Raw genomic sequence first — 52,586 nt, forward strand, 5'->3', positions numbered from 1 at the left:
TCATATCCGTCAGCGCTCCTAAAAACCTTGTTTGTACAAGATAATAAAACTAAACGAGATAGCAAAACCAATCATGACGATATATTGCTATTTTATCGCCGATATTAGCATGTCCAAATCAATTAGCACTAGCATTATTCTACAGTTGTATCGGAAGAACAGTAACAGAATTCATTTGTAAGATTGATCAATGAATTAAAAGGTGAAATAAATCAATGTCTGAGCAAATTACCGTGAAAAATCCTATTTTTTCTTTGAAGGCATTTTTTAACAAAACTTTAATATTATCGGCTGGTATCCTGCTCGCAGCATGCCAAAGTCAACCTACGCCCCCACAAAAAAACACCTTACAGCCCAAGCGTGTAACGCAAGCGCCGGCGATGCAAGTGCGTAAAAGCACCGATGGGGTTCAGGATGTGGAATGGCAGATCACCTCGATTCAGGGCAAACGTGCATTGTTCTTTAATCAATATCCAAGTTTTTCGCTCAATTCAGTTTCAAAAATGGTGGCGGGGCACACTGGCTGTAATCAGATTTATGGTCGCTATAAGTATGATTTTGCTCAAGGCAAGCTGGATTTTGATGTAATGGCACAGCATCAAAGTTGTGATAAGGCGTTGGCGCAAGAAGCAGACTTGATGGATGCGATACAGCGTGTTGAACGTTTTCAGTTGGAGGGTACCAACTTATACCTATTGGATGCCAAAGGGCAGCGTTTGATTCAAGCACAGCGAAAAAGATAACAAAAAAGGCGGAATGAGTTCCGCCTTTTTATTATTTTAAGTGTTGCAGCATGGTACTGGGTAGATCGGTAATTAAACCTTGAATTCCAAGTTGTTGTAGGTGCTTGGCGCGTACAACATCATTCACCGTCCAGACACTGATTGCAAGATTGGCTTGTTGGGTCCGTTGAATAATCTCATCGGTTGCCAGCAAATCTCCCCAACCAATCTGACAGCATTCATATTGTTGTGCCAGTTCAATCGCATATTCACCAATCGGGATTTCTACCAACAGTCCACGTTTAAACGAACTCTGTTGTTGCTGTAATGCAGCCAAGATTTTGACATCAAAACTGGTAATGGTCGCTGTTGTTTCAAAACCTTTTAAATCTTGTTGTAACTGCAGAACCAAACGTTCAGCCGCAGCTTCATCTGCAACCGCTTTAATCTCAACTTCAATATGCTCAAAGTCAGTGAGACAGTCTAAAACATGTAGCAGGCTCGGGGTATACTCTTCAAAGGCCCATGCTTGCCATTGATGGCGATGATCGAATTGCTGGGCTTCAACTAAGCTACTGTTTTCAACTTGTTGTGAACGACCTGCGGTGCGTACAAAATCATCATCATGAATCACCACCAAGTGGTCATCTTTTAGTTGACGTACATCAAATTCAACGGCACGTACACCTAAATCATGCAGATAGCGGAATCCACCTAAAGTATTTTCAGGCGCTTCGCCACGCGCACCACGATGACCAATAATTCGCATCTTTATCTACCCAAGAAATGATTATGCTTGATCGATACTGTCATTAATATTCTTTTGCCACAACACTTCGTTACCACCTTCAGCACGTTGTAAGGCACGTGAAGCAACGAACAACCAGTCTGATAAGCGATTCAGTAATTGTAATGCGGTTGTCTGAATATTTTGGTCACGATGATGTACCGACAATAAAGCACGTTCGGCACGACGGCAGACTGCACGGGCCTGATGTGCATAACTACATGCTAAAGTACCTGATGGCAGAATGAAGTCTTTTAACATCGGTAAAGACTCGTTCATGTGATCGATTTCTTTTTCCAGAAATTCGATGCATACAGGTTGAAGCAGGTGGTAATTTGGAATACACACTTCACCCCCTAAATCGAACAACCAATGTTGAATCAGGCTTAAGCTTTTGTCCCAGTGTGCTTTATTTTCAACTGTGCTGGCACTGATTTGTGCACGGAGCACACCAATGGTTGCATTCAGTTCATCAACATCACCGAGCGCAGCAATACGTAAATCATCTTTGGCAACGCGCGAACCATCCCCTAGGCCAGTTGTACCTGAGTCGCCTGTACGGGTATAGATTTTACTTAAACGATGTCCCATAGTTCTGTTTCTCTGATCCTGAAAATAAAAAGGGGATAATGTCGGTCAGAACATTACCCCGAAACTGGAGTTAAGAAAATATTTTTTATAATTTTATCACGCGATTAATAACGGAATGTGACACCCGCAGAAGCTAGGCGACCACCGTTGATGTAGTAACTACCACTACCGTAAGCGGTACGATATTTTGAATCACCTACATTCTGGATATTTGCAAAGACATCTACATTTTTATTTACTTTGTATTGCCCATGCATATCTACACGGAAGTGCCCAGGGATTTGAACATTATCAAATGCACTGTTGTCGTAATCACCATTCGCAAGCATAGTTGTCGAGAAGGTATATTGTTCATCGGTCCAACCTGCAGTTAAAGCAATATTTTGACGAGGACGACGACTTAGATCTTCATCATTTTTCTTATTTTTTGCACGCACATAGTTGTAGCTTAAATTGGTAAACAGGTTATCACCTTGCCATTTCACATAAAGCTCACTACCTTCCATTTTCGCTTTTTCAAGATTTCTCATTTGATTGAGAACACCGTCAAAATCAATGAGGTTGTCGACTTCGGTGGTATAGAGAGATATACCTGTTGAAATATTGTAAGCTAGTTTTTGATCTAGACCGATTTCGTAAGACAAGCTTTCTTCTGGCTTTAAGTCTGGGTTACCGCCATAAGCATACATATCATTAAGTGTTGGTGCTTTAAAAGCTGAACCAATATTGGTATAAACGCTGGTTAAAGGTAGAACTTGATAGCGAACTGATCCTTGAGCAACGGTATGTGTGCCGAACTTTTCATTGTCTTCAACTCGGATACCAACTTGGGTATTTAACCCAGCTTGATCGTATTTGTGTTGGATATAATAACCAGTTGAGTCAATATCTTCTTGGTATGGTGAGCCATAAGAAAGAACATCACCGTCAATATTACGGTGGGTTACACCAACCAAAAGCTGTTGATTTGGAGTAAAGCCCCATTGACCATAGATCTCAGATTCTTGGGTTTTACTATGCACAAAATCTGTCGAATTATTTTGATCTATTTCATCTTTAAATTGAGAGAAACGGGCATGTACTGCTAAATTCTCAAGAATATTTAAACGTCCTTTCACGTTAATGATTTCATTTTTAAAATCTTGAGAAACGAGTTTGCCAAAGTTGTCGTAATCGCTAGAACCTTGATTCTCACTGTAATCAACCGAAGCTGCATATTGCGCTTTATCAACCCCAACTTTTGCGCTATAGCCCTTTTGATCAAATGAAGCATCAGCTGCATTTTTGGCGTCTTTGACAGGGGTACCATCTGTTTCTAAGCGTTGTCCACGAATTTGAGCATAGAAGCCATTTTCAGCCAGATCTGCACCGATGACAGATTTATAAGTTTTATTTTCACCAATTTCACCTGTTACAAAAGCAGAGGTTTTTTCGGGTGTTTTTGAAATCAGCTGAACGACACCTGAGATTGCATCTGTACCATATAAAACAGAAGCTGGGCCTTTTAATACTTCAATTTGCTTAATGTCAGTTGTATCAATAAAAGGTAAAGAGGCTGTGCCCGAGGTTGCTGAATTCAGGCGAACACCATCTCTTAAAACAAGTGTTTGGTTTGAATTACCACCACGCAGGAAGATAGATGCTGTTTGTCCATAGCCACCGCTTTGTACCATATTGATTGAAGCGTCGGTTTCTAATAGTTGAGGTAAAGATGCGATTGGTGATTGTTCAAGGATTTTTGGTTCAATAATATTAATACGTGCTGGCACGTTTTTAATTGATTCGGGTGTTTTTGATGCCGTCACAACAATCGTATCTAGCGTCGCAGTTTTATCGCTTGATTGATCTTGAGCAAAAACAGGTGAAGAAAACCCCATTGCAATAGCAATAGCACCAACTAAACGAGTCGGTTGAAAAACAGTAGACATGCGCGCTCCAGACATTCACCCGTCGTGAATGATAATGTGGAAATAAACAACAAGCAGGTCTCCGGACTCCACTATAATCATCAAATAAATGATGTTACTCATCATCTTCCCACATCATACCGATGCAGTGATTTGGCGTTGAGCTGAGATGAGTGATTCGGTGTTACCGTTGCGAGGGCAGTGTTGGATTTACACCAACTTCCCTATAAACAAAAGAATTTGCTTTAGACTTGTTGCAAGATTACGCAAAGTATAAAGTGTTAACGTTTTTTAAACAATTGCATTTCCGAATGAACTTTGCCCAAAGCAAGTCAAATTGCATTACAATGCCAGAGTTTCAAAAATATTCAGTTTAAATTGGACAGCTCATGCGCCAAAGCCAAATGCGAACTCGCGCCAAGATTTGTGGAATTACTCGAGCACAAGATATCCAAGCCGTTGTCCAAGCCGGGGCAGATGCGATTGGTTTTGTGTTTTTTCCACCCAGTCCACGTCATGTCAGTATCGAGCAAGCCCAAAGCTTGGCAAAGCTGGTACCACCTTATGTGCAATTGGTCGGCTTATTTGTAAATGCCAGTGCTGAAGAAATTCAAACGGTGCTTGATTCCGTTGCTTTAGATGTATTACAACTACATGGCGATGAAACACCAGAACAATGTCAATTAATTGCAGCACACTGTAAACGCCGTTGGTATAAGGCCATTCAAGTCAAACCAGATTTAGATGTTGTGGCTGAAATCCAGCGTTATCAAGCAGCGGGAGCCAGTGCAGTCTTGCTTGATGCATGGCATCCTGAACTGAAAGGCGGCACAGGGCACAGTTTTGACTGGACCCAATTCCCACAACTTGAAATTCCACTTATTTTGGCAGGTGGCTTGACCCCTGAAAATGTCAGTGAAGCTATTGATACTACAGAGGCTTTTGCTGTAGATGTCAGCGGAGGCGTCGAGTCCGCAAAAGGTATAAAAGACCAACAACTGATTGAAAAATTTATGCAAGGAGTCCAACGTGGATCAGCAAAATAACGTGATTGACTACACCCAGTTTCCAGATGCTCAAGGGCATTTCGGTATTCATGGTGGACGTTTTGTATCAGAAACGCTGATGGCTGCACTTGAAGACCTCGAGAGTCTTTATGGTCGTATGAAGAATGATGCTCAATTCTTGGCAGAGTTTGACCGTGATCTTGCCTTCTATGTTGGTCGTCCTAGTCCACTTTATTATGCTGAGCGATGGTCTCAGCACCTCGGCGGTGCGCAAATTTACCTGAAACGTGAAGACCTGAACCATACGGGTTCGCATAAGGTTAATAACACCATTGGTCAGGCTTTATTGGCAAAGCTGTCGGGTAAAAAGCGTATTATTGCGGAAACAGGTGCAGGTCAACACGGTGTGGCAACAGCAACCATTGCAGCACGCTTAGGCATGGAATGTGTGGTGTACATGGGTGCTGAAGACGTGAAACGTCAGGCCATGAATGTCTATCGTATGCGTTTGTTGGGTGCAAAGGTGGTCCCTGTGCAGAGTGGTTCAAAAACCTTGAAAGATGCCATGAACGAAGCGATGCGTGATTGGGTCACCAATGTTGATAGCACCTATTATGTGATTGGTACCGTGGCTGGTCCACATCCATATCCACAGCTTGTTCGTGATTTCCAGTCGATTATTGGTCGCGAAGCGCGCCAACAAATCCAACAACAAGCAGGGCGTTTACCTGATGCTCTTGTGGCTTGTGTGGGTGGTGGTTCAAATGCGATGGGCTTGTTTTATCCATTCTTGAATGATCAAGACGTGAAAATGTACGGTGTTGAAGCCGCAGGCTATGGCATTGAAACAGGTAAACACTCTGCGCCATTGAATGCAGGTCATGTGGGGGTGTTACATGGTAACCGTACGTATTTGATGTCGGATGAACAAGGTCAGATCATCGAAACTCACAGTATTTCTGCTGGTTTGGACTATCCGGGCGTAGGTCCAGAGCATAGTTTCTTAAAAGATATGAACCGTGTTGAATATGTGCCAATTAATGATGATGAAGCCTTACAAGGTTTCCGTGATCTCACTCAAATCGAAGGGATTATTCCTGCGCTTGAAAGCTCTCATGCGATGGCTTACGTCACGAAACTTGCGCCAACCATGTCGAAAGATCAAATCATTATTGCCACTGTTTCAGGTCGTGGAGATAAAGACTTGATGACGGTTGCGCGTATTGATGGCGTTGAAATGGTCGAGATGTAAGTTTTCACAATGCCAAGTTTGTTTATGGTGATGTTGGGTGGCCGACATGCAAAAGCTAATACTGAAGTGCATGATGTGGTGATGACAATTGGTCACAGTTTGTCTGAGCTTACACCGCAGCTTAAACAGGCTTGGTTTGGGGAATTGAAAGGTTTACATATTGATGCTTGGGCACAGATTTCAGGTGTTCAATCACAAGGCGTGAATTATCAAATTCAGTTTTCTGATGCTGCACCACCTGCTTTAGCTGAAAAATTATATTTGATTAACTTAGGTGGATATTCACTTAATACTTTTGGTGAATTGCATAACTATCATTTGGTAGTTGCATCAGATGCCGTGATTGCAAAACAGTTGGGTAAGCAGTTTATCGAACAAGATTGGCATAAACCGCATACCGATCGTGTGGTCGATGTCGATGATTGTATTCCAATTGATCATGTTGCAGGGCGTTATATCCATTTAGTTCAAGGTGAGTTTAGCCCCACAATTTGGGAAAATACTTATCTGACCTTGGATTAATCAACAGATAAAATGAAAACAGGGAAGCTATGGCTTCCCTGTTTTTTAGCGTGTATGCAGTTAAGGTAGTACTTTGATTCGATCGGTTTTCGGTGCATTTAGCGGTGAGTACTGCACCACATATTTTTCAAGGGCATCGATATCTTGCCCGCCACCGACTGGATTTTTACCTTGTTTTAATACCGTGAAGTTATCACCGCCATCAGCAAGGAAGCTGTTGACCGTCACACGGTAAACCTTGTTATCATCCAACGCTTTTCCTGCCACCAAGATATTGCTGGCGCGTGGAGAAGTCGAGTTGTCTTTCTTATAAGCATAACTGAATTCTTTGGATGGCTGTAAAATCCGAACCGTTCCAGCATTCGCACCTGACCATTGCTGTTCTAGCACGTCACGGATCTGTTTGCCTGTCAGGCTAAGGGTCACAATTGAATTACCGAAAGGCTGTACGGTAAAGACATCGCCAAAGGTGATTTGATTACTACTATTCACCAATAAGTCGGCACGAACACCCCCTGGATTCATCAGGGTAAAGTCAGAGCCTTGATTACTTGCAGTCAAGGCCATCGCTTGTTGTGCATCGGCAATTAAATTACCAAGAGGGCTTTCACCGCTTTCGGTGGCATTGCGATTAATCACCGCATTGGCTGTACCGACCACACGGGCTGAAATGGTGGTGACGGCTTGGCGATATTTATCCAAAATCGCTTCAATACTTGGGGTTTTATTGAATTTCTCATAAAGATCAGTCAGGTTCACTGTGGTTGAACCAGAGCTATAGGCTTCACTTTGAATCGGAACTTGTTTGGCATCCTTCTTAATCACATCACCTGTTTTGCCATCCAGTTCTAATTGGATGTTGGTAATCGCCGTGCCATATTGTCCCGCAGACGTCAATAAAAACGGCTTTTGTGGATTTTTGGTTGCGTAATCACAAATATAAGATTGATGGGTATGACCAGAAACCACCACATCGACTGCAGGATCTAAGCGATCAAGGATACCGAGTAACGGACCGCTGAGACCATCACAGGTTTTTTTATTAAATTTGGTACTTGGTGCGACACCTTCATGCACCACCACCACAATCGCTTCAATACCTTGTTTCTTTAACTCAGGAATCAAGGCATTGACCGTATCTGCTTCATCATGGAAGTTGACATCTTTAATACCCGCAGCCGACACAATGCTCGGCGTCGCTTTCAAGGTCATGCCAATAAAGGCAACAGGAATGCCGCCATAAGTTTTGACTTTATAGGCTGGGAATAGCGTTTTCTTAGGATCAGCCTTCATCGAGACATTGGCAGCCAAGAAATTGAATTTGGCACCCTCAAATTTTGGATTGATCTGGCAGGGTTTAGCACTGGTATATTGCTGACAACCACCATTTTGCAAACGACGTAATTCATCTGTACCGCGGTCAAATTCGTGATTACCGACTGCATTGAAATCAATCTGAATGTCATTCATGGTCTCAATGGTGGGCTCGTCCAAGAACAACGATGATGTGAGCGGTGAAGCACTAATCAAGTCACCTGCTGACACGACGGCATTGTTTGGATATTGCGCACGTAGCTTTTTAATTGCATCCGCAAAATAACTCACCCCACCGACAGGAATACGTACGGTTTTACTATTATCGTTTGGATCATCGGCTTCAATAAAACGTTTTGGCGGTTCTAAATTGCCATGAAAATCATTAAACGCAAGGATATTGATATTTTGATTTTTGCGTTCAACGGTCGGTGTTTGGTTATTATCATTGTCGTCATTACATGCTGTTAAAGCCAGCATCATGAGACAGAGCATATTTGCTTTTAAGAATCGTTGAGTCGTCATGTTTTTTGATCGAGTGGTATAAGATTGTTTTTTAAAATAAAACTTATGTATGAATCTTTGATGAAATTATAAGCTAAAAAGTCCATTAAGCGCTTGGGTTTATCGGGTAAAATGCGAATTAAGTAGCACTTCTTTATATAGAAATAGTAGTAAATTTGATCACTTACAGTCTATTATGGACATAGATGCGATCTCGCAATCATGGAATATAAAATGGATTTGATACAAGCCAATGGCCAACCGCGTTATGGACGTTTTGAACAAGTCCCTTCGCGGATTAATCTGGACGACTATATTTATAAAACGCCTTATGGGCAGATACTGAAAGGTTGGCGCAAACAGCTTAAATATAAGAAATTTAAATTCTGTGGTTTGCAACATGCGCATTACAGCATTGGCGTGGCGATTGTTGATTTATCTTGGGCAGGACATGGTTTCTTTTATGTTTATGATCATCAAACCCAAAAAGTGATTGAGTGGAATGCGATTCAGCCCTTGGCATTCAAAACACAGCTTGATGAGCAACCCTTATTTAGTCAAAGCCATTTTAAGAAATCAGCCTATCAATTCGATATGCAACATGCCAATGGGGTGCGCTACATTCAAGTGACCAAACATGGTGAAGTACAACTGAAAGCCCGAATTTTTTGTGCGGGCACGGATGCTTTAAGTTTGTGTAGCCCGACGGGGATCAATGGCTGGACCTATACCCAGAAGCAAACCACACTGGCAGTTGAAGGATTCTTTATGAGTCCTGATCGACAACAGATTGAATTCAATGCACATAGCCTTGCTGCTTTGGATGATACCTGTGGTTTCCTACGTCCTGAAACAGCTTGGTTCTGGCTATCTTGCCAGTTTCGTGATGCACAGGATCGGCGAATTGGTCTTAACCTTGCTTCAGGAGTCAATGAAAGTTTTGGTAATGAAAATGCCTTGTGGGTCAACGGGCGTTTGTACCCTTTAACTGATGTATTATTCGAACAGCAAAATGAAAACACATGGTCGATTCGTTCTTTGGGTGGATGTTTAAACTTGATGGTGGAAACAGGTTGGTGTCGTTTTGAAAATATTAACCTGCGTTTGATTGGCAGCCAGTTCAATCAATGGCAGGCCAAAGTCAGCGGGACCATTGCACATGAGCAGGTTGAAGTGGTGTCATTAGATAATCAATATGGTTTGTTAGAACAGCACTATGCGAAGTGGTAGGCATACCGAATTGAGCGGTTTGAGTCATAATAATGGTTTAAGTTGGCTGTTTTTATCATCAGCTGACTTTGTCTCTAGTTCCTTGTAGTCCATATAAAATATTCATTTAATCGAGGGTGGTTAAATATAAAAATATGATTTTTAAGAAAAATTATTTTTTGAAGAAGCGTGAATCAAGCGTACAACAACATACATGTCATGTTCAATTTTTAAATTCAGTGTCAGCCAATCAGTTTTTCTTGCGACCTAAGCTTGCCGTACTTACATTTTTATTTCTATTGGGATGTTCTCATGAGAATAGTGATGTCTTTTTGACAAAAGAAATTCCAATGGCAAAAGTTGGAAGTCCTTATTATGCAGAAATACAGATGAAAGAATATGGTGTAATTGAAGATACTTTTGTTGTGGCATCAAATATTGATCAAAACAGTGGTTTGATTGTTTCATCAGATCAAGGGGAAAAACAATTTGCTCGGCATGCTTTGACGAAGATTGAGGGCACACCCACGAAGTCTGGTATTTATAAGATAAATATTTCTGGTACGGTCAGGGATGGATTAAAAGATTTTGATCAGGATTTTGTTTTAAAAGTTGAGGAAGAATAATTTTTCCTCGTCCCTGAATATATTCTCGCTGTTGTATTTAATGTTGCTGGTAAGTTTTTCATTAAATATTGCTTAAAAAATCATGTGTACTTTCTTGCAGATCATGTGAAGAAAGTACACCGTAATTGAAGACTTACTGATGAGGAGTGCAAGGCATTCTGCTTGTAGGCAATCCTTATTCAAACATTGAAATAAGAGCAATACCGAAATAAGATGATCTCATTGCAATATTGCCTTCGGTCATAGCCCTGCTTGCCAAAAAGCTTCACCCGCAGCAATCGGATCATTGGTTTTGGCTAAAGTATCAATCCAAACATCATACTGGCGAATAACTGGATGTTGATTTGGATGAAAATCTTTTTTAAACCAGTCGCTATATTGTGCTCTTTTTGCCGTTAAAATACCGTTGCGACCAAAGAACCATGGCAAGCCTTTACGTGCCATATCAAAACGTTGTCTCAAGTTGAAACCATCAGTTTTAAGCATTACATCGGTACGATACAGGGTAAAGCCAAACATCATCACTGTGGTGAACACTAGGGCAAAGCGACGGGTGGCTTCAGGCACTTCACCAACTTCACGCATCACATCAAAAGCCACATCACGATGTTCCATTTCTTCAATCGCATGCCAAGCAAAAAGTGCACGTACAAAAGGATCAGCCTCTGCTAGGGTTTCTTTTTTACTATAAAAGGTATCGGCCATTAGCGCCGTTAAATGCTCGGCAGCTGCGGTCATGGCAATGTTGTATTGTGGTGAGCGATTCTTGAGCTCAAAACGAAAAATTTTCTTTAAACGCGTCGTGAACTGGTCTACAGGCATGCCTTGATCTTTCATGACTTGGTTCATTTTGTCATGCGCAATACCATGCTGTGCTTCCTGACGAATAAAATCAGCCACACGTTCCTGTAAGTCTGGATCATCAATTTTGTCACGGAATAAACGGACACATTCAATAAAATAACGCTCACCATCAGGGAAGGTGAGGCTTAAAGCATCAAACATACGGGTACGGAACGGATCCCCCCCAAACCAGAAGCGTGGCGCTTGGTCGAGGTGGAAGTCCAGTTTGGTTCTGACAACAGGATCAACTTGATAGGAAACATGTGCATTCATCTTGACTATTCCTTGTTTTTCTTCATGTACTCAGTATGAAAAAAGTCCGATGAAATGTTTTGACAGTTACAGCCAAGTTTTATACAAATAACGACAGCTCAGGATGAGATTGACCCATGTCAGTTAAAATAATTATTGGCTATTTGCGTTTGTTTAATCGTGTTTTACAACAGGAACAAATTGATTTGTCTAAAGTTGTTGCACCTGAACTTTGGCAAGCCTTTCAAGCCTGTTTGGAAAACCCCGATGAGCGTGACTTTGATGTCGAACGTTACGCCTTATTGTTACAGGCTGCTCAAGCACACTTTACTCGTCCGATTACTTTGGTATTGGCAGAGCATGCCAATTTACAAGATTTAGGTTTGATGGGCTATTTGGCATCGACCAGTATTGATCTACAGCAAGCCCTGCAATTATTACAACGTTACTATTCGCTGGTGTTTAAACAAACCAATTTAGAGCAGCTCGATGTACAGCAATTCTCTGAATATATCCAAATTGTTTGGAGTGCATCCTATAGTGATTATCGGGAAATGTATGAACTCAATCTGGCCTTGATCTTTAAAATTTCGCAGTCGATTGTGCAAGATGCTTTAGTGCCACCGCAAATGATCCAATTTGGCTATGCGCCGCATACTGCACTTTATCATTTTGAAAAATTCTATGGTTGCCCGATTCAAATTCAGCAGGGGCAGTACGCCATCCGCTTTTCCAATCAAATTTTAAAGGCAAAAAGTATTGCCGCAGACCAGCAACTGAATCAAGTGTTATCCACTCAAGCGCAGCATTCATTGAATAGCGTGAGTTCTTTTGAAGTCCAACAGCAGCAATTTCGCCAAAAGATACATGCCTTTATCGAGCAAGGTTTATTGCAGCAGGAAGAGGTGCTGCAAAGTTATGTGGCGAAGCGTCTGCATTGTTCGGAACGAACGCTACAACGTCAGCTCAAAGCCCATGAGCTGAATTTTCAGGATGTGCTAGATCAGTATCGTTTGGAGCAGAGTAAGTTGTATTTGCAGCAAGGGAAGTCTTTTTCTGAAATTGCGGAGCGGTTGAATTATGCGGATCAGAGTGCGTTTGGACGGGCGTTTAAGCGTTGGACAGGCGTTACGCCCAAGCAGTTTTTGAAATCACTTTAGATTTTAGATCAGACTGCTAATCAAACTTTTAATTAATAAGTGAGTTTAGCTAAGGTTGTTTAATTGATGAATAATCAGATAGGTTTGATATTTCCCTTACTTTTCAGGGATGAAAAGTAACAAAAATCCTCTGTTGGACTGACGGTACGTCCTGAGCAAATTTTCAAGCACTGCTTTGAAATGCAGCGCAAGGCCAGTCCAACGGGCGACATCCATGTCGCCTGTCACGATAGTAGATTCTTGTCTAAATTAAAGCGTTATTGAGAGTGGGATTTGATCAGTAACCCAAACTTTCTATTGGTTTTTTAAACGTGGATAATTAAAGACAATGGCGAGTACTGCACAAACCGCAAGAATCCAGCAATAGTAGATATTGCCAATCAACTCAATTGGAGAGAGTTTGGCAATCGAACAGGCCAACAGTAGTTGCGCACCGTAGGGGATAATCCCTTGAACCACACACGAGAAAATATCCAGTAAAGCCGCGCTACGTTTTGGATCAACCCCGTATTCTCTGGCCACTTCACGTGCCATATCGCCAGATAAAATAATCGCGACGGTATTGTTGGCCACAAATAAATTAGAGAAGACCACCAGAAAGCTAATCCCGAATTCACCAGCACGTTGTTTACCGAATTTGAATAGACGTGTAATGGCATAGATCCGTTGGATCAACCACTGCAAACCACCTTCTTTTTGCATCAAGGTAGATAGTCCACCCAACAACATGGAAAGTAATGCCACTTCAAACATGCCAACAAAGCCATCATAAATCGCACTATTCAGTTTGAGAAGGTCAAAATCTGGTTTCTCAATCAGCCCCATCAACCCAGATAGAATTACTCCAATCATCAGCACTGCCAAGACATGCAGACGGGTAAAGGCGAGGAAAAACACAGCCAGATAAGGCAGAATCAGCCAGAGATCATAGGGCTGTGATTGAATCGCTTCCGCTTCGTGGCTCATTGAAATATAAACCAATAAGGTAATAATGGCCGCAGGGAGGGCAATCCAGACATTGACCCTGAATTTATCTCGAAGTTCAACATTCTGGCTACGGGTTGCAGCAATGGTGGTATCTGAAATCATCGATAAGTTATCGCCAAACATGGCACCACCGACTACAGCACCAATGGCATAGATGGGTGCAATATCAGTGGCTTGGGCGAAACCAAAGGCAATCGGGGCACAGGCTGCAATGGTGCCCATTGAAGTTCCCATCGCGGTTGCAATAAACGCGGCAATGATAAACAGCATCGGTAACACAAATTCTGGCGAAATCAGTGAAAGCCCCAACTGTACCGTTGCATCGACGCTGCCTATGGCACTGGAGACACTGGCAAAAGCACCTGCCAGCATAAATACCATAAACATCAGAATCAGATTGGGATGACTGGCACCTTGCAAAAATTCTTCAATTGCCGCATTGAGCTTTTGCTTATACAGCAGTAAAGCCAGAATTACAGCGGGAATCGCAGCAACAGGCGCTTTGACCTGATAGAAGGCAAATTCTGCCCCGATCATTGAATGATAGAGACCACTCCCGAGAAAGATGATCAAAAATACCAATAGCGGTAGCAAAGCAAGGGCATTGCTTTGTACTTTTTCCTGAGAGTGGGCAGACATAAAAATAAAAAGAAAACTTAAAAATTGCGGCTAGTATAAAGGAGCTTGGCTGATTTCTAAAATGCGATGAGATAAGCCCAAAATTAGGAAGCTTTGATCATTGAGAAAAAACTCAAAATATAGATAAATGTACACGAGGCGTTGTAAGTCGCAAGATTCACGGTCGCAATCACGTCAAACTCTGTTCAATGAACAAAAAATAGCGTTACAATGCAGTGTTTTTGTATGACTACAAACAACTCCTCAATTTATATAAATCAAGGAAAGCATAATCCTATGTCACGTCTTGCCACTCGTTTTGAACAGCTTAAATCTCAGCAACGTAAAGCGCTTGTTTCTTATGTGATGGCAGGTGACCCGCATCCACAAGTCACTGTTCCTTTACTTCATCAAATGGTTGAAGCAGGGGTCGATGTCATTGAACTGGGTCTACCATTCTCTGACCCAATGGCGGATGGTCCTGTGATTGCCTTAGCCGCTGAGCGTGCTTTGGCCGGTGGAACCAATACTTTAGATGCATTGGATATGGTGAAAGCCTTTCGTGAAAAAGATCAAACCACACCAGTCGTTTTGATGGGATATTTAAATCCAGTTGAAGTGATTGGTTATGAAAAGTTTGTTGCTTATGCGAAAGACTGTGGTGTTGATGGAATACTTTTGGTGGACTTACCGCCAGAAGAATCAAAGCAATTAGGTGAAGTTCTTAAACAAAATGGAATGGATCAGATCTTCTTGCTTGCACCAACCTCAACCGATCAACGTATCCAACATGTGGTCAATCAAGCCAGCGGCTTTGTTTACTATGTATCACTGAAAGGTGTGACCGGTGCAGCGACATTAGATACCTCTGAAGCGGCGGCGCGTATTGCAAAAATTAAGTCGAAGACCAATGTCCCTGTGGGTGTCGGTTTTGGAATTAGTGATGCAGCGTCTGCAAAAGCGATGGGTCAAGTTGCTGATGCCGTGATTGTAGGAAGTGCTTTCGTTAAATCTTTTGCGACATTGCCAGCGGATCAAGCTGCGCAACAGACGGTGAATAAAGTGAAGGAGCTTCGAGCTGCGCTCGATGAGTTAGTATGAGTCAAGAGTTAACATCAGGGAAGGTTCTTAGCCCTTCAACACCTTGGACAGAGCGTCATGTTCCTGGTATTCAGGTTGTAGATCAACAGCAAACATTCAAAGCAACGTTTACTGAGCCGACCATTGAATGTCCTGAGTGCCATGCACTGGTAACACGTACCGCAATGTCATTTAATGCCTATGTATGTCCTCAGTGTGATGAACACTTACGTATGCGCGCACGTGATCGTTTGAACTGGTTCTTTGATCAGGTGAATGGAGAGCTGGGCCAAGAATTTAGTGCCAAAGATCCATTAAAATTTGTGGATAGCAAAGCTTATCCAGATCGTATGCGTGAAGCGCAAGACAAAACGGGTGAGACTGAAGCACTGGTGGTCATGCAGGGTTCGTTGAAAGGCCTAGACCTGATTGCATGTGCTTTTGACTTTGACTTTATGGGCGGTTCGATGGGAACTGTGGTCGGAGACCGTTTTGTACAAGCGGCTGAACGTGCGATTGCCTTACATCAACCGATGATCTGTTTTGCTGCTTCGGGTGGTGCACGTATGCAAGAAGGCATGTTGTCTTTGATGCAGATGGCGCGTACAGCAGCTGCGATTCAAAAAATGAAAGAAGCACGTGTTCCATACTTAGTGGTACTCACTCATCCTGTTTATGGTGGTGTGACTGCTTCATTGGCAATGCTCGGTGATGTACATATTGCTGAACCAAAAGCGATGATTGGCTTTGCGGGTAAACGTGTGATTGAACAAACTGTGCGTGAAAAACTGGAAGAACCGTTCCAACGCGCAGAATATTTGCTTGATCATGGTGTGGTCGATCAAATTGTTCATCGTCATGCATTACGTGATACTGTATACAGACTTGTCGCTAAGCTGATGAATTTACCTTGAAACCACTCGCTCCACATGCAACAGATACATTAACAACATGGCTCGATTATTGGGGCCATGTTCACGTTACAGGCATTGATTTAGGCTTAGAGCGCGTTATTCCCGTCGCTGAAAAGTTGGGGGTAATGCAACCACAAGCGAAGGTGTTTACCGTCGCAGGAACCAATGGTAAAGGCTCGACCACGACGACTTTGGCTGCAATTTTAAATGCACAAGGGTATAAGGTTGGGCTGTATCAGTCACCGCATATTTATCGTTTTAATGAACGAGTTAAATTGGCAGGTACAGAGGTAGATGATCAAAGTCTGGTCGATGCGTTTGTTTTAGTGGATCAAGCCCGCCGTGAGTGTGGTTTAAGTTTATCTTTTTTTGAAGCAACCACTTTGGCTGCTTTTGTTATTTTTAAGCAGCAACAATGTGATGTTTGGGTACTCGAAGTTGGCTTAGGTGGTCGTCTTGATGTGGTCAATGTGATTGACCCCGATATTGCCGTCATTACCAATATTGGTTTAGACCATGTCGATTGGTTGGGTGATACCGTCGAAAAAATTGCATTTGAAAAAGCTGGTATTATCCGTTCAAATATTCCAGTCGTTTTTGCAGGTCAGCAGCAACTGCCACAAGCCATTCAAGAGAAAGTGGCTGAAACCCAAGCGCAGTTATACGCCTTAGATCGTGATTATTTTTATCAGCTCAATGATGATGGTGAAACCTGGTCATTTGCATCCTCGGGTACGACCTTAAGACTTCCAGTTGGACAACTGGCCTTAGATAATATTTCCACTGCAGTCGCAGCCGTACTGGTGAGTGGTGTTGAGGTTTCTCAGCAAGCGCTTGCCAGCGGGATTCAGCAAGCATGCTTACAAGGGCGTTTCGAAATACGTCAGATTCAAGATAAAACCGTCATTTTTGATGCTGGCCACAATGCGCATGGCGTCGAATTTTTATTGAAGCAGTTGCGAAAATTCCTAAAATACAATAAACAGTACACAGAAGTTGTTGCAGTATTTTCAATGTTGGCTGATAAAGACATTCCATCGGTCACTGATTTACTAAAAACAACAGTAAAAGATTGGTTTATTGCTAATTTAGATGTGCCGAGAGCCGCACCAGTGCAACAAATCCAAGAAGCACTGCAAGGGCAACAGGTGCATGAGTTTGGCAGTATCCAGCAAGCGTTTGAAACTGTGCTGAAACAAGGTCATAACAATCAGCTGATTTTAGTCTGTGGTTCGTTTCATACTTTAGAAGCGGTCTGGGAGTATTTAGAAGAATGTCGATGAATAACAAACAACGCTGGATGGGTGGCGTTGTTCTATTAGGTGGTGGTGTTTTATTGGCAGCATTGCTTCTGAAAGGTAATGAAGAAATAGAGCAAGATCAGACTCAAGCGACCGTTACTCATCCGATTCCCAAAACAGAGTCTAAGCCAAAAACAGCTCAGCCTGCTCAAGAGAGTGAAATGGTTTCTCTACAACCTTTGGCGGTTGATGTTGAAACCGAAAAGCGTTTGCTTGAAGAACAACGTCGTTCACGTGAGAAAGCGGTGGCTGAACAAGAAGCACGTGCCGCTGAATTTTTAAAGATGCAGCAGCAGGCTGAAGCAGCAGCAGCGCGTAAGGCAGCCGAAGAATATGCAGCGATTAATGCGCGTCGTGCAGCTGCTCAGGAAAGTTCAGACAACATTCCGCCAGAGCTTGTTGAAGATGAGAAAGCCAAGGCACAGCGACTTGCAGATGAAAAGAAGCGCGCTGAGCAGCAGAAAACAACAGCTCAACAGAAGTCTGATGCTGAAAAGAAGTTAGCTGAGGATAAGCGTAAAGCCGAAGCTGACAAGAAAGCAGCTGAAGATAAACGTAAAGCTGAAGCGGATAAGAAAGCAGCTGAAGACAAGCGTAAAGCTGAAGCGGATAAGAAAGCAGCTGAAGACAAGCGTAAAGCAGAAGCTGACAAGAAGGCAGCTGAAGACAAGCGTAAGGCAGAAGCTGACAAGAAAGCAGCAGAAGACAAGCGTAAAGCTGAAGCAGACAAGAAAGCCGCCGAAGATAAACGTAAAGCAGAAGCAGACAAGAAAGCCGAAGCTGAAAAAGCACGTGATCTGATGGAAAATGGTGATAAGAAATGGATGGTACAAGTGGCGCTAGCCGCAAACCAAGCCAATGCGGATGCGGTCGTGTCTAAATTACGTGCCAAAGGTTATAAAGTGACGACGAGTCCGACCTCGAAAGGGATTCGGATTATGGTTGGCCCAGCCAAAGACCGTGACATTGCTGATGCAACCCGTAAGAAAATTACCACAGATGAAAGCTTAAATATGAAATCGGCTTGGGTGATTGATTGGGTTCCGCTTGATCAGCGATAAACGTTGATCATCCCCTAGATCAAATCAGGAACACATCACAGGCTTTATTGATGCTGTGAGTGTTCCATCAAAATTAAATAGGGGACTCGCGATCATGAATACAGCGATCAGAATATTAGAACGATTTGTTTTTACACAAGATTCTGAGGTTAGTGCACTGTCTGGTGTCGCCTGTATAGGGGACGATGTTTACTTTGTGGGTGACGATGTTCGTTACTTATTAAAAACCAATCGAAACAATAACCTGACTAGTGCCGCGGTTTTTGAAAAAGTTCCGTTATCTGAGTCGTCTGAGCAAATATCACTTAGCATATTGAGCAAAGCAAAAAAGCCTGATTTTGAAGCATTAAGTTGCATAACCTTGGATGGCCAACAGCAGCTATTGGTGATGGGATCAGGTTCTACCGAAAATCGGAAACAAGCATTACTTTATAATCCATCTAACAATCAAATCCGCATTTTTCTGGATGCAATTGATTATCACTTTTTGGAAAACAGTGTTGAATTAACGGGTGGAGCAGATCTCAATATTGAAGCCATCTGTTCAGACGATCGTCATCTGTATATTTTTCAACGTGGCAATATTAATCGCCATCATGGTGTTTTAGTCTTTAATTTAGCTAAAATTCAAGCAGGAAAATCGTTAGAAAGTGCGCTTATCAACTCGCTTAATCTCAACTTGCCTGAGATCGAGGGTGCTGCAAGTGGGATTTCTGATGCCTATTTTTTTGTGGATAAAAAACTAATAGTGGCCACGGCAGCGGTTGAGCAAACATTAAATACCTATGATGATGGTGATGTGCTGGGTAGTTTTATCTTGGTATTCTCACCTGATGGTAAAGCTTTAGCGACGCATTTGATTCAAGATGCAAAAGGGCAGACGCTGCCAATCAAGGTTGAAGGGATTACATGGCTCGAGTCAAGGTCTGATGGCGAAGTCTTTTTATTAGTGACAGACAGTGATGGCGGTGAGTCTGAAATTTTGAAGGTCTTACTCAGCCACTCCGCTTTGGAAACATCATAACGGTAAACCCTATTGTTTGATGGTCATTTGTGTTTGAATTGTGCTCAGTGATTAATAAGAATGAAAACAACAAATAAGTTGCTGCTCGAGCCAACTTATTTGCTTAATAAACACGCTTGCATAGCAAAGCAATCCAGTCTTTAGCTACTGGAATGTGATAGTTGTTGCCGAATCCATTTGACATTGTCAGGCGTAAATAAGTGATCAATGTTTTTCCAGATCACATGGAAGCCATAACCGCCTTGTTTCATTTCTTTGACCGCATCTTCAATTGACCAGTTTTCAAAAATAATACGATACATGGCAATGTTTGCCCCTGTACGATCTGAACCGTGGTAACAGTGAATTAATACTTTTTGATGATTTTGCTTGGCCGTTTGAATCGCTTGCATGGTCTGCAAGAGATCTTGACGGTTAATCGCCCATGTATAAATCGGAATATGCACCAGATTAAAAGGCTGATCTTTTAAAACTTTGGCATCTTCATTTCTGGCTCTAAGATTGATAACCGTATCAATATTATAGTGTTTTAAACTCGGAATGAGTTCAGTGCTGGGTTGATCGCTACGAAAGACATCATCGCTAATCTGATAAAAGTTATGCGTATGGGAAATCAACGTTCCCCAGTTTTTGGGGCGTTGTTCATCATTTAGGCTGGCATGCTTCATGCATCCGCCCATACTGAGCGTAGAAATGAGCACGAGGCTCAGGAGTGTTTTCTTCATTACTGATAGCGACTGAATTCGACTGGATCGTGGGCACAAATTAACTCAATGCTTGGCTCATGTTGAGCGAGATATTGTAACTGTTTTAGATTTTGCAAACGCAGTTGGTTATCTTCGGCCAATAAACGTTCTGTCAGATCCAAGGCTCTCAGTTTATTTTTCGGATTGAGCTCTAGATGGGTGTAATAGGCATCACCACAAAATAGCATCCAACCATCCGCCTTTTTGATCGCAATACCACAATGTCCTGCCGTATGCCCGATCAAGGGAATCATTAAAATTTCATCTTGAAATAACGGAAGCCCTTGGACTTTTTGCAGGTTAAACCATGCTTCGCCATCATTATGCTCAGCAAAGTTCCAGTGACGATGTTGTTTAAATTGCTCTGTCTTATAGCGAAGTTTGCCTTTGGTTGTGAGGGATTGGGTGGCATTAAACTCGGCAGCTAAAAGATGTACTGTCGCATTGGGGAAATCTGAAATTCCACCCGCATGATCAAAATCTAGATGGGTCACAAAAATATGTTGTACATCACTCGGATTAAAACCGAGTTTTTGAATTTGCTGAATAGCGGTGAGTTTTAGATTTGGCACAATCGAACCAAATCGTTTGAGCAAAGGCCCTAAGCGTTGTTCTGTATGCAAATAATCTTGAAGACCTAAGCCTGTATCAATTAAAACTAAGCCACGGTCTGTTTCAATCAGCAGGCAGTGACAAACGAGATGTGCTTTCCAGCCTTTTTGTCCAAACAGCGGTGCACAAGACGGGCAGAAGCTGCCACAATGCAGATGATGAATATTGTAGATCATGATGCTTTTTTTATTGTGTAGCGGATCGAATTGTTTTTATAACCGATTGATTCAGAAATACCAAAACAATTTTAGCTTGGATATAAAAAAGCCTATCTAGGGGATAGGCGGAGCGATTGTTATTCAATCTTATTCGAGTTATTCATTGCAGACGTGATCGCGCTTTAATCTCTTCACTCACAACATAGCTGTTCATCTTCTTGCGAAGCTTGAGCCGCTTCTCAGGAATGAGCGTTGCTCGTCTTTATTGCTACGCACTCCGTTTGTCTTGCACTGTGATTAAAGCATACGCTTTAATTTGTTAACTCACAGCATAGCTGTTCGACTTCTTGCGAAGCTTCTCAGGAACGAGCGTTGCTCGTCTTTATTGCTACGCACTCCGTTTGTCTTGCACTGCGATTAAAGCATACGCTTTAATCTTGTTCAGGCTGTGGCGTGAGTCTTAAATACGGTTTGACGGCCTTATAGCCTTTAGGGAAACGTTGTTTGATTTCTTCCTCATCTTTTAAAGACGGCACAATCACAACATCTTCGCCCTGTTGCCAGTTCGCAGGTGTTGCCACTTTATGCTTGTCTGTTAATTGCAGTGAATCGACCACACGAAGTACTTCATTGAAATTACGACCTGTTGATGCTGGGTAGGTAATAATCAAACGAACTTTTTTGTTCGGATCAATAATCACCAATGAACGTACGGTTAAGGTTTCACTGGCATTGGGATGAATAAATCCATACAGTTCAGACACTTTACGGTCTTTGTCGGCAAGGATCGGAAAATTAACCGTGGTGCTCTGTGTCTCGTTAATATCTTGAATCCAGCCTTTATGCGACTCAACATCATCCACAGACAGTGCAATGGCTTTTACGCCGCGCTTGTCAAACTCATCTTTCAACTTTGCCGTATAGCCGAGTTCGGTGGTACAGACTGGGGTATAGTCCGCAGGATGGGAAAAAAGGATTCCCCAGCTATCCCCTAAAAAGCCATAGAAATCAATATCTCCTTCACTTGATTGTTGTTGGAAATTCGGGGCAATGTCGCCTAAACGTAGTGTCATGATCAGTCCTCTATACATTCTTTATGTTTTCTATCTCCAATTAATATGCAGCATCTACTTTATAAATAAAATTATTGTTTTTGTATTTTGTTATGAACTTTTGAGATATTGATTATTGATCTTGTAAAAAAAATGATCAGAAATTCACATTCAAGTCGATGTAAGTTAAATGCAAATTTGCTACATTAACGCATCTTTAGTGATGTGACGTCAGAATCGCCTCGCAGATTTTTTTGCCTGTTTGAATGCAAAGCACTTGTAGTTCTTATTTCTGACTCCATAATAACAGCTAAGAAAAAATTAACCGACCTAGGGTTTGTTGAAATTGACAAACCTTATAACAAACAGGATTAGAGAGTTTATTCATGTTGGCAAGTCTGATCGGAGGTATCTTCGGTACAAAAAATGAGCGCGAGCTCAAACGCATGCGTAAAATTGTTGAACAAATTAATGCGCTTGAACCGACGATATCTGCTCTTAACGATGCAGACCTCTCTGCAAAAACTCCAGAATTCAAACAACGTTTTAGTAATGGCGAAAGTTTAGATAAGCTTATGCCAGAAGCGTTTGCGGTGTGTCGTGAAGCAGCAAAACGCGTCATGGGCATGCGCCATTATGACGTGCAGTTGATTGGTGGTATTACCTTACACGAAGGTAAGATTGCCGAAATGCGTACAGGTGAAGGTAAAACCCTGATGGGTACTTTGGCTTGTTATCTCAATGCATTAAGTGGTCAAGGCGTTCATGTGATTACAGTGAACGACTACTTGGCACAACGTGATGCTGAGTTAAACCGTCCATTATTCGAATTTTTAGGTCTTAGCATTGGTGTAATTTACTCGATGCAAATGCCGGATGAAAAAGCACAAGCCTATACTTCCGACATTACCTACGGAACTAACAATGAATTTGGTTTCGACTATCTTCGTGACAATATGGTGTTTTCTCTGCAAGAGAAAAAGCAACGCGGTTTAAGTTATGCCATCATCGATGAAGTCGACTCAATCTTGATTGACGAAGCACGTACGCCGTTGATTATTTCAGGTCAAAGTGAAGATTCATCTCATCTTTATCAACTGATTAACAGCATTCCTCCAACATTACGTCCACAGAAAGAAGAAAAAGTGGCTGATGGCGGACATTTCTGGGTGGATGAGAAACAACGCTCAGTTGAAATGACTGAAGTTGGTTATGAAACAGTTGAACAAAAACTGATTGAAATGGGCTTGTTGGCTGAGGGTGAGAGTCTGTATTCAGCAACTAACCTCAACTTGGTTCACCATGTCACCGCTGCGATTCGTGCGCATTATCTTTATCAAAAGAACGTTCATTACATTATCGGTGTGAATCCACAGACGCAAAAAGAAGAAGTCATTATTGTGGATGAAAGCACGGGTCGTACCATGCCAGGTCGTCGTTGGTCTGAAGGTCTGCATCAAGCGGTTGAAGCCAAAGAAAACATGGAAATTCAACCTGAAAACCAAACGCTTGCAACCACAACTTTCCAGAACTATTTCCGTCTGTATAAAAAGCTTTCAGGGATGACCGGTACTGCTGATACTGAAGCTGCTGAAATGAAAGAAATTTATGGCCTAGACGTTGTGATTATTCCAACACACCGTCCAATGGTTCGTAAGGATCATAACGATTTAATCTATTTAAACCGGAATGGTAAATACACTGCGATTATTGAAGAAATTACCAATATTCGTCAGCAGGGTGTTGCACCGATCTTGATTGGTACAGCAACGATTGAAGCCAGTGAAATCTTGTCTTCTAAATTGCTACAAGCGGGTATTCATCACGAAGTCTTGAACGCAAAACAGCATGAACGTGAAGCAGATATTATTGCGCAAGCGGGTAGTCCAAATGCGGTAACGATTGCAACCAACATGGCGGGTCGTGGTACCGATATTTTGCTGGGTGGTAACTGGAAAGCCAAGCTTGCCAAAATTGAAAACCCAACCCCAGAAGATGAAGCACGCTTACAGGCACAGTGGGAAAAAGATCACGAAGACGTTTTAAGTTCAGGTGGTTTACATATCATTGGTTCAGAGCGTCATGAATCACGCCGTATTGATAACCAGTTACGTGGTCGTGCAGGCCGTCAAGGTGACCCAGGTGTATCTCGCTTCTACTTGTCACTTGAAGATGATTTGATGCGTATCTTCGCGGGTGATCGCGTGGTTGCCATGATGCGTGCAATGGGCTTGCAAGAAAGTGAAGCAATTGAACATAAAATGGTCAGTCGTTCAATCGAAAACGCACAGCGTAAAGTTGAGGCGCGTAACTTTGATATTCGTAAGAACTTATTGAAGTACGATGATGTGAACAACGAACAGCGTAAAATCATTTATTCACAACGTGATGAAGTTTTAGCTGAAAGCACACTTCAAGATTATATTGAAGAAATGCATCAGGAAGTGGTGAAAGGTCTGATCGCAAACTTTATTCCACCAGAGTCGATTCATGACCAATGGGATATCGAAGGCTTGGAAAGTGCCTTACAGAGTGATTTAGGTATTGAGCTGCCTGTACAGCAATGGTTAGACCAAGATCGTCGTTTGGATGAAGAAGGTTTAGTGGCTCGGATTTCTGATGAAGTCATTAATCGCTACCGCCAACGTCGTGAGCAAATGGGGGATGATTCAGCAGCAATGTTGGAACGCCACTTTATGTTGAACTCACTTGATCGCCATTGGAAAGATCATTTGGCTGCGATGGACTATCTACGTCAAGGGATTCATTTACGTGGCTACGCACAGAAAAATCCTGAGCAAGAATACAAGAAAGAAGCATTCAACTTGTTTGTAAATATGTTGGGTGTGATCAAGTCTGATGTGGTGACCGATCTCTCTCGTGTTCATGTACCAACGGCAGAAGAATTGGCAGAACTTGAAGCACAGCAACAACGTCAGGCGGAATCAATGCGTCTGTCGTTTGAACATGATGATGTCGATGGTTTAACGGGTGAAGTGACGGCTTCTGAAGAGATTGAAAATGTAGGTGATACTGCATTCCCAGTACCTGAAAGTCGTAATGCACCTTGCCCATGTGGTTCAGGCTTAAAGTATAAGCAATGTCACGGTAAAATCTAAGTTTCGACTTGATTTAGGCTGAAATAAAAAAGCAGAGCATTGGCCTCTGCTTTTTTTTACGAGAATTTACTTGAGTCCAGACACGCTTTGTAGTTTCATTATTGGACTTACAGATCTTGATTGAGTTCGCATTAAAAGCGGGAAGACAATGAAAAAACCATTACAACTTTTAATTTTGGCAAGTGCGGCGGTATCGGGTTTTGCATTTGCAGACGATGCGCCACAAACCACGACTGTGGATAAAGTCTTAGCGGCAAAAGGCACCAATACAGCTGAAGCACAAGTCAAGCGTGAAGTCACAACTGTGATTAGTCCACGTACTGGCATTCGCTATACTCTAGGTGATACAGGCAACCGTCCAATCGTATTGCAAACGGCTGCAATTGCGCCTGCAAACTCTGCCAATATCAACCGTATTGTGGCATCAAATCCTGCATTATCTGCACAGAGCCAAGAGAAAGCCAAGGTTGCTTTAATTGGTGAAACAGCTGTTCAAGCGGCCAACGCTGCAGCGGCACAAACAGCAGGTACACAGACTGCAAAAGCAAATTAATTTCAATTGATTTGAAATAAAAAAAGAGATGCAATCGCATCTCTTTTTTTATGAATGAATTTTATTATAAAAAGCTTGGAAGCAAAATTAGACCGATTAAAATAGCAAATAGCAACCATTTAGATACATAGTAGAGTGGGCGATTACGCTCTTTTAGGCCACGACCATAGTGATGCACGGCATAACCATATTTAAAAATACGGTTAATAAAGCCAGTTTTGTCTTGATCATCATTGGGTGAACTGGCCGCAGACATGACATTACGACCAAACCAGTGATTAAACTTTTGTGCCCAACCCCATTTCATCGGGCGTTCGATGTCACAGAATAAGATAATACGAGTTTCATCGGTTTTATTTTCGGCCCAATGTACAAAGGTTTCATCAAAGACTGTGGCTTCACCATCTCGCCAGCTATAACGCTCTTGATCGACTTCAATAAAGCAATCATCGCTATTGGGTGTCACGAGACCGAGGTGATATCGTACTGAACCTGCATAAGGGTCTCGGTGCTTACCCAAGTAACTGCCAGAAGGGAGTTCGGTAAACATGGCAGCTTTGACTGACGGAATGCTTTCCAATAAGGCAACTGTTTTTGGGCAAAGCTGTTGCGCTGATGGATGGCTGTCTTGATACCATTTCAGATAAAAGCGTTTCCAACCGCGTTTAAAAAAGGTGTTAAAGCCGGCATCATTGTTTTTTTCAGACGCTTTAATTTGGTTCTGTAGTTGGATGGCCTCTTCACGAATCACTTGCCAATTATCTTGTAGTGGTTTGAGTTCAGGAAACTGCGCTACATCGAAGAAAGGTTGGTTCGGCAATTTAGAAAAGCCAGTCATAAACATATTGATTGGCGCTAAAAATGTCGAATGGTCAAATAATTGTCGAGATGCTTTTAATCGTTCTTTGCCTCGTAAATAAGTATACAAAAAGCTGACTAAAAATACGGCAACGATAATCACTGCGTACATAACACAATCGTCTAAAAAAAATGAAGGCGGTTATTTTAGCACAAAAGATATTTGGAAGAATGCAGTTGTAAAAGCAACTTTATAAGATAAAAACTATGAAATTAAATGGTATTTCAGATGATCTGAGCGGTGATATTTCTCAGATCATCTGAAAAAATAATGATTAAATTTGGTTATTTACATCATCATGTTTGGTTTCACGAATCATTAAAAATGCAATTAAAGAGAGGATCGACGCTAAGCTGAGGTACAAACCCACTGCGCCTAAGCCATAACTTTCTGCCAACTTAGTCGCAATATACGGAGCAAAGGATGCACCAAAAATACCAGCCAAGTTAAAGGTTAAAGCTGAACCTGTATAACGAACTGAGGTTGGAAAAATCTCAGACAGGACTGTACCGATTGGGCCATAGGTCAAGCCCATAATCGAAAGACCGATACATAAGAACAAGAACACCAGAATTGGGCTACCTGAGCCGAGTAGTGGCGCAAAACACAGTCCGAACAAGGCTGAAAGAATACACACGACAATCGAAGTATTTTTACGACCAAATTTCTCTGCGAAAATTGCAGATAGAGGAATAAAGGCAGCAAAACAGAGGGTTGCAAACAGTTGTAATACCAAGAAGTCACCGCGTGCATAGCCGAGTTTTGTTGTTCCCCAGTTCAAGGCAAATACGGTGGTGAGATAAAACACCACAAAGGTACAGATTGCGGCAATCGTTCCAAGCACCAACATCGGCAAATGTTTGGTCATCACTTCTTTAAAAGGGATATTTACTTCTTTCTGTTTATTCAAGACCTTTTGAAAAGCGGGGGTTTCATGTAATTTTAAACGAATATAGAGACCGACCAAAACCAATACTGCACTTGCGATAAATGGAATACGCCAGCCCCAAGTCATAAAGGCTTGTTCGGACATAAAGGCATTGAGTAACAGGAATGAGCCTGTCGCAAGGATAAAGCCGATCGGGGCGCCTAATTGTGGGAACATGCCATACCAAGCACGTTTGCCTTCTGGCGCGTTCTCAGTGGCAAGCAGTACAGCACCACTCCATTCACCACCTAAGCCTAAACCTTGGCCTAGACGGCATAGGGCAAGCAATAGCGGTGCAGCCAAACCAATTTGTGCATAGGTCGGTAACAGGCCAATACAGACGGTTGAAATCCCCATCGTGAGCAAGGCTGCAACCAGCGTGGCTTTGCGTCCGATTCGGTCACCCAGATGTCCAAAGAGTGCTGCACCAATGGGACGAGCAATAAAGGCAATCGCAAAGGTTGCCAGTGATTTGAGTACCGCAGCACCATCGCTACTTTCAGGGAAAAATAAATGTGGAAAAATCAATACTGCTGCTGTGGCATAGATATAAAAGTCAAAAAACTCAATCGTGGTACCGACTAGACTGGCAAATAATACTCGTACTTTTGAATTGCTGGCCACTTCTGGAGTGGCAGTCGTAGTGCTTGACGACATACAAGACCTTCATGTTATTCATTCAAGAACATATAAGGACTGCTGATATTTCACTTTATGAGCTATAGCTCTCATTGCGATAGAGGGTGTTTTTTAGCCAATAAAGCAATGTATGGATGAAAGCTCAACAGCCCTAATGGCTGTCTTGAAAATTCCTTTTGAATATGCAGTTTTACTTCGAAAACTTAATGCTACATATGGGCTTATAATACATAACAGTAGATTGCCAAAAAGTGTAATCCTGCGCCTAATAGCACAAAAACATGCCAAATTGCGTGGGTATATCTTACCTTTTTTAAGGCATAAAACAATGTGCCGATGGTATAAGCCAACCCCCCTGCAATCAGCAGTTGTACCGCCTCTTTAGACAGGTAACGTTGCATATCATCCATGACTAAAACAGCCAGCCAACCCATGACTAAATAGGCGGCTAAAGAAAGCTTTTGGAAGCGATGAATGAAGACCAATTTGAATAGTGTCCCGATCAGGGCAATGGCCCATAAGGCAATCAGTAAGTAATGCGCTTTGGCAGTCGGGATGGCGATACTGAGAAAAGGGGTATAGGTGCCTGCAATCAGATAGTAAATCGCGGTATGATCCAGTTTCTTATACCAATAGCGTTTACGTTCGTCTTGGGCAAAGTGATACAGCATGGAACTACTCAGTAATAGCACTAAGCTAAAGCCATAGACCCATAAACTGATCCATTGTCCTAAAGGTAGGCCATAGCCTTTGATGATCAAAAAGATTGAGGCAATTAAAGCCAGTACTGCGCCAGCCCCATGACTATAGGCATTAATCAGTTCTTCTTTGGGGTCATAGTCCAGCAATGTGTTTGTGTTCATCAAGCGATCTGGTTGCATAAAAATACAACTGTATCGTAATGCAATTTCCCTTTTAAAGTAAGACGCTTTAAAATTTAGTTTCTATTTGTCAGGTTTTCATTATGTTTGCGCCGAAATTTTCTTTTGAACAAGAACAGCAGTTTTTCTTGGATATCCAGCAATCTATTGAAAATAAAAGCTTTGATCGTCTGATTTTGAGTCAGTACAAAGGCGAAATGGCACAATTAGAAAAGATGACTTTCCGTGTAATTGAACTACAGGGTCAGGCAAGTTTATCTTGTTTATATCATTACACCACACAAGACATGACCAAAAACTATGCGATTGATGAAGGCTTAGAAAAAATTGCTGAGCTATTGAACCTGTCTAAGCAAGCCAATCTATTCACTTCTGATCAAGATATTCAACTCAAGAAAAATAAAAAGAAAGCGATGTTGAATAGCCAGAAAAAACAAGTTCCTACAGCCAAAGTAGAGCAACAGCAGCATGATCGTGAAAAGCAGCGTTATGTACAACAACAAAGTCCATTTTTAAAGTATCTCGGTATTACCGATGAAAAAGGGCAAATCATTCCAAGCATGGCGCGTAAGTGGAAGCAGATTAATAAATTTATTGAAATCTTTTCGCATGCCTATGAGCAGATTGATGCATCACAGCAAGAATTGAATATTGTCGATTTTGGTTCAGGAAAGGGCTATTTAACCTTTGCCTTGTATGACTATCTACAAGCACAACAGAAAACACCGTTAATTACGGGAGTTGAACTGCGTTCAAACTTAGTTGAGTTTTGCCAAGATGTTGCTGCTCAGACCGGTTTTAATCATCTTGATTTTTTTGAAGGGGATGTGCGGAGTTATCAACCTGAAAAGTTGGATGTAATGATCGCCTTACATGCTTGTGATATTGCGACTGACTTTGCCATTCATACCGGTATTCGTCTGAATGCGTCGATGATTATGTGTGCGCCGTGTTGCCATAAGGAACTCCGTCCACAGCTAAAAAGTCCAGAGGTGTTACAGCCGATGTTGCAATTCGGGATTCATGCAGGGCAACAGGCGGAAATGCTGACCGATACTTTACGTGCCTTATTGTTAAAAGCTTATGGTTATGAAACCAAAGTATTCGAGTTTGTATCTTTGGAGCATACCAGTAAGAATAAAATGATTTTGGCGACGAAACGAAAGGATATTCAGCAACCTGATGCAAAAATCATGCAGCAAATCCAAGCGTTGAAAACCATGTATGGCATTGAAAAACAAAGTCTGGAATTATTATTACAAGATCAAATGCCAATCGAGAATATCGGTTGTAAGTGCTAATCACATGCATTGATTGCTGGATAAATCTAACGATATCAATCAATATGGGTTGATATCGTTACTTATGCGATAGGGTTGTAAATAAAAATTGAAGAATAACAAGTCGAGTCATTCCAATGATGAAAAACAAAATGTATCTCGCTGTTTTGCTCTTGGTCTTCTCCAATTTAAGTGAAGCAAAAGAGTTTGAGAGTCCACTCAATCAGAAGGGCGTTGTCAGTTTTAATCCTTCAACGCAAGCCAGAGTTCGTTTATATGGCCAAAATGGCCAGCAAATATATATGCAGCATACTTTTGATTGTAAAAGTAGAAAACAAGGGATACGTGAAAATTTAAGTGGCTACGGGGCATGGAATGCTTTCAAAACCTATACCCGAATCAATATGAATTATTCGATTGGTATGCCACGCACAATCATACAAAAGGACATTGAGCAGAATTTTAATACCTATCAGATGGTGACTTATAAGGAATATGTGGTAACTGCCAATCAACCGATCAATCTGCATGGATTTGTAGTGGGTACAGAGCAGACTACGGGCAAAGCCAAAGTGGTCGATGGATGTGAGAATACGGAAGCTTCATTTAAACCACAAGCAGGCCGCGAGTATGAAATATTGGGAGAGAATGAAAACCAGCAATGCCAATTTAAGGTCTATGATTTAGCGTCGAAGCAATTGGTTCCTGTCTCAGAGCAAGCCTATATCTGCCCAAAAGATAAGTGGAAGTTTTGGAGAAAAGACGAATAAAGATGAACACTTTGATTTTTTCCAGTCAGATGACAAACTCCCAATAAGAGAAGTTTGTCAGGGGCAAAACTGGTTAATGCTGTTCTGTTACGACTTCAGAAGTGGCTGATTGTTGAGTGTGTTGCTGTTCTTGCTGTTGCGCTTTACGTTGTGCACCTGGCATATAATCAGGTTCTTGGGTCATGGCCAAATAGAAAAAGCTTAAAAAGATGGTGCTGAGTACACCGACAATGATGACAAATTTCCATCCCAATACCGTTTCTTCATTTGAATCTTTTTTGGGGGATGGTTGGTTATTCATAATAAATTCCAAAAATAACAAAAATCAAAACTAGATTTTGCGCCTTTTTGGACTGATTTGCCAAGTAAAAATATGGAGTTGGGGGAAAGTGATCAGCAATGGGCTCATACTTTAGAGAGGGAAGCGTATTAAGAATAAAACCGCTTCACCATCCAAAGTCGACTGAATAAGGATTAAAGCGTATTCCAGTCTTCAATCGCTTTATAGCCTGTTTCCAGACCCACATCATAACTATAGCGAATCTTGGCTTTATCCTTAGAAAGACGACCTGCCATGTTTTTTAAATCAGGGGGACACACTTCCAAAATTTTCTGGTTAGCGGCTGAGCGGGTAAATTCGACGGCATCGTTATAACGTTGTGTGCGAGTCAAAAGACTATGCGCAAAACCACGTTGCTGCTTAAACAGGTATTTGGCAAGCAATTGGTCACCTTTACTGCTGGCCTTATAATAATTTTTCGGGCGAGTTCTGAGTACCATGAGTTTAGAGACATCATGCTGTTGTGCCGCCCAATGTACGGGTAAAGCATCGGCAACACCCCCATCAAAGTAGGGCTCACCAAACACTTCAACCGCTTGACGTGTTAATACAGGAATCGAGCTCGAGGCTCTTAATCCATCAAGGATATTGTCTTTGGACGCTTTGATATAAGTGGCTTCACCCGAAATGGCATGTGTTAACACCATATAAAATTCAGGATGATTGGCAAATAGATGGGCTTGATTGAGCGGATGCTCTTTTTCGACAATGTCCCACATCCATTTTAAATCCAGTAAGTCACCACCTTTGAAAAAGCGACCATATTGGATAAATTCAGAACGAAGCGAGTGGTCGAGGTAGAGATTTAGCGTACGACCTTGCTGTGCGGCAAGGTAATTGGCGACATTGGTTGAGCCTGAAGAGACGCCGACGCACAGATCAAAAGGGTTAAATTGTTGCTGTAAAAATGCATCTAAGACACCGCTGGTGAATGCACCGCGCATTCCACCGCCTTCAACGACCAGTGCCTGACGATTTTGTTGAAGCATTGAAAATCTCGAGTACCATGATAAACCCATGTTTTACACGGATTTATCATATTCGACAACAGGGTCTGTTGATATTTCAGCCATGCATTGCGTTATCGGCTAAAACGACATAAACAAGGCATGAAATGAAGGCAATGGCGATACCCTTGTCAAGTTTCATAACGCAGTTTATGGATGTTTTAGCCATAACCCTGCGGGACAGGGACATTTTTTGCCGCTACATCGTTATGCCTTAATTTATTTAGAATAACTAAATTGCATAAGACATGCCTTGTATCGTCTAAAAAATGTTCTCTGTCGCAAGTATCTCTGAAATGTCGACAGACCCTAATATTTTAGTGATTGTGTTGATGGGCTTCAGTTGAGCCAGTTTCTGTCGACATTGAGGATTGTGACATTTCCGCAGGGGTTGCCGCTTTCTTCTGATTCATTGGCATATAATCTGGTTCATTGTTAATAGCCAAGTAGAAAATCACCATAAACAAAAAACTAAGAATAGTGGTGATAATTAATGCTTTCCAGCCCCAAGGCGAAGTTTCTGGGCAGAGTTTTTCAGACATAAGAAATTTCCAAATGATGCAAAAAAATAAAGCAGAATTGCTAAAGTTATAGCATAAATTGTGATGCATTACTCAGATGATTTGCTGTGATTTTGTCGAACATATGAAAAAGCCCGTACAGACAAGGAGTTCCATACGGGCCTTAATCGACTCGGCTAAATCAAGATTATTGGATCACAGTATTTTGCTGTGCTTTTTCTCTCAATAACTTTGGTGGTGTGAAACGTTCACCATATTGTGCCGCCAGTTGCTCAGCACGTTGCAAGGATTTTTGAATGCCGTTCTGATTCAGGAATTGAATGGCACCGCCTGTCCAAGGGGCAAAGCCAATTCCAAAAATTGAACCGACATTGGCATCAATCACAGATTCTAAAACACCTTCTTCATAGCAGCGTAACGTATCCAGTGCCTGCACAAACAGGAAACGATCAATCATGTCTTGTTCAGAAATGTTGTTCTCTTTCTGCCAGCGACTGAGCCCATCCCATAAATGTTTTTTACCATTTTCAGGATAGTCATAGAAACCTGCACCCGCAGCCTTACCTTTACGGTTCAGCTCATGAATCATGGTGTGTACCACTTCATCCACTGGGGTTTTTGGCAAATCTTTACCTTCTGCTTGCAAGGCTTTACGGGTTTCCCCAGCAACATGCTCAGTCAACGTTAAAGACACTTCATCCTGAATCGCCAGTGGGCCAACCGGCATACCTGCTTTGAGAGCGGCCATTTCAATTTTGGCTGGATGCACACCTTCTGCAAGTAGACGCATTCCTTCTTGGATGAAAGTACCAAATACGCGACTGGTAAAGAAGCCACGGCTGTCATTCACAACAATTGGGATTTTGGCAATTTGCTGAACAAAGTCGTAGGCCTTCGCCAATGTATCAGCAGAGGTCTGTTTACCTTTGATAATTTCAACCAACTGCATTTTATCGACTGGACTAAAGAAATGTAGTCCAATGAACGTTTGAGCATCTTTACTCGCCGTCGCCAAACCAGTAATGGGTAGGGTAGAGGTATTCGATGCAAAGATTCCACCTTCTGCCAAATATTGTTCAGCTTCTTGGGTCACTTTGGCTTTTAAATCTTGGTTCTCAAATACTGCTTCGATGATTAGGTCACAGCCTTGCAAGTCAGCTGCATCAGCTGTTGCGGTAATCAATGCTAAGACTTGGTCACGTTTCTCAGCGCTCATACGCCCTTGAGAAACACGCTTATCGAGAAGTTTTTGTGAGTAAGCTTTACCTTTTTCTGCATTTTCAACTGAAACATCTTTGAGGACGACAGGAATGCCTTTGATTGCAGTTGAATAGGCAATGCCTGCACCCATCATCCCTGCACCTAACACACCGACTTTAGTCGCTTGCCATTTTGCAACATCCGCAGGGCGACTTGCACCAGACTTAATTGCATTGAGACCATGCCAAAAAGTACCGATCATATTCTTAGAAATCTGACCGACTGTGAGTTGAGTAAAGTAACGTGATTCGATACGTAAAGCGGTATCAACATCAACCTGCGCACCTTCAACCGCAGCCGCCATGATCGCTTCAGGCGCAGGGTAACAGCCTTTGGTTTTATCACGCAGCATCGCAGGAGCAATTGCAAGCACTTGTGCCACCGCAGGCGTTTTTGGATCGCCGCCTGGAATTTTGTAGCCTTTGACATCAAAAGGTTGTTGCGATTTCGGATTGGCTTTGACCCAAGCAATCGCCTTGTCTAACAGCTCTTGTTCATTTTCAGCGGTGTCATGAACTAAGCCGAGCGATTTTGCTTTATCCACGCCAAACTGCTTACCTTCCATCAAGAATGGAAATGCATTTTGTAAGCCAAGCAAACGTACCATACGCACGATACCACCACCGCCTGGTAGCAAGCCTAAGGTCACTTCAGGTAAACCAAATTTGGTTTTTGGATCATTGATGGCAATACGGTAGTGACAGCCCAACGCAATTTCCCAACCACCACCCAGTGCCGTACCATTTAAGGCAGCAACAACAGGCACACCTAAAGTTTCAATCGCACGTAAGTCACCTTTGAGCTCTTCAATCATTTTGAAGAATTCAGTGGCATGTTCAGGTTGTACTTGAATCAGCTCATCTAGGTCACCGCCTGCAAAGAAAGTTTTCTTGGCAGAACGGAAAATAATACCTTTTAGATCGGTTTCTGCTTTAAGCTTTTGGCTGACGTCATTGAGTGAATCACGGAATTCTGCATTCATGGTATTGGCAGATTGACCCGATGAATCAAGGGTAAGAATTACAATATTGTCAGCGTTTTTTTCGTATTTAATAGCGCTCATGTTGTTCTCCTCACACCAACTCAATAATGGTGGCGATCCCCATTCCACCACCGACACATAATGTAGCCAAGCCACGTTTTTTACCTTGACGCTCTAATTCATCCAGCAAAGTGCCTAAAATCATCGCGCCAGTCGCACCCAATGGATGACCCATGGCAATGGCACCGCCATTGACGTTGACTTTCTCGGCTGGAACGTTGAGTTCATTGATAAAACGCATCACCACGGCCGCAAATGCTTCATTGACTTCAAATAGGTCAATATCATCAATCGTTAAGCCAGCTTTGGCCAAGGCTTTACGTGCAGCAGGTGCAGGACCTGTCAGCATGATGGTCGGGTCTGTACCCACCAATGCGGTTGCCAATACTTTGGCACGTGGTTTTAAGCCTTGTTCTTTGACGGCTTTTTCTGAAGCCAATAACACCACCGCTGCACCATCGACGATACCTGATGAGTTACCCGCATGATGTACATGGTTAATTTTTTGCGCTTCTGGATACTTTTGTAGAGCAACTGCATCGAAGCCCATTTGTCCCATCATTTCAAAGCTGGCATTGAGTTTTGCCAAGCCTTCAACTGTGGTCGCACCTCGAATAAATTCATCTTTTTCTAAGATCAGTACACCTGAATGATCTTTAACAGGCACAACGGATTTATCGAAATAACCGTTGGCTTGTGCTGCCGCTGCTTTTTGTTGTGAGCCGACGGCAAATGCATCAACATCTTCGCGGCTATAGCCATCTAAAGTAGCAATGAGGTCTGCACCAACACCTTGTGGTACAAAAGAAGATTTTAAGTTGGTTTCAGGATCAAGTGCCCAAGGGCCGCCATCAGAACCCATTGGGATACGTGACATGGATTCCACACCACCTGCAACCACGACATCTTCCCAACCTGAACGAACTTTTTGTGCTGCCAAATTGACGGCTTCTAAGCCAGACGCACAGAAACGGTTGATTTGCACACCTGCTACATCATCATTCCACCCTGCGGCAATCGCAGCGGTTTTGGCAATATCGCCACCTTGATCTGCAATTGGAGTGACACAACCTAAAACGATGTCATCGACTTTTGAGGTGTCTAGTTGGTGACGTTGTTGTAATTCATTCAGTAATGATGTCAGTAAAGTAATGGGTTTAACTTCATGCAGTGAGCCATCTTTTTTTCCTTTTCCGCGTGGCGTGCGAATGGCATCAATAATGTAGGCCTCGCTCATAGGTTTTCCTTGTATCACCTTAAAATTGTTGTTTATCGAGTGTACTCAATTTAGATGTCAGTGCAATGATGATAAACATTGACAAGTTTGATGTTTTTCGCCAATGGAGTTGGAAATATCGGCAATCGTTAATTTTGGTGTCTTTTGAATATGTCTGGCAGGGTCTTCGATTAGACTAGTGTTTGAAAATGAGAGATAGAAATGATGGGCAAAACCACATGATAAAAACCAAGCGTCACTATGCAGCGATGGCATTGATCTTGTCACTTTTTGGATGCGATACATCTGGACGGGATGTTGAAAACAGCACAGCAAAGCAGGATAAAAACAAGATGAGTCAAACCTATTCCAATCAAGTTGCTGATGACAAAATGTTGTTGGTGTTGTCTGTACCTTCTGTACACGATCCTTATTACAAGTCTGCTTTTCAACGGATTGTCGATTTCCAAATTGATTACGCCAAGTCCATTTTGGGCAATGATAATGTGGTGATTGTGGTCGATAAAGACACCAAACCGTATTTCACTGGCAAAGTGCCAGAAGACATTTTACTGGTGGATGATGTGCGTGATATCTGGATGCGCGACTTCACCACGGTTAATCCAATGCAGCCCGTGCAATTTACCTATACTTGGGCGTCGATGACGCAGAAACAAAGTAAAGATGTGCAAAAAAGTTTTAGCCAATTTGCTGACCGTTATCAAATTCAAAGAGCCAAAACTGATTTGATGCTAGATGGGGGTAACCTAGTTGATGACTATGCGGGTCGTGTGATTACTACCACACGGTTTATGGAAGATAATGAGCTTAGTTATAACGAGGCCAAACAAGAGTTAAAAGCCACGTTGGGTGCAACTGAAGTTGCCATTCTAGAGCCAGATGAAGAAGTGCTGGCACATTCCGATGGCATGGTTAGTTGGGTGGATAAAAATACCTTGCTGGTGAATGACTATTCAAAAACACCAGCATTTAGAACCACCGTAATGAAGGAGTTAAAAGCGTCTTTTCCAACTGCAAAAATTGTGGAAGTGCCTGTTGAATATAAGACTAATCCTAAAGGGCAATGGGAGGGTTTTGAATCGGCCTGTGGTGTGAATTTAAATGCAACAGTCACACCTCACAATATTTATGTGCCAACTTTTAATATGCCACATGACCAAAAAGCACTTGCGATCATCAAGCAGAACACTTCTAAGAAAGTTATTCCTGTGAATGCTGAAAGTGTTTGTCCAATGGGCGGCAGTGTGCGTTGCCTCACTTGGCAGGTGACAGGAAAGAATGCAGCAAAACTTATTCAAGCGGCAAGAGATAAGTAATTGATTTATAAATTGCATCGACTGGTTCACAAGCCGATGCAAGTTGTTTAAACTCACCTGCCTTTTTATTGTGCTAATAACAAATGAAGTTCATTAATATTATTGGTACCACAGGTTCTGGTAAATCGACGCTTGCCCGACAGTTGGCGCAAAAACAACAATTACAATACATCGAACTGGATAATTTACTTTGGTTGGATGACTGGCAGGAGTCACCGAATGATGATTTTTTTGGCAAGCTTAAATCAAGCATGGACGCGGCACCCGCAGGTTGGGTGATTGATAATCTGTATACGCGTAGTATCGATAGGATTTGGTCTGAGGTCGATACGGTGATCTGGTTGGATTATTCATTTTCGATCAATTTATATCGACTGACAAAACGAACCTTATGGCGGGCTTTGAGTCGAGAACGATTATGGGAAGATTCAAACAACAGAGAGAGTTGGAAAATGATGTTCTCCAAGAAATCGATCTTTCTGTGGATGTTGCAGAAATATCCGCAAAATAAGCAGCGATATTTAGCCATGATGCAACATCCAGACTATCAGCATATTCGGTTTATTCGTTTAACCACACCAACGCAAACCAGACGTTTTTTAGAAAGTCTACACTTATAAATACTCATCATCAGTGTAAGTAAAATCATGTGTTATACAATCAGGGGGGAGTGATGAAATTTATTAATGTTGTCGGAACATCTGCTTCAGGGAAAACCACTTTTGCTCGTCAGCTTGCTCAAAAGCTGGCTGTGGCGCATATTGAAATGGATGATTTGTTTTGGTTGGATGATTGGCAGGAAACACCTGATCAGGAATTTTTTGCTAAATTACAAGCTCAAATGGAGCAAGCCACTGCTGGATGGGTGCTTGATGGTAATTATTCTCGAACGCAGGATTTGAAGCTGAGATATGTTGATACGATTATTTGGTTAGATTATTCCTTTTCCTTGAATCTGTATCGCTCAGTGAAACGGGCGATCAGTCGAGCAGTAACGCAAAAAAGATTGTGGGCGAATTCGAATAATCGAGAAAGTTTTAAGAGCAGTTTTCTGTCTAAAGATTCGATTATTTTATGGATGATTAGTCATCATGCTAAAAATCGGAAAAAGTATTTGACGATGATGAATGATCCCCAATACCAGCAAATTCGATTTGTTCATTTAAGCTCCCCGAAACAAGCAGCTGAGTTTTTACAGCAGATTAAGGCTAAACAATGACATCTATTCGCGCCAAAGCGTTATGCCTATTTCGCCACAATGACAAGGTGTTACTTGCAAAAGCGTATGATCCCAACAAGGACGAATATTTTTTCAGGCCAATTGGTGGTGGTGTTGAGTTTGGAGAAACTTCTGTGCAGGCAATAGAACGAGAAGTCGAAGAGGAAATTCAGCAGCAGATAACACAGCCAAAACTTATCTGTGTATTGGAAAATCTATTTCGCTTTGATGGGCAGCAAGGCCATGAAATTGTGTTTATATATGATGCCAAATTTGTCGATTCGGATGTGTACAACAAGCAAGAAATACAGGGTAATGAAACCAATGGATATCGCTATATCGCACAGTGGCTGAGTCGAGAACAAATAAAACTCACTCAATCTCCTGTTTATCCAAAAGGCATTGAGCAATGGCTATTCAATAACTAGATCATCTCAAGTTTGCGTTTATGGACTCATTCGATAAATCTAAATGAAAGAATTGGTTATAGGCTGATTCGGTATATTCTGCGAAAGCTGCACCTTGAACAAAGCCAAACTTCTTATAAAGTTTGATTGCTGCATCAAAGTGAACGTCTTTTCCCGTTTCTAAACTGACTCGTTGATATTGACGCTCTTGAGCAACTTTTAGTAAATACTCCAGCAGCTGCTTTGCGACACCTTGGCGCAAATGGTCGGGATGAGTCCGCATAGATTTGAGTTCTGCATGGTCGGATGTCAGTTCTTGAATTGCACCACAGCCCAGTAATTCATCATCGTTCCATAAGGTATAGACGCTAATTGACTCTTGTTGCAGACTGCTGAGGTCTAAAGCAAAACTATGTTCAAGTGGAGTGTTTTGATGCAGGCCATGCAAATGGATATGAATCAAATTTTGAACTTGTGGGTGAGAGAAGTCAGCTTCTTTAATGATCATTGTTATTCAAGCAAATTGTAGAGGTCTGCTTAATTATTAGCATATTTAAATTGCAGTGTTCAACGACATAACGTTAAACACTGCATTGAAACTCTTAGTTGTGATGACCGTGTAATTGGCGATATAGACCAGGGGTAACACCTGTCCATTTTTTAAAGGCACGGTGGAAAGTACTGGTTTCACTAAAGCCGACTTGCTGTGCTACATCTTCAAGAGTGAGGTTAGGAGTCAACAATAAATGAATCGCCGCATCACGACGTAAGGCATCCTTAACACCTTGATAGCTTTTGCCTTCGGCAGCCAAACGACGACGTAAAGTTTGTGGCGATAAATACAACATTGCTGCCACATCGTTGAGCGTTGGCATTTCTTCGCCAATCTGGCTCTTTAATACATCGCGAATGCGTGAAGTCAATGAGTTGGTATTTTTGAACTTCACTAATAATTGTGCAGGTGCTGCTTTTAAGAACTCTTCTAAAGTTTTTTCATCTTGACGGATTGGGAGGTCTAGATAATCCGCTGCAAATGTAATTTCGGTTCGTGGCGCATCGAATTGCATCACAGGTGCAAAGAACAATGCATCATATTCATCAGCATGATTTGGACGCTCATAACCAAAATGCACACGCTCTAAAGGTAGGCGACGTTCAATTAACCATGAAGCAAGACCATGCCAGATCATCAGCATGCTTTCAGTAATGAAATGATCAGGATCTAAAGCTTTAGGAATATGCGGGACTAAACGGGCTTCATGCTTGTCACGTTCCAAGCTCACAGACCATTCATCTCCAAACAGTTTGTAGAATTGAGAGGAGAGTTCCAGTGCTTGTCCAAGTGTTTTTGAGTGGATGATCAATTGGCACATGATCGCAAATGTACCCAAGCGACGTGGCTGTACATCGAAGCCCACGTGTTCGTCTTGGGTAACCATCCATAACATTTTTACAAAACGGGTGTACTGCTCTGGAGAGATTCGAGCCTTCGGTTGGCGCAGTAATTCAGCCTCTATGCCGACATGTGAAAGTAACGTTTCAACGTCCATGCCTAGGCGTTTAACACCTGTTAAAGCCGCATTCACGAAGTGGATGCTGATCGTATCACGGCTCATATTGAATCCTTCAGTTTCTTTACTATTCACGATAATTGACCTAAATAACCGTCTAAAATAAAAAGGGCTTGTTAATTGATCAGATATAGCTGCGGCAATAGACATTTTTTAGATGGTACAAGGCGTGGCTTGTGAAATTTAGTACTTCTAAATGAGCATGACATAACGCAGTAGCATCAAAAAATGCCTTTATCCCGTAGGGTTGTAACAAAAATTTCCTCATACATCGTTATGAAACTCGGAAATGAATTGTCATTCCTGTCGTTTCATGCCTCGTCTGATAAAATTTTTGCTAACAACGCAACATATATATGATCAATTAACAAGCCCTATGGCAATTGACAAGAAAAATAATTGCGCCTTGTATACATGTTAAATTGCCGAAACTATCAAGGTAAATGGCTGAACATGACATTGTTTTTGTGTTTATCCACACCTAGTATAAAAGAAAATTTGAACAAATTGAGTAAAAATTATTATGCCATCTGCACTAAAGGGATTGAAAGTCCTCGATTTTTCGACTTTATTACCAGGACCATTTGCCAGTATGTACCTTGCGGACATGGGTGCAGAAGTTATCCATGTTGAATCTCCGACGCGTCCCGATCTGGTAAGGATTATGCCACCCTATGCCAATGGTCAGGCCACTGCGCATAGTTATCTGAATCGGAATAAGCAGTCGATTGCACTTGATCTTAAAGATGCAAGTAATATTGAGCTGATCAAAAATAAAATCTCTGAGTTTGATATTGTGCTGGAACAGTTTCGTCCCGATGTGATGCGCCGTTTAGGTTTGGACTATGAAACGTTGGCCGAGATTAACCCACGTTTAATCTACTGTTCAATTACAGGTTATGGTCAGACTGGCGCGTATAAAGATCGGGCAGGACATGACATTAATTATTTGGCACTGGCAGGTGTTTCTGGACATAGCGGTCGTCAGGATGGTGGGCCACCGCCCTTAGGTATTCAAATTGCTGATGTGGCAGGTGGTTCCTTACATGCGGTGATTGGTATTCTTGCTGCCGTGGTTGAACGTCAACGCAGTGGTCTTGGGCAATATATTGATATTTCCATGACTGATTGTGTGGCCAGTCTGAATAGTATGGCGGCTTCAGCTAGTCTGGCAGGACAAACGCCACAAGCACCTGAGGCTGGTATGCTGAATGGTGCAAGCTTCTATGATTATTATCAAACCAAAGATGGACGTTATTTCTCGGTCGGAAGCCTAGAGCCACAATTTATGGCAGGCTTAGCCGCAGCTTTAGAATTACCTGTACTGCTTGCCAAAGGCACCTCCTTTGATCCTGAAGATCGCCAAACCGTAAAACAGGCGTTGCAAGAAAAGTTCAAAACCCAAGATTTTGCAGCATGGCAACACTTGTTCCAAAGCTTGGATATCTGTGTAGAACCTGTTTTAAGCCTAGACGAGGCTTTAGTCTCACCTATGGCGCAGCAACGGGGCTGGGTGGTTGACGTACCTGTATCGGAAAATGCAGCACAAACTGAGTCTCAGTTGGCCTGTCCAATTAAATTTTCTCGCTCACAAATGAAGTATGCCTTTATTGGTCAGGGCTTGGGTGAGGGTAAATGGTAGAAAATATGTGCGACTAATCACTGATTGTTAAAATATTGTACAGATTGTTAACATTTTGAATAAGTTGTAATTTAAAAATAAGAGTAACCTTTTATACACAATAACATAAAAGGTTACGTAAACATGACAATCTCTAAATCTTTGATTGTTTCTTGTTTATCCGTTCTATCATTGAGTCTTTTCACACAACATACTCAAGCAGCTTCTTCCGCATTTGACCCAAATGGTCAATGGCTGTTTGGTGATTGGAACGGTCAACGCACTGCGTTGCAAGAACAGGGTTACAAATTTTCTGCTGATTACACAGGTGAATTCGCAGGGGTTTTAGATTCTAAACAACACTCAAGCCATGGCAGTGAATTTACTGGACAATTGGCTTTAGGTACTCACTTCGACCTAAATAAAATTTTAGGTTGGCAAGATACAGAGGCACAAATCACGGTGACATATCGTGATGGTCAGTCTTTGTCACAAACTGCAGACGGCTTACAAGGGCACCAAAGTTCGGTACAGGAAGTTTGGGGGCGTGGTCAAACATGGCGTCTAACAGACCTTTGGATCAAAAAGAAATTTTTAGATCAAGCCTTAGATATTAAAGTCGGTCGTTTTGGTGAAGGTGAAGATTTCAACAGCTTTGACTGTGACTTCCAGAACTTGTCGCTATGCGGTTCTCAGGTCGGTAACTGGGTCGGTGACCAATGGTACAACTGGCCTGTGAGCCAATGGGCATTGCGTGTTAAATATAACTTGCAGCCAGACCTATATGCACAAATCGGGGCGTATGAATATAACCCTGAAAACTTGCAACGTGGCAAAGGTTTTAACCTAAGTACCGATGGTTCACGTGGTGCGATTATTCCTGCAGAAGTGGTTTGGAATCCTAAATTAGGCGCATTGTCTCTGCCTGGTGAATACCGCTTTGGTTATTATTACAGCACAGCTGATGCCGCAGAAATTGAGAATCCTGCCAAAACTGGACATAAACAAGGCGGCTGGTTTACTGCGAAGCAGCAGCTCACTCGTCATGACGGTCAATCAGATCGAGGTCTGACAGGCTTTGTCAATGTGACGGTACATGATTCGAAAACCAATGCCATCAAAGACATGCAAAATGTCGGTTTAGTCTATAAAGGTTTATTGGACCAACGTCCTCAAGATGAACTGGCTATAGGTGTTGCTCGTATTCATGCCAATGATAAAAACAACAGTCTGTTGGATGAAGAATATAACACTGAGTTGTACTACGGCATTCATGCCACCAACTGGTTGACGATTCGTCCAAATATTCAATATGTCCACCATGTTGGCGCATTGAAGGATGGCGATAAGACTTGGGTTGGCGGAATTAAGTTCCAAACCATTTTCTAATTTCGATACTCGGGCAGTTTTGCAGATGCAGTTCAGATGATGGGCGATATCTGCAAGATTGTTATTGTGATTTGAACTCGACCATTGAATAGATAAGTCATCTTTTTAGTGGATCCAAAATATAAAAGATGCAAGGTGATCTTATGAATCAATCTGCTTCAAAATCTGGGCTTAGAACCTTGACGGTGGTGATTATCGCCCTCATTGCATTGTTCTTGCTCGTTGGCGGTATCTGGCTCGCAGCGATTGGCGGGTCTTTTTATTATGTGATCGCAGGTGTACTGTTGCTGATCGTGGCAGTACAACTCTATAAACGTGCCTCTGGTCCATTATGGGTCTATGCGGCGTTGATGTTAGGCAGTGTGGTTTGGGGTGTTTGGGAAGTTGGGACTGACTTCTGGGCACTGGCGCCACGCCTTGATATCCTTGGTATATTAGGTTTGTGGTTACTCATTCCAGCGGTGACGCGTGGGATTGATAACCTCACTTCAAGTAAAGTGGCACTGTCATCGACTTTAGCTATTGCAATTGTGGTGATGGTCTACTCGATCTTTAATGATCCACAAGAAATTAATGGTGTCATTCAAACGCCACAGCCAGCACAAGCGAAAGCAGTGGATGGCATTGCCCCTGAAGATTGGCCTGCATATGGTCGTAGTCAAGGCGGTGAGCGTTATTCTCCACTCACTCAGATCAACGATAAAAACGTGAAAGATCTGAAAGTGGCTTGGACATTACGCACCGGTGATTTCAGAACTGAAAATGATTCGGGTGAAACCACGAATCAAGTTACGCCAATCAAAATCGGCAATAACATGTTTATGTGTACGCCGCATCAACATTTGATTTCGATTGACCCTGCAACGGGTAAGGAAAAATGGCGTTTTGATCCAAAACTCAAAACCGATAAAACCTTCCAGCATTTAACCTGCCGTGGTGTGATGTATTACGATGCAGCTAACACGACTGAATTTGCAACCAGCTTACAGGCGAAAAAATCCAGCTCAACCGAGTGTCCTCGTAAAGTGTTTGTACCTGTCAATGATGGCCGTTTAGTAGCTGTCAATGCAGATACAGGTAAAGCATGTTCTGACTTTGGACAAAATGGTGAAGTAAATTTACAAGAGTTCATGCCATATGCTTATCCAGGCGGTTATAACCCAACCTCACCAGGTGTAGTATCAGGTACAACGGTCGTGATCGCGGGTTCAGTGACCGATAACCATTCGAATAAAGAGCCATCAGGTGTGATTCGTGGTTATGACGTGAACACCGGTAAATTATTGTGGGTGTTTGATACAGGCGCAGCGGATCCAAATGCAATGCCAGGTCAAGACACGCAGTTTGTACATAACTCACCAAATGCATGGGCGCCGCTTGCCTATGACTCTAAACTCGATATCGTCTATGTTCCAACAGGCGTAGGTACACCAGATATCTGGGGTGGAGATCGTACAGAGTTAAAAGAGCGTTATGCCAATTCAATGCTGGCGATCAATGCAACGACGGGTAAACTGGTATGGCACTTCCAAACCACACATCACGATTTGTGGGATATGGATGTACCATCACAACCTTCATTGGCGGATATTCAAGATAAATCAGGTCAAACGGTTCCAGCGATTTATGTATTGACTAAAACAGGCAATGCCTTTGTTTTAGATCGTCGTAATGGTCAGCCGATTGTGCCGATTACAGAAAAACCTGTTCCACAAACGGTGAAATGGGGACCACAAACCAAAGGTGAGTTCTACTCAAAAACTCAACCATTCTCTGACTTTGATTTAGCGCCAAAAGATAAATTGACTGATAAAGACATGTGGGGTGCCACTATGTTTGACCAGTTAATGTGTCGTGTGAAATTTAAGAGTTTGAACTATGACGGTATTTATACACCACCTTCTGAAAATGGTACTTTAGTTTTCCCTGGAAACTTAGGTGTGTTTGAATGGGGTGGTATGTCAGTGAATGCTGATCGTCAGGTTGCAGTCATGAACCCGATTGGCTTGCCATTCGTGAGTCGTTTAATTCCAGCAGATCCAAACCGTCAACCTGTAGCACGTGGTGCAGGTACTGAGCAGGGCATGCAACCGATGTATGGTACACCATATGGTGTTGATATCAGTCCGTTCCTATCTCCATTAGGTTTACCATGTAAACAACCGGGTTGGGGCTTTGTTGCTGGTGTGGATTTAAAAACACATGAAGTGGTCTGGAAAAAACGTATTGGTACCATTCGTGACAGCTTGCCAACCTTATTCCAATTACCACCAGTGAAAATTGGTGTGCCAGGTTTAGGTGGCTCGATCTCAACTGCGGGTAATGTGATGTTTGTCGGTGCGACACAAGACAATTACATCCGTGCCTTTAATGTTTCAAATGGTGATAAGTTATGGGAAGCACGTTTACCTGCGGGTGGACAAGCAACACCAATGACTTATGAAGCCAATGGTAAACAATATGTGGTGATTATGGCCGGTGGACATGGTTCATTCGGTACTAAAATGGGTGATTATCTTGTGGCATACGCATTGCCAGATAAGAACTAATTTCATTTAGAAAACGATTGAAAAAGCTCAGATTGGTCTGGGCTTTTTCTTTTTGTGGCAACTAGATAGGCTTATCAATAAAACCGTTATTAAATATGCAAAAAAAGCATTTTGTTGATGAATGAAAGCTCGCTATGCTAGTCGCCTTTATAATGAATGACTAGCCATACGCCATGTATTTATATACGGATTTCGATCAACAACTGATTAACCAACGTGTTGCTCAGTTTCGCGATCAAACAGAACGCTATTTAGCTGGAAAATTAACAGAAGACGAATATCGTCCATTACGCTTACAAAATGGTCTGTACGTGCAACGTTATGCACCTATGCTCCGTATCGCTGTGCCGTATGGCTTGATGAATACTAAACAACTCAGAAAAATTGCTGAAATTGCGACAGAGTACGATCGTGGTTATGCCCACGTTTCAACCCGTCAAAATATTCAGTTGAACTGGCCAGCATTGGAAAATGTACCAGATATCCTTGCTGAGCTAGCAACAGTACAAATGCATGCCGTACAAACCTCGGGTAACTGTATCCGTAATACAACGACTGACCAGTTTGCAGGTGTGGTTGCTGGTGAGATTGCGGACCCACGTCCGACCTGTGAATTGATTCGTCAGTGGAGTACCTTCCACCCTGAATTTGCCTTCTTACCACGTAAGTTTAAAATCGCGGTATCGGCTTTAGAAGAAAAAGACCGTGCTGCAACAGCATTTCACGATATCGGTGTCTATCTGGTACGTAATGATGCTGGTGAAATGGGCTATAAAATCATGGTGGGTGGTGGTCTCGGCCGTACCCCGATTATTGGTAGCGTGATCCGTGAGTTTTTACCACGCGAAGATTTAATTGCTTATTTAGAAGCGACCTTACGTGTTTATAACTTACATGGCCGTCGTGATAACAAATATAAAGCGCGTATCAAAATTTTGGTGAAAGCATTAACACCAGAAGTGTTTGCACAAAAAGTGGAAGCTGAATTTGAGCACACACGTGAAACATTGAAGATTCAACCTGAAATCTTGAAAAAATTGGATGAAGAATTTACGCCATTTGATTATCAAGAGTTAGAAGATCAGGACTTTACCGACTTATTCGCTGCACATCCAAAATTCAAACAGTGGTTTAACGTCAATACCAATGCACATAAAGTGAAAGGTTATCGTATTGTCACGATTTCTTTGAAACGTGCAGGTATTGCACCAGGCGATGTCACTAGTGAAGAAATGAACTTAATTGCGGATTTGGCCGATAAATATACGTTCGGTGAGTTCCGTACCACGCACGAACAAAACATTTCATTGGTCGATGTGCCGCAGAAAGATCTATTTGAATTGTGGCAAACGCTTGAAAACAGCGACATGGCACGTGCACATATTGGCTTTATTACCGATATTATCTGCTGTCCGGGTGGTGATTTCTGTTCATTGGCCAATGCCAAATCGATTCCAATTTCAGAAGCGATCAGCCGTCGTTTTGATGACCTAGACACCATTTATAACTTGGGTGAACTTGATCTGAACATTTCGGGTTGTATGAATGCCTGTGGTCATCACCATGTCGGAAATATCGGTATTCTGGGTGTCGATAAGAAAGGTGCGGAATTCTATCAAATCACTTTAGGTGGTCATGCCGATCATGATGCATCACTCGGTGATATCTTAGGGCCTTCTTTTGCTGCCGAAGTTGTGCCAGATGTGATTGATGAAATCTTGAATACTTATCTTGACTTACGTACAGAAGGTGAGCGTTTTATCGATACCTATCGCCGTGTTGGTATTCAACCATTTAAGGAGCGTGCTTATGCTTAATACAACGCTACAAGTGCTCTCTAAAGATGGCACAATTGCTGACAATACGTATCAAGTCATTGCTGAAGATGGCGTGATTCCACAAGGTGATGTGGTTGTGACAACTGAACATTTGGATCAATTGGCACATGTACAAGGCAAAAAGGCGCTTTACATTACTGTGAATGATTCACCTGAAACACATCAATTTCCATTGAATGAGCTTGATGCCATTTTTATTGAATTTGCTGGTTTTAATGATGGTCGTGGTTATTCATTTGCGGCCTTATTACGTCGCCAAGGGTATCAAGGTGAGTTACGCGCAGTCGGCGATATCTTCAAGGATGTTTTAAACTATTTAAAACGTTCTGGCTTTGATACATTTGTGGTGAAAGAAGGTAAGGATATTCATGAAGCTGCTGCTGGGCTTCAGGATTTTACCAATCCTTATCAAGCATCGACCGCAGTGCCACAAGCAAGTTATCAAACTGGCGCATAAGCCGATTGAAAGAAAAAAGCTGAACCTTGGTTCAGCTTTTTTTGTTTTAATTGCTAAGTTCACACTGATTATTCATCTAACTGACAATTGATCATCCATTTAATCCCAAACTGATCCGTGAAAGCGCCATAGAGCGCACCCCAGAAGGTTTTTTCTAAGGGCATCTCAATTTGGCCATTTGCAGACAAGGCATTGAATAATCGTTGCGCTTCATCTTGTTCATCTGGATCAAGATTAATAGAAATATAGTGGTTGTTACCTGGGGTAAATACGCTATTTTGAGCGCAGAATTGATCATTCACATCCGAAGCCATCAATACAGTAAATTCATTGATGGGTAGGGATACATGTAAAACCAAGTTTTTATCTGCTTCTGAAAGACTGACACCTTCAGCAGGTGGCATATCGCCATAACGGCTGAGCATGGCAAATTCACCACCAAACACAGATTTATAAAAGTTGAATGCTTGTTCTGTTTGTCCTTTAAAATTTAGATAATGATTAAGTTGCATGTTGTACTCCTTGTTGTTTTTTTATACACAGCATAACTTATCGGGAATTGAACAATGGGTGCATTATTTTTTGTAATCCAAAAAATAAAAATCCTGCATCAAGCAGGATTTTTATTACGTTAACAAGGCTTAGATTAATTCAATTGCAACCGCTGTCGCTTCACCACCACCGATACACAAAGCTGCAACACCTTTTTTACCGCCAGTACGTTTAAGCGCATGAATTAGCGTTAGGATGATACGAGAACCTGTAGAACCAACAGGGTGGCCCAATGCACAAGCACCACCATTGATATTGACTTTCTCTGCATCTAATTTGAAGTCATCGATTGGACACATAGTCACCATGGCAAAAGCTTCGTTGATTTCCCATAGATCAACGTCTTGCGCATCCCAACCCGCTTTTTTCAATACTTTTTCAATTGCACCAACAGGGGCAATGGTAAATTCAGAAGGATGCTGAGAGTTAGAGGCAGTCGCAAGAATTTTCGCCAACGGTTTTAAACCACGTTGTGCAGCAACTTCACTTGAGGTTAAGACCAACGCTGATGCGCCATCAGAAATTGAACTTGCGTTCGCAGCAGTGATGGTGCCATCTTTTGCAAATGCTGGTTTTAATGATGGGATCTTGTCGATTTTTGCACTTAATGGCTGCTCATCTTGATCAACAACGACATCACCTTTGCGAGTAGAAACTGTTACAGGAACGATTTCATCTTTAAAGTAACCTTCAGTAATCGCTTTCTGTGCACGTTGCAAAGAACGGATGGCGAAATCATCCATCTGTTCACGGGTATAACTGCGCTTATTTGCCATGTCTTGGGCAAATGATCCCATTAAGCGACCTGTTTCAGCATCTTCAAGACCATCAAGGAACATATGATCCTTAATTTCACCATGACCCATACGGTAACCAGCACGTGCTTTCGGCAAAACATATGGCGCATTGGTCATTGATTCCATACCACCTGCAACCACGATCTCTGCACTACCGGCTTTAATCATGTCTGCTGCTTGCATCACAGCTTTCATGCCTGAACCACAAAGCTTGTTAATGGTCACTGCACCTGTAGAGTCTGGTAAGCCAGCCTTACGCATTGCTTGGCGTGCAGGACCTTGTTTTAATCCTGCTGGTAAAACACAACCCATGATTACTTCTTCTACATCAGTCGGTTGCAGGCCAGAACGGGCAATTGCTTCTTTAATGGTAACTGCACCTAATTCTGGCGCTGTAACACCAGATAATGCACCTTGGAAGCCGCCCATTGCTGTACGAGCGCCATTAACGATTACGATATCAGTCATGATGTGTCTCCACACTTATAATTTATAAAAATGTTCCAAACTTAAGCAGTATAGTAAAAAAAGGATTGGAATAAAGGGTTTTACTTATTTTAGGCTAGACTGAAGAGTTTTTAGCAACTGGATAACTTTTCAAAACGAATATTGCCCATACGGCTCAAGACAATTTTAGTATGGTACTGAGGGGACTCGGAACAGTAGATAAAGCTGCCATTCGAGGCAAAGGGGAGGCCATTCTCAGCTTGAAAAACAAGAGAGTTGGGACTTCGCCCAAAGGACTTAAAACTGAGGCGACCATATTTATGATTCAGGGGAACAACAAAAAGTAGCATTTCGTTCGGATCGCGTTGGCTATTTCGATTAGTATCAATAAATCCAATAAAACCCTTATTCCAATCTGTGTCGCAGTTCTCAAAATCCAAACTTGGGCACAGCATCACATTTTTATGATAAAGCTGTGCATCCGTTTTTGCTTTTTGTATGTGAATTGTGAGAGTTCTTTTGAGGAATCTTACTTCATTTGCAATCATTGTTTCACGAAAATAAGGAAGTGCAATGATGCTTAAAATTGCTAAAACACCTAAGGTGATGATTAACTCGATTAAAGTGAAACCAAAAGATTTAAACATATTTTACCTATCTATTTTTATTAATTTTTTTATTAACAGTGCGTTAAGTGAAAACACGATCTTTATGCTAATTTTTGCTAAAAAATAAATTAAAATAAACTAAAGCAAAAGCCCCTGAACAATAATCGATTCAGATATCTTATGGGAATTAAAAATTTACTGAACTACAACGGAAATTGTAAGAAATTTTGTCAATAATTTGCGAGGTTAAAGTTATCAAGCACTTGGAAAATTGATCAAGTGTTTGTATGATTCAAAGTGAAGTGAATAGCTGAAAAAATAATACTGCAGAACATCGCTGTTCTCAGGGCGAAAAACCATAGGCTGAGCTTACACAACAAACAATTGTTATCTCTGGAGGATATCCATGAAATTGAGTCGTATTGCACTTGCTATGCTTGTTGCTGCTCCGTTAGCTGCTGCGAATGCGGGCGTAACAGTAACTCCATTAATGCTTGGTTACACATTCCAAGACACTAAACACAATAATGGTGATAAGCATCTAACAAATGGTCCTGAGCTTCAGGATGATTTATTTGTTGGTGCTGCTTTAGGTATCGAATTAACTCCATGGTTAGGTTTTGAAGCAGAATATAACCAAGTGAAAGGTGATGTTGACGGTACTGTTGCTAATGCTGAATATAAGCAACAACAAATCAACGGTAACTTCTACGTTACTTCTGATTTGATCACTAAAAACTATGACAGCAAAATCAAGCCATATGTATTGTTAGGTGCTGGTCATTACAAATACAAATTTGATGATGCTACTGCTGCTGAATTCGGACGTGCTGGTCGCGGCTTGAAAGAAGAAGGTACTTTAGGTAATGCTGGTTTTGGTGCTTTCTGGCGCTTAAATGATGCTTTATCTCTTCGTACAGAAGCTCGTGGTACTTATAACATCGATGAAGACTTCTGGAACTATACAGCGCTTGCTGGTTTGAACGTAGTTCTTGGTGGTCACTTGAAGCCAGCTGCTCCAGTTGTAGAAGTTGCTCCAGTTGAACCAACTCCAGTTGCTCCACAACCACAAGAGTTAACTGAAGATCTTAACATGGAACTTCGCGTATTCTTCGATACGAACAAGTCTG

At 42.0% G+C, this 52,586-nt stretch carries 49 protein-coding genes and 1 riboswitch (1 of these 50 only partly in view); of the genes, 26 read left to right on the top strand and 23 right to left on the bottom strand.

Annotated features, from left to right (window positions below):
* Positions 1–4: the start of an acyl-CoA desaturase gene (locus F957_RS17095; RefSeq protein WP_016540655.1), read on the bottom strand. The gene continues 1,166 nt to the left of window position 1, outside the view; the window shows 4 of its 1,170 coding nt (coding positions 1–4); it begins with the start codon at positions 2–4; its stop codon lies beyond the left edge, outside the window.
* A gap of 211 nt (positions 5–215) precedes the next feature.
* On the opposite strand from F957_RS17095, the gene F957_RS17090 reads away from it, so the two are divergent.
* The gene (locus tag F957_RS17090; RefSeq protein WP_016540654.1) at positions 216–743 is read left to right on the top strand and encodes an META domain-containing protein; all 528 of its coding nucleotides are present in this window, start codon (positions 216–218) and stop codon (positions 741–743) included.
* Between the two features lie 31 nt (positions 744–774).
* Here the strand turns inward: F957_RS17090 and F957_RS17085 are convergent, their stop codons facing one another.
* From F957_RS17085 to F957_RS17075, 3 genes are all read right to left on the bottom strand, one after another.
* Positions 775–1,491: a glycerophosphodiester phosphodiesterase gene (locus F957_RS17085; protein ID WP_016540653.1), complete on the bottom strand. Its 717-nt coding sequence runs from the start codon at positions 1,489–1,491 to the stop codon at positions 775–777.
* Positions 1,492–1,512: 21 nt separating this feature from the next.
* A complete protein-coding gene (locus F957_RS17080) occupies positions 1,513–2,100 on the bottom strand; it encodes a cob(I)yrinic acid a,c-diamide adenosyltransferase (protein ID WP_016540652.1) in 588 nt (195 codons plus the stop codon).
* Between the two features lie 104 nt (positions 2,101–2,204).
* A complete protein-coding gene (locus tag F957_RS17075) occupies positions 2,205–4,028 on the bottom strand; it encodes a TonB-dependent receptor plug domain-containing protein (RefSeq protein WP_016540651.1) in 1,824 nt (607 codons plus the stop codon).
* A gap of 35 nt (positions 4,029–4,063) precedes the next feature.
* A riboswitch (cobalamin riboswitch) is annotated at positions 4,064–4,277 on the bottom strand.
* A gap of 119 nt (positions 4,278–4,396) precedes the next feature.
* On the opposite strand from F957_RS17075, the gene F957_RS17070 reads away from it, so the two are divergent.
* Genes F957_RS17070 through F957_RS17060 form a run of 3 tightly spaced genes read left to right on the top strand, consistent with a single transcriptional unit; the run spans position 4,397 to position 6,788 of the window.
* Complete coding sequence (locus F957_RS17070; RefSeq protein WP_016540650.1) at positions 4,397–5,053, top strand: phosphoribosylanthranilate isomerase; 657 nt, start codon at positions 4,397–4,399, stop codon at positions 5,051–5,053.
* Complete coding sequence (gene trpB / locus F957_RS17065) at positions 5,037–6,266, top strand: tryptophan synthase subunit beta (protein ID WP_016540649.1); 1,230 nt, start codon at positions 5,037–5,039, stop codon at positions 6,264–6,266. The genes F957_RS17070 and trpB overlap by 17 nt, the downstream gene beginning before the upstream one ends.
* A gap of 9 nt (positions 6,267–6,275) precedes the next feature.
* Positions 6,276–6,788 carry a DUF1543 domain-containing protein gene (locus F957_RS17060; RefSeq protein WP_016540648.1) on the top strand — a complete coding sequence of 171 codons (513 nt, stop codon included), beginning with the start codon at positions 6,276–6,278 and terminating at the stop codon, positions 6,786–6,788.
* Between the two features lie 60 nt (positions 6,789–6,848).
* On the opposite strand, the gene F957_RS17055 is transcribed toward F957_RS17060, so the two are convergent.
* Positions 6,849–8,627 carry a bifunctional metallophosphatase/5'-nucleotidase gene (locus F957_RS17055; protein ID WP_016660164.1) on the bottom strand — a complete coding sequence of 593 codons (1,779 nt, stop codon included), beginning with the start codon at positions 8,625–8,627 and terminating at the stop codon, positions 6,849–6,851.
* A gap of 213 nt (positions 8,628–8,840) precedes the next feature.
* Here F957_RS17055 and F957_RS17050 point away from each other — a divergent pair, with 213 nt between their 5' ends.
* On the top strand, positions 8,841–9,836 hold the full coding sequence (locus F957_RS17050) for a DUF2804 domain-containing protein (RefSeq protein ID WP_016540646.1): 996 nt from the start codon (positions 8,841–8,843) through the stop codon (positions 9,834–9,836).
* A gap of 158 nt (positions 9,837–9,994) precedes the next feature.
* Positions 9,995–10,441, top strand: coding sequence for a hypothetical protein (locus tag F957_RS0120485; protein WP_228129628.1), 447 nt, complete (start codon positions 9,995–9,997; stop codon positions 10,439–10,441).
* Positions 10,442–10,681: 240 nt separating this feature from the next.
* Here F957_RS0120485 and F957_RS17045 read toward each other — a convergent pair whose 3' ends face one another.
* Positions 10,682–11,557, bottom strand: a complete 876-nt coding sequence (locus tag F957_RS17045; protein WP_005206151.1) for a metal-dependent hydrolase — start codon at positions 11,555–11,557, stop codon at positions 10,682–10,684.
* A 116-nt stretch (positions 11,558–11,673) separates the two neighbouring features.
* Between F957_RS17045 and F957_RS17040 the strand changes: the two genes are divergently transcribed.
* Positions 11,674–12,696: an AraC family transcriptional regulator gene (locus F957_RS17040; protein WP_016540644.1), complete on the top strand. Its 1,023-nt coding sequence runs from the start codon at positions 11,674–11,676 to the stop codon at positions 12,694–12,696.
* Between the two features lie 294 nt (positions 12,697–12,990).
* Here the strand turns inward: F957_RS17040 and F957_RS17035 are convergent, their stop codons facing one another.
* Positions 12,991–14,322: a Na+/H+ antiporter NhaC family protein gene (locus F957_RS17035; RefSeq protein ID WP_016540643.1), complete on the bottom strand. Its 1,332-nt coding sequence runs from the start codon at positions 14,320–14,322 to the stop codon at positions 12,991–12,993.
* Positions 14,323–14,598: 276 nt separating this feature from the next.
* On the opposite strand from F957_RS17035, the gene trpA reads away from it, so the two are divergent.
* The 5 genes from trpA to F957_RS17010 all read left to right on the top strand — a co-directional run bounded on the left by trpA (position 14,599) and on the right by F957_RS17010 (position 19,681).
* Positions 14,599–15,402 carry a tryptophan synthase subunit alpha gene (trpA, locus tag F957_RS17030; RefSeq protein ID WP_005269294.1) on the top strand — a complete coding sequence of 268 codons (804 nt, stop codon included), beginning with the start codon at positions 14,599–14,601 and terminating at the stop codon, positions 15,400–15,402.
* On the top strand, positions 15,399–16,295 hold the full coding sequence (gene accD, locus F957_RS17025) for an acetyl-CoA carboxylase, carboxyltransferase subunit beta (protein ID WP_016540642.1): 897 nt from the start codon (positions 15,399–15,401) through the stop codon (positions 16,293–16,295). The genes trpA and accD overlap by 4 nt, the downstream gene beginning before the upstream one ends.
* Positions 16,292–17,578 carry a bifunctional tetrahydrofolate synthase/dihydrofolate synthase gene (gene folC / locus F957_RS17020; RefSeq protein WP_016540641.1) on the top strand — a complete coding sequence of 429 codons (1,287 nt, stop codon included), beginning with the start codon at positions 16,292–16,294 and terminating at the stop codon, positions 17,576–17,578. The genes accD and folC overlap by 4 nt, the downstream gene beginning before the upstream one ends.
* Positions 17,569–18,657, top strand: a complete 1,089-nt coding sequence (locus tag F957_RS17015) for an SPOR domain-containing protein (RefSeq protein ID WP_016540640.1) — start codon at positions 17,569–17,571, stop codon at positions 18,655–18,657. Before folC ends, F957_RS17015 begins: the two co-directional genes overlap by 10 nt.
* 94 nt (positions 18,658–18,751) lie before the next feature.
* Positions 18,752–19,681: a DUF6929 family protein gene (locus tag F957_RS17010; RefSeq protein ID WP_016660166.1), complete on the top strand. Its 930-nt coding sequence runs from the start codon at positions 18,752–18,754 to the stop codon at positions 19,679–19,681.
* 140 nt (positions 19,682–19,821) lie between these two features.
* On the opposite strand, the gene F957_RS17005 is transcribed toward F957_RS17010, so the two are convergent.
* The 3 genes from F957_RS17005 to F957_RS16995 form a co-directional block, all read right to left on the bottom strand.
* On the bottom strand, positions 19,822–20,406 hold the full coding sequence (locus F957_RS17005; RefSeq protein WP_016660167.1) for a dual specificity protein phosphatase family protein: 585 nt from the start codon (positions 20,404–20,406) through the stop codon (positions 19,822–19,824).
* Positions 20,406–21,215 (bottom strand): MBL fold metallo-hydrolase, encoded by an 810-nt coding sequence (locus tag F957_RS17000; RefSeq protein WP_016540637.1) that lies wholly within the window; start codon positions 21,213–21,215, stop codon positions 20,406–20,408. The genes F957_RS17005 and F957_RS17000 overlap by 1 nt, the downstream gene beginning before the upstream one ends.
* A 413-nt stretch (positions 21,216–21,628) precedes the next feature.
* Positions 21,629–22,270 (bottom strand): peroxiredoxin, encoded by a 642-nt coding sequence (locus F957_RS16995; protein ID WP_016540636.1) that lies wholly within the window; start codon positions 22,268–22,270, stop codon positions 21,629–21,631.
* A 365-nt stretch (positions 22,271–22,635) separates the two neighbouring features.
* Here F957_RS16995 and secA point away from each other — a divergent pair, with 365 nt between their 5' ends.
* Both secA and F957_RS16985 read left to right on the top strand, forming a co-directional pair.
* Positions 22,636–25,368, top strand: coding sequence for a preprotein translocase subunit SecA (secA, locus tag F957_RS16990; protein ID WP_016540635.1), 2,733 nt, complete (start codon positions 22,636–22,638; stop codon positions 25,366–25,368).
* A gap of 148 nt (positions 25,369–25,516) precedes the next feature.
* On the top strand, positions 25,517–25,921 hold the full coding sequence (locus F957_RS16985; protein WP_016540634.1) for a thioredoxin domain-containing protein: 405 nt from the start codon (positions 25,517–25,519) through the stop codon (positions 25,919–25,921).
* Positions 25,922–25,985: 64 nt separating this feature from the next.
* On the opposite strand, the gene lpxO is transcribed toward F957_RS16985, so the two are convergent.
* From lpxO to trhA, 3 genes are all read right to left on the bottom strand, one after another.
* Entirely contained in the window at positions 25,986–26,891 is a 906-nt protein-coding gene (gene lpxO / locus F957_RS16980) for a lipid A hydroxylase LpxO (RefSeq protein WP_004652409.1), read from the bottom strand.
* Positions 26,892–27,054: 163 nt separating this feature from the next.
* Positions 27,055–28,365 carry an MFS transporter gene (locus F957_RS16975; RefSeq protein WP_016540633.1) on the bottom strand — a complete coding sequence of 437 codons (1,311 nt, stop codon included), beginning with the start codon at positions 28,363–28,365 and terminating at the stop codon, positions 27,055–27,057.
* A 203-nt stretch (positions 28,366–28,568) separates the two neighbouring features.
* Positions 28,569–29,210 carry a PAQR family membrane homeostasis protein TrhA gene (gene trhA / locus F957_RS16970; RefSeq protein WP_023271383.1) on the bottom strand — a complete coding sequence of 214 codons (642 nt, stop codon included), beginning with the start codon at positions 29,208–29,210 and terminating at the stop codon, positions 28,569–28,571.
* A gap of 101 nt (positions 29,211–29,311) precedes the next feature.
* On the opposite strand from trhA, the gene F957_RS16965 reads away from it, so the two are divergent.
* Entirely contained in the window at positions 29,312–30,529 is a 1,218-nt protein-coding gene (locus F957_RS16965; RefSeq protein WP_016540632.1) for a class I SAM-dependent methyltransferase, read from the top strand.
* Positions 30,530–30,645: 116 nt separating this feature from the next.
* Positions 30,646–31,278 carry a hypothetical protein gene (locus tag F957_RS16960; RefSeq protein ID WP_016660168.1) on the top strand — a complete coding sequence of 211 codons (633 nt, stop codon included), beginning with the start codon at positions 30,646–30,648 and terminating at the stop codon, positions 31,276–31,278.
* 73 nt (positions 31,279–31,351) lie between these two features.
* Here F957_RS16960 and F957_RS16955 read toward each other — a convergent pair whose 3' ends face one another.
* The 5 genes from F957_RS16955 to F957_RS16935 all read right to left on the bottom strand — a co-directional run bounded on the left by F957_RS16955 (position 31,352) and on the right by F957_RS16935 (position 36,685).
* Positions 31,352–31,579, bottom strand: coding sequence for a hypothetical protein (locus F957_RS16955; protein ID WP_016660169.1), 228 nt, complete (start codon positions 31,577–31,579; stop codon positions 31,352–31,354).
* A 173-nt stretch (positions 31,580–31,752) separates the two neighbouring features.
* Positions 31,753–32,607 carry a patatin-like phospholipase family protein gene (locus tag F957_RS16950; RefSeq protein WP_016540630.1) on the bottom strand — a complete coding sequence of 285 codons (855 nt, stop codon included), beginning with the start codon at positions 32,605–32,607 and terminating at the stop codon, positions 31,753–31,755.
* A gap of 335 nt (positions 32,608–32,942) precedes the next feature.
* A complete protein-coding gene (locus F957_RS16945; RefSeq protein WP_005244151.1) occupies positions 32,943–33,167 on the bottom strand; it encodes a hypothetical protein in 225 nt (74 codons plus the stop codon).
* 166 nt (positions 33,168–33,333) lie between these two features.
* A complete protein-coding gene (locus F957_RS16940; RefSeq protein WP_016540629.1) occupies positions 33,334–35,469 on the bottom strand; it encodes a 3-hydroxyacyl-CoA dehydrogenase NAD-binding domain-containing protein in 2,136 nt (711 codons plus the stop codon).
* A 10-nt stretch (positions 35,470–35,479) separates the two neighbouring features.
* On the bottom strand, positions 35,480–36,685 hold the full coding sequence (locus F957_RS16935) for an acetyl-CoA C-acetyltransferase (RefSeq protein WP_016540628.1): 1,206 nt from the start codon (positions 36,683–36,685) through the stop codon (positions 35,480–35,482).
* A gap of 218 nt (positions 36,686–36,903) precedes the next feature.
* Here F957_RS16935 and F957_RS16930 point away from each other — a divergent pair, with 218 nt between their 5' ends.
* From F957_RS16930 to F957_RS16915, 4 genes are all read left to right on the top strand, one after another.
* On the top strand, positions 36,904–38,001 hold the full coding sequence (locus tag F957_RS16930) for an agmatine deiminase family protein (RefSeq protein ID WP_016540627.1): 1,098 nt from the start codon (positions 36,904–36,906) through the stop codon (positions 37,999–38,001).
* A gap of 83 nt (positions 38,002–38,084) precedes the next feature.
* Positions 38,085–38,621, top strand: coding sequence for a P-loop NTPase family protein (locus F957_RS16925; RefSeq protein ID WP_016540626.1), 537 nt, complete (start codon positions 38,085–38,087; stop codon positions 38,619–38,621).
* 53 nt (positions 38,622–38,674) lie between these two features.
* Entirely contained in the window at positions 38,675–39,220 is a 546-nt protein-coding gene (locus F957_RS16920) for an AAA family ATPase (RefSeq protein ID WP_016540625.1), read from the top strand.
* Positions 39,217–39,648 carry an NUDIX hydrolase gene (locus F957_RS16915; protein WP_016540624.1) on the top strand — a complete coding sequence of 144 codons (432 nt, stop codon included), beginning with the start codon at positions 39,217–39,219 and terminating at the stop codon, positions 39,646–39,648. The genes F957_RS16920 and F957_RS16915 overlap by 4 nt, the downstream gene beginning before the upstream one ends.
* A gap of 1 nt (position 39,649) precedes the next feature.
* Here F957_RS16915 and F957_RS16910 read toward each other — a convergent pair whose 3' ends face one another.
* Positions 39,650–40,135: a GNAT family N-acetyltransferase gene (locus F957_RS16910; protein WP_016540623.1), complete on the bottom strand. Its 486-nt coding sequence runs from the start codon at positions 40,133–40,135 to the stop codon at positions 39,650–39,652.
* 94 nt (positions 40,136–40,229) lie between these two features.
* Complete coding sequence (locus tag F957_RS16905) at positions 40,230–41,243, bottom strand: AraC family transcriptional regulator (protein WP_004652394.1); 1,014 nt, start codon at positions 41,241–41,243, stop codon at positions 40,230–40,232.
* Positions 41,244–41,721: 478 nt separating this feature from the next.
* Between F957_RS16905 and F957_RS16900 the strand changes: the two genes are divergently transcribed.
* The 5 genes from F957_RS16900 to F957_RS16880 all read left to right on the top strand — a co-directional run bounded on the left by F957_RS16900 (position 41,722) and on the right by F957_RS16880 (position 49,052).
* Positions 41,722–42,840 (top strand): CaiB/BaiF CoA transferase family protein, encoded by a 1,119-nt coding sequence (locus F957_RS16900; protein WP_016540622.1) that lies wholly within the window; start codon positions 41,722–41,724, stop codon positions 42,838–42,840.
* A gap of 144 nt (positions 42,841–42,984) precedes the next feature.
* Positions 42,985–44,208: a carbohydrate porin gene (locus F957_RS16895; protein ID WP_171068257.1), complete on the top strand. Its 1,224-nt coding sequence runs from the start codon at positions 42,985–42,987 to the stop codon at positions 44,206–44,208.
* A gap of 143 nt (positions 44,209–44,351) precedes the next feature.
* On the top strand, positions 44,352–46,757 hold the full coding sequence (locus F957_RS16890) for a glucose/quinate/shikimate family membrane-bound PQQ-dependent dehydrogenase (protein WP_016540620.1): 2,406 nt from the start codon (positions 44,352–44,354) through the stop codon (positions 46,755–46,757).
* Positions 46,758–46,930: 173 nt separating this feature from the next.
* Positions 46,931–48,574: a nitrite/sulfite reductase gene (locus F957_RS16885; protein WP_016540619.1), complete on the top strand. Its 1,644-nt coding sequence runs from the start codon at positions 46,931–46,933 to the stop codon at positions 48,572–48,574.
* Positions 48,567–49,052 (top strand): DUF934 domain-containing protein, encoded by a 486-nt coding sequence (locus tag F957_RS16880; protein ID WP_016540618.1) that lies wholly within the window; start codon positions 48,567–48,569, stop codon positions 49,050–49,052. Before F957_RS16885 ends, F957_RS16880 begins: the two co-directional genes overlap by 8 nt.
* A 68-nt stretch (positions 49,053–49,120) precedes the next feature.
* Here the strand turns inward: F957_RS16880 and F957_RS16875 are convergent, their stop codons facing one another.
* The 3 genes from F957_RS16875 to F957_RS16865 all read right to left on the bottom strand — a co-directional run bounded on the left by F957_RS16875 (position 49,121) and on the right by F957_RS16865 (position 51,495).
* Entirely contained in the window at positions 49,121–49,564 is a 444-nt protein-coding gene (locus F957_RS16875; RefSeq protein WP_016540617.1) for a VOC family protein, read from the bottom strand.
* A gap of 129 nt (positions 49,565–49,693) precedes the next feature.
* Positions 49,694–50,869, bottom strand: a complete 1,176-nt coding sequence (locus tag F957_RS16870) for a thiolase family protein (protein ID WP_016540616.1) — start codon at positions 50,867–50,869, stop codon at positions 49,694–49,696.
* A 110-nt stretch (positions 50,870–50,979) separates the two neighbouring features.
* Positions 50,980–51,495, bottom strand: coding sequence for a GspH/FimT family pseudopilin (locus F957_RS16865; protein ID WP_016660171.1), 516 nt, complete (start codon positions 51,493–51,495; stop codon positions 50,980–50,982).
* A gap of 367 nt (positions 51,496–51,862) precedes the next feature.
* Between F957_RS16865 and F957_RS16860 the strand changes: the two genes are divergently transcribed.
* Positions 51,863–52,586 (top strand): outer membrane beta-barrel protein (locus tag F957_RS16860; RefSeq protein WP_016660172.1); only part of this gene is annotated, 724 nt, incomplete at its 3' end.

Source organism: Acinetobacter gyllenbergii CIP 110306 = MTCC 11365, assembly GCF_000413855.1.
GTDB lineage: Bacteria > Pseudomonadota > Gammaproteobacteria > Pseudomonadales > Moraxellaceae > Acinetobacter > Acinetobacter gyllenbergii.

Bases quoted from the DNA above. Each gene is read 5' to 3' on its own strand.
- F957_RS17035 (WP_016540643.1), bottom strand. From the start codon at position 14,322: ATGTCTGCCCACTCTCAGGAAAAAGTACAAAGCAATGCCCTTGCTTTG.
- F957_RS16960 (WP_016660168.1), top strand. From the start codon at position 30,646: ATGATGAAAAACAAAATGTATCTCGCTGTTTTGCTCTTGGTCTTCTCC.
- lpxO (WP_004652409.1), bottom strand. From the start codon at position 26,891: ATGTACGCAGTGATTATCGTTGCCGTATTTTTAGTCAGCTTTTTGTAT.
- F957_RS16945 (WP_005244151.1), bottom strand. From the start codon at position 33,167: ATGTCTGAAAAACTCTGCCCAGAAACTTCGCCTTGGGGCTGGAAAGCA.
- F957_RS16930 (WP_016540627.1), top strand. From the start codon at position 36,904: ATGATAAAAACCAAGCGTCACTATGCAGCGATGGCATTGATCTTGTCA.
- F957_RS16950 (WP_016540630.1), bottom strand. From the start codon at position 32,607: ATGCTTCAACAAAATCGTCAGGCACTGGTCGTTGAAGGCGGTGGAATG.
- secA (WP_016540635.1), top strand. From the start codon at position 22,636: ATGTTGGCAAGTCTGATCGGAGGTATCTTCGGTACAAAAAATGAGCGC.
- F957_RS16905 (WP_004652394.1), bottom strand. From the start codon at position 41,243: ATGAGCCGTGATACGATCAGCATCCACTTCGTGAATGCGGCTTTAACA.
- F957_RS17070 (WP_016540650.1), top strand. From the start codon at position 4,397: ATGCGCCAAAGCCAAATGCGAACTCGCGCCAAGATTTGTGGAATTACT.
- F957_RS16915 (WP_016540624.1), top strand. From the start codon at position 39,217: ATGACATCTATTCGCGCCAAAGCGTTATGCCTATTTCGCCACAATGAC.
- F957_RS17055 (WP_016660164.1), bottom strand. From the start codon at position 8,627: ATGACGACTCAACGATTCTTAAAAGCAAATATGCTCTGTCTCATGATG.
- F957_RS16935 (WP_016540628.1), bottom strand. From the start codon at position 36,685: ATGAGCGAGGCCTACATTATTGATGCCATTCGCACGCCACGCGGAAAA.
- accD (WP_016540642.1), top strand. From the start codon at position 15,399: ATGAGTCAAGAGTTAACATCAGGGAAGGTTCTTAGCCCTTCAACACCT.
- F957_RS17015 (WP_016540640.1), top strand. From the start codon at position 17,569: ATGTCGATGAATAACAAACAACGCTGGATGGGTGGCGTTGTTCTATTA.
- F957_RS17060 (WP_016540648.1), top strand. From the start codon at position 6,276: ATGCCAAGTTTGTTTATGGTGATGTTGGGTGGCCGACATGCAAAAGCT.
- F957_RS16965 (WP_016540632.1), top strand. From the start codon at position 29,312: ATGTTTGCGCCGAAATTTTCTTTTGAACAAGAACAGCAGTTTTTCTTG.
- F957_RS17080 (WP_016540652.1), bottom strand. From the start codon at position 2,100: ATGGGACATCGTTTAAGTAAAATCTATACCCGTACAGGCGACTCAGGT.
- trpA (WP_005269294.1), top strand. From the start codon at position 14,599: ATGTCACGTCTTGCCACTCGTTTTGAACAGCTTAAATCTCAGCAACGT.
- trhA (WP_023271383.1), bottom strand. From the start codon at position 29,210: ATGAACACAAACACATTGCTGGACTATGACCCCAAAGAAGAACTGATT.
- F957_RS16955 (WP_016660169.1), bottom strand. From the start codon at position 31,579: ATGAATAACCAACCATCCCCCAAAAAAGATTCAAATGAAGAAACGGTA.
- F957_RS16985 (WP_016540634.1), top strand. From the start codon at position 25,517: ATGAAAAAACCATTACAACTTTTAATTTTGGCAAGTGCGGCGGTATCG.
- F957_RS17050 (WP_016540646.1), top strand. From the start codon at position 8,841: ATGGATTTGATACAAGCCAATGGCCAACCGCGTTATGGACGTTTTGAA.
- F957_RS16940 (WP_016540629.1), bottom strand. From the start codon at position 35,469: ATGAGCGCTATTAAATACGAAAAAAACGCTGACAATATTGTAATTCTT.
- F957_RS16885 (WP_016540619.1), top strand. From the start codon at position 46,931: ATGTATTTATATACGGATTTCGATCAACAACTGATTAACCAACGTGTT.
- F957_RS17090 (WP_016540654.1), top strand. From the start codon at position 216: ATGTCTGAGCAAATTACCGTGAAAAATCCTATTTTTTCTTTGAAGGCA.
- F957_RS17040 (WP_016540644.1), top strand. From the start codon at position 11,674: ATGTCAGTTAAAATAATTATTGGCTATTTGCGTTTGTTTAATCGTGTT.
- F957_RS16890 (WP_016540620.1), top strand. From the start codon at position 44,352: ATGAATCAATCTGCTTCAAAATCTGGGCTTAGAACCTTGACGGTGGTG.
- F957_RS16875 (WP_016540617.1), bottom strand. From the start codon at position 49,564: ATGCAACTTAATCATTATCTAAATTTTAAAGGACAAACAGAACAAGCA.
- F957_RS17075 (WP_016540651.1), bottom strand. From the start codon at position 4,028: ATGTCTACTGTTTTTCAACCGACTCGTTTAGTTGGTGCTATTGCTATT.
- F957_RS16925 (WP_016540626.1), top strand. From the start codon at position 38,085: ATGAAGTTCATTAATATTATTGGTACCACAGGTTCTGGTAAATCGACG.
- F957_RS17005 (WP_016660167.1), bottom strand. From the start codon at position 20,406: ATGAAGAAAACACTCCTGAGCCTCGTGCTCATTTCTACGCTCAGTATG.
- F957_RS16995 (WP_016540636.1), bottom strand. From the start codon at position 22,270: ATGACACTACGTTTAGGCGACATTGCCCCGAATTTCCAACAACAATCA.
- F957_RS16975 (WP_016540633.1), bottom strand. From the start codon at position 28,365: ATGTCGTCAAGCACTACGACTGCCACTCCAGAAGTGGCCAGCAATTCA.
- F957_RS16870 (WP_016540616.1), bottom strand. From the start codon at position 50,869: ATGACTGATATCGTAATCGTTAATGGCGCTCGTACAGCAATGGGCGGC.
- F957_RS17045 (WP_005206151.1), bottom strand. From the start codon at position 11,557: ATGAATGCACATGTTTCCTATCAAGTTGATCCTGTTGTCAGAACCAAA.
- F957_RS16910 (WP_016540623.1), bottom strand. From the start codon at position 40,135: ATGATCATTAAAGAAGCTGACTTCTCTCACCCACAAGTTCAAAATTTG.
- F957_RS17010 (WP_016660166.1), top strand. From the start codon at position 18,752: ATGAATACAGCGATCAGAATATTAGAACGATTTGTTTTTACACAAGAT.
- F957_RS16920 (WP_016540625.1), top strand. From the start codon at position 38,675: ATGAAATTTATTAATGTTGTCGGAACATCTGCTTCAGGGAAAACCACT.
- F957_RS17000 (WP_016540637.1), bottom strand. From the start codon at position 21,215: ATGATCTACAATATTCATCATCTGCATTGTGGCAGCTTCTGCCCGTCT.
- F957_RS17085 (WP_016540653.1), bottom strand. From the start codon at position 1,491: ATGCGAATTATTGGTCATCGTGGTGCGCGTGGCGAAGCGCCTGAAAAT.
- F957_RS16865 (WP_016660171.1), bottom strand. From the start codon at position 51,495: ATGTTTAAATCTTTTGGTTTCACTTTAATCGAGTTAATCATCACCTTA.
- F957_RS16880 (WP_016540618.1), top strand. From the start codon at position 48,567: ATGCTTAATACAACGCTACAAGTGCTCTCTAAAGATGGCACAATTGCT.
- F957_RS16900 (WP_016540622.1), top strand. From the start codon at position 41,722: ATGCCATCTGCACTAAAGGGATTGAAAGTCCTCGATTTTTCGACTTTA.